This window comes from Sphingomonas sp., assembly GCF_017745215.1.
Taxonomy (GTDB): Bacteria; Pseudomonadota; Alphaproteobacteria; order Sphingomonadales; family Sphingomonadaceae; genus Sphingomonas.
On the sequence record NZ_JAGHZV010000021.1, the window covers coordinates 1 to 56,581 of the forward strand.

Here is a 56,581-nt window from a genome sequence, read left to right on the forward strand (position 1 = left end):
AGTATTCTATGGGAGGCCGGGTGGGGGAGCGGGCTGGTGCCGTCTCGAAATGCGCTCTTCCGCGCATTTCCAAACGGGCTCTCAGCTCACCTAGTTCGTCATCCCGGCTTTCGCCGGGACGACGGATGATGTTGAATCAGCTCAAAGCAGCACGTCGACCGTGTGGATCGCCACCCCCACCAGCCCGCCGACCAGCGTGCCGTTGATCCGGATATACTGGAGGTCGCGCCCCACGGTGTTCTCGAGCCGGGCGGTCAGCGTCTCGGTGTCCCAGCCGCGGATCGTGTCCGAGACCAGCCGCACGATCGAATCGCCATAGTCCGCCGCGATCCCCACCGCGGCGCGGCGCACGAAGCGGTTGATCGTGTCGGCGAGCCGCCGGTCGTGCTGGAGCGTGTCGCCGAACTGCTTGAGCGCCTCGCCGAGCCTGCCCGCGGTGACGCGCTCGGGATCGCGCGCGGCGCGGAGCATCGCGGCGCGGCTCTGCTCCCACAGCCCGTCGATCCAGCGCTGGAAGGCCTGGTTCTCGAGCATCTCCTCCTTGAACGACTCGACCCGCGCGCGCAGCTCGGCGTCGGTCTGGAGCCGCTCGGCGAGCGTCACCAGCCCGTCCTCGGCGCGCAGGCGCAGCGAATGGCGGGGATCCTCGGCCATGTCGTCGAGCAGCTTGTGCAGCCCGTCGATGAGCTTGTTCGACACCGTCTCGTCGAGCCCGGTCCAGCGCATCAGCGAGCCCGAGCGCTCGTGCACCATCGCCCGGATCAGGTGCTCGTTGCCGGCGAGCACGCGCGCCGCCCAGCGGATCATCCCGTCGAGCAGCGGCTTGTGGCGGCCGTTGGCGATCGCCGCGCCCAGCGCCTGGCCGAACAGCGGCGCGAGCTCGATCGCGCGGAGGCGACCTGCGATCGCGGTCTTGGCCATCCCACCCAGCCGCTCGGGATCGAGCGATTCGAGCGCGTCGGCAGCGAGCCGCGAGGCGCCCGCGCCGATCCGCCCGCTCGACCGTTCGGGATCGGCGAGCCAGCGCCCCGCCGCGCTCGCGAGATCGAGCCGCTGCATCCGCCGCGCGACCACCCGCGCGGTGAGGAAATTGTCGCGCAGGAACTGGCCGAGCGTATCGGCGATCCGGTCCTTGTTGCGCGGCACGATCGCGGTGTGCGGGATCGGCAGGCCGAGCGGGTGGCGGAACAGCGCCGTCACCGCGAACCAGTCGGCGAGCCCGCCGACCATCGCCGCCTCGGCAAAGGCGCGGACGAAGCCGGCCCAGCCGTGATGCGGCTCCAGCGCGCGCGCGGCGAGGAACAGCAGCGCCATCGCGACGAGCAGCCCGGCCGCGATCCGGCGCATCCGGCGCAGGGCCGGCGGCACCGGCTCGGAAGCGAGAGGAGCGCGCACGAAGGACTTCATGCGCGCTCCAATCGTTCAATCGCCCGCAAGTTCACTCGGCCGGGTGCGGCCCGCCGTCGCCATAGCCGAGCTGGCCGCCCGGCTGGTGCTCGATCGTCCGCCCGCCGGGGCCGTGCTCGTCGCCCGGCGTATAGGTGAGCAGGCGGCGGCGCAGCTTGGGCCCGAGCCAGTTCTCGACACCCGTCGCCAGGCTGAAGCTCGCCGGCACGATCACCAGCGTGAGCAAGGTCGACAGGATCAGCCCGCCGATCACGGTGATGCCCATCGGCGCGCGCGACGAGGAATCGCCGCTGAGCGCCAGCGCGGTCGGCACCATGCCGGCGACCATCGCGACCGTGGTCATCACGATCGGCTGGGCGCGCTTGTGCCCCGCGTCGACCAGCGCGGTGAACTTGTCGACGCCCTTGTTCATCTCCTCGAGCGCGAAGTCGATCAGCAGGATCGAGTTCTTCGCGACGATGCCGAACAGCATCAGGATGCCGATCAGCACCGGCATCGAGATGGGATTGCCGGTGATCCACAGCCCGACCAGTCCCCCGAGCGGCGCGAGCAGCAGCGAGCCCATGTTCACCAGCGGCGACATGAAGCGGCGATACAGCAGCACCAGCACCGCGAAGACGAGGAAGATGCCCGCCATCAGCGCGATGATGAAATTGTACAGCATCTCGGCCTGCCATTTGTCGGCACCGACCTTGAGCTCGGTGACGCCGGTGGGCAGGTGCTTGATCGAGGTCTGCGCCTCGATCTCCGAACGCGCCTCGCCCGAGATATAGGATTTGCCGGTCTTGGGATCGGTCGCGAGATCGGCGCCGATGACGACGCGGCGCTGCTGGTTCAGCCGCTCGATCTTGGTCGGGCCCTGGCCGAGCGTGATGTCGGCGATGACCCCGAGCGGGACCGAGGCGCCCGACTGGGTCTGCACCGGCATGTTGCGGATCGTGTCGAGCCGCGAGCGCGCATCCTGGCGAAGCGCGACATGGATCGGGATCTGGCGATCGGAGAGCGAGAATTTGGCGCTGTTCTGCTGGATGTCGCCAAGCGTCGCGATGCGGATCGCGTTGCTGAGCGCCGCGGTGGTGACGCCCATGCTCGCGGCCAGATCGGTGCGCGGCTTGATCACGATCTCGGGCCGGTTGAGGTCGCCGGCGATGCGCGGCGCGACCAGCGTCTTGAGCTTCGACATCTGGTCGACCAGCGTGAGCGCGGTCTTGGTCAGCAGCTCGGGATCCTCGCCGCCCAGCGTCACGGTGACCGCGCGGCCGTTCGACCCCCAGCCGCCCTGCGCGCGGAAGCTCACCCGCGCATCGGCGACCTTGAGCAGCTCGGGCGTGAGCCGGCGCGTGAAGTCGTCGCTCGTCTCGGTGCGATCCTCCTTGAGCATCAGCGTCACGCGGCCGGCGCCTTCGCTGCCGCGCTCGTAGACATGCGCGACATTGGCCTCGGGACGCAGCTTGTCGGCGACCTGGCGGACGACGCGGTCGGTCTGCTCCAGCGTGGTGCCGGGCACCATCTCGATGTTGGCCGTCACCTGGTCCTGGTCCTGGATCGGCTGGAAGGTCATCGGGATCGGCCCGAAGAAGCCGAGCCAGATCGTCAGCCCCAGCGCCACCGCGCCCGCCACCACCGCCGACCAGCGGTGCATCAGCGTCCAGCGCAGCAACTTGGTGTAGTTGTTCATCAGCCAGCCTTCGCCGTGCGGGCGATGGCCTTTGGCCTTGAGGAAATAGGCCGCGATCATCGGCGTGACGAGCCGCGCCACCGCAAGGCTCATCAGCACCGAGGCGACGACGGTGAGGCCGAAGTTCTTGAAGAACTGGCCCGCCACGCCGGGCATCAGGCCGACGGGCAGGAACACCGCGACGATCGACATGGTGGTGGCGAGCACCGCGACGCCGATCTCGTCCGCCGCGTCGATCGCGGCCTGATAGGCGGTCTTGCCCATCCGCATGTGGCGGACGATGTTCTCGATCTCCACGATCGCGTCGTCGACGAGCACGCCCGCCACCAGGCTCAATGCGAGCAGCGTCATCTGGTTCAGCGTGAAGCCGAGCAGGTCCATGAACCAGAAGCTCGGGATCGCCGAGAGCGGGATCGCCAGCGCCGAGATGAAGGTCGCGCGCCAGTCGCGCAGGAACAGCAGCACCACGATCACCGCGAGCACCGCGCCCTCGATCATCGCCTCCATCGCCGAATGATATTGCTCCTCGGCATATTTGCTGGCGTTCGAGAGCAGCTCGAAATGGACCTTGGGGTTGCGCGCCTCGAGCTCCTTCAGCTTCTTCTCGGTCTCGTGGAAGATGGTGACGTCCGACGCGCCCTTGGCGCGCTGGATGTCGAACGAGATCACCGGCTTGCCGTCGTAGCGCGCGGTGCTGGTCAGCTCGGCGTAGGAATCATTGACCTGGCCCAGGTCGGCGAGCTGCACGGTGCGCCCGCCGCCCACCGCGATCTGCGCCTGGCCGAGCGCATAGGCGTCCTTGGCGTTGCCGAGCACGCGGACCGACTGCTGCGAGCCCGAGATCTCGGCGCGGCCGCCCGCAGCGTTCATGTTCACCTGGCGCAGCTGCTGGTTCACCTGGCTCGCGGTGATCCCATAGGACTGGAGCTTGGCCGGATCGAGCTCGACGCGGATCTCGCGGTCGACGCCGCCGTTGCGGCTCACCGCGGACATGCCGTTGATCGCGAGCAGCTCCTTCGACACGGTGTTGTCGATGTACCAGCTCAGCTGCTCGACGGTCATGTCGGGCGCCACTGCGGTGAAGCTGGCGATGTCGTTCTGGCTCGCCGAATCGACGCGGCCGATCTGCGGCTCGAGGATGCCGTCGGGCAGGTCCGAGCGGATCTGCTGGATCGCGCTGCGCACGTCCTCCACCGCGCGGTCGATCGGCGTGCCGAGCTCGAGCTGCACCACGGTGACGGAGTTGCCCTCGGTCACCGTCGAGTTGATCTCGTCGATGCCCTGGAGGCTGCGCACCGAAGCCTCGACCTTCTGGGTGATCTGCGTCTCGAGCTCGCTCGGCGCGGCGCCGGGCTGCGAGATCGAGATCCAGACGACGGGAAAGTCGATGTCCGGGCTGTTGTTCACGTCCATCCGCCCGAAGGCGAGCAGGCCGGCGATGGTGAGGAACAGGAACAGGACGATCGGCGGAACCGGGTTCCGGATCGCCCATGCCGAGATGTTGCGGAAGCTCATCTCACTGCCCCTTCTTGAGGACCGGGTTGACCTTCTGGCCGGGCGTGAGGAAAGCGCCGGCGGTCAGCACCACCTTCTCGCTGCCGGTCAGGCCCTTGGTGATCGCCACGCCGGTGTCCGAAACGTCGCCGGTGGTGACGAAGCGCTGCTCGGCTTCGTTCCGGGCGTTGACGATATAGACGTAGTTGCGGTTCTGCTCGTCGGTCTGCACCGCCGATTGCGGCAGCAGCGGCACGTTCTGCGTGCCCGTGCTGATCGTCGCCGAGGCGAACCCGCCCGGGCGCAGCGCCGGATTATAGGCGAGCTGGACGCGCGCGATGCCCTGGCGCGTTGTCGGGTCGATCACCGGCGCCACCTGCCACACCGGCCCGGTGAAGACGGCGTCGCTGCCCACCGGCCGCACCGTCGCGACCGAGCCGACATGGACCTTCTGGAGATCGGCCTCGGCAAGCTGCGCGCGCAGCTCCATCTCGCCGCCCTTGGCCAGGCGGAAGAGGACGCCGCTCCCCGAGCTGACGATCTGGCCCGGCTCGACCTGGCGGGTGAGCACCAGCCCGGCGGCGGGCGCCCGGATGTAGAGCCGGTTATTGCGCGCGCGCGTCTCGGCGAGCTGCGCCTCGGCGACGCGGACCCGCGCCATCGCCGAATCGCGAGTCGCGGTCTTCTGGTCGATATCGGCCTTGGAGACGAAGCCATTGCTCACGAGCTTCTGCGCGCGCTCGAGGTTCGACTGGGCGAGCTGCGCATCGGCGCGCGCCACGCGCACCTGCGCGGCGAGCGATTCGGCGGTCTGCACCTGCACCGAGCGGTCGATCGTCGCGAGCACCTGCCCGGCCGCGACCCATTGGCCCGGCTCGACGAGCACGGCGTTGACCAGCCCGCCCTCGCCCGGAACGCCCACCGGCATCTCGCGCTTGGCGGCGAGCGATCCGGTGCCGCTCACCTGCTCGGAGAGCGCCGAATTGCCCGGCACCGCGACCGTGACGGTCGGGATCTGCGCGTTCGACTTGGCGGTCTTGCCCGCGGCGGCCGAAGCCGGCGCCTTGGCGGCGTCGCCGCCCTTGCGGCCCATCATCATGAACCCGGCGACGATGACCAGGAGGATCGCGAGAATCGCGACCACCCACGGCCAGCGCCGGCGCTGCACGGTCTCGTCGCCGCTCAGAGTCAGCTGGTCGTCTCTCCCGAACATCCTTGCCTCATAGTTCATGTGCGTCATGTCCCCCGGCACAGCGGATCGCCAGCCAGACGCACTGTATTAGAAGAATAAGGCACCAACCACAAGCGGTCGTTTTGCCCCCCGCGGCGCCTTGCCCGCTTTTGTTCGCAACCGCAACCCGAGCCGCCGCGCCGCGCCGCGGCAAAGGGGCAGAACACCGCGCGCGATAATCGCGCTTGCATTGCGCGCGCCATGGCGCGACCTTCCGCGCCGGCGCCGCGGGGAACGGGCCGGAACGAGGAGAAGACAATGTCCATTCTGGGATGGCTCTTGATCGGCCTGGTCGCTGGGGCGCTCGGCAAGCTCATCATGCCGGGCAAGGATCCCGGCGGCATCATCGTGACGATCCTGCTCGGCATCGCCGGCGCGCTGCTCGCCAAGGTGCTGACGCCGATGATGGGGATCGTGATCGTCGACTGGACGTGGCAGGCCTTCGCCGCCGCGACCGCCGGCGCGATCATCCTGCTCGCGGTCTATCGCCTGGTGATGGCCAAGCGCACGCGCTGAGAGCTTCGCTGGCGGTGCGCCGGGAGGCGGGCTCCCGAACGAACAAGGCCCGAACGAAGAAGGGCCGCCCTGGGGCGGCCCTTTTTGCTATCCGGTCCGGACGCAAATCCGCGCCGGCTGCGCGCCTAGCGCAGCGCGCCCCGGCGGAAGAGGTTGACGATTCCGAGCAGGATGATCGCGCCGAACAGCGAGACGACGAAGGTCTGCACCGTCACGACGCCGTCGTTGATGTCGCCGCTCGAGAGCAGCCAGCCGCCGATCATCGCGCCGACGATTCCGACGACGATGTTCAAGAGAACGCCCTGCTGGGCGTCGGTACGCATCACGATGCTCGCCAGCCAGCCGACGACGCCGCCGATGACGAGCCAGACAATCAGTCCAACCATGGGTTTCACTCCCTCCGTTACGCCTGCGTTCGCAGGCCGTGTGAAGGGAAGAAGTCGCAATGCGGGGAGTTGGTTCCGCGCGGGGGTCGTTTGAAGACGCGCCGCGGCGCGTCTTGCGGTGCCGGCCCGCTCCCCCTCCCGGCCGCCCAACGGAAGTTTATTCAATGGGTGGCCGGAAGGGGGAGCGGGCCGGCACCGCCTGGGAAACTCGCTCTTCCGCGAGTTTCCCCAAGGAGATTCTCAGTATTTCTGCTGGCGCTCGTAGAGCGAGCGATAATGCTGGATGCGCGTGACGCGCAGCCCCGGCATGCCCGAGCGGTCGATCGCCCGCTGCCAGCCGGCGAATTCCTCGATGGTGAGGCTGTAGCGCTCGCACACCTCGTCGACGGTCAGGAGCCCGCCGTTGACGGCAGCGACCACTTCGGCCTTGCGACGCACCACCCATCGGGTCGTGCTCGGCGGCGGCAGCGAGTCCAGGGTCAGCGGCTCGCCGAGCGGGCCGATCACCTTTGCCGGACGGATCTTCTGGTTCTCAATCATCTACAACCTCGATCGGGGCGGGGGGCCCCCGCAATCAACTCGAACAGTGAAACGACCATATCGCCTGCGACTTGAACATCGACTGAAACGGCACGGTAAATGCCGCCTTCACGCCTCTTGCCAACGGGTTATCGCCGCCGCCATCAGCGTGTTGAACGCACCCTCCGGCGGCGCCAGCAGCAGGTCCACCGGCCCGCTGCCACCGATCCCGGCCTGCGCGCGCGCCGTGGGGCTCGCCGCCTGCCGCGCCGCGACGCCGACCAGCAGCACCGCCAGCTCGGTCGGCATCGCCGTGACGGCGAAGTCCCTTCCCAGTCTGGCGAAGCTCAAGTCCACTGAAGCGAATCCTACATCGTCGTTTCCGAAGGGGCCTTTTACCCGCGAGCGATGAAGGGGCCGTAAAGGCCGAGAAAACTGGCGCTTAACTTGTTGCGCACCTATGTGGCGGCGGATGACCCCCGTCGATTTCCAATTGCCCGGCCCGATTTCGGCGCGCCGGATCGTCGTCGCCATGTCGGGCGGCGTCGATTCCTCGGTGGTGGCGGCCCTCGCCGCGCGCACCGGCGCCGAGACGATCGGCGTGACGCTCCAGCTCTACGATCACGGCGAAGCGGTGGGCCGCGCCGGCAGCTGCTGCGCCGGGCGCGACATCCGCGACGCGCGCGCGGTGTGCGACCGGCTCGGCATCGCGCACTATGTCTTCGACCATGAGTCGAGCTTCCGCGAGACGGTGATCGACGATTTCGCCGACGAATATCTCGCCGGGCGCACGCCGATCCCCTGCGTGAAGTGCAACATGGGGCCGAAGTTCACCGACCTGCTCGCGCTCGCGCGCGATCTCGGCGCCGACTGTCTCGCGACGGGACATTATGTCCGGCGATTCGCCGGCCCCGACGGCGCCGAACTGCACCGCGCCGCCGATCCCGCGCGCGACCAGAGCTATTTCCTGTTCGCGACCACGCCCGCGCAGCTCGACTATCTGCGCTTCCCGCTGGGCGGCATGCCCAAGCCCCGGGTGCGCGAGCTCGCCGCCGAGCTCGGCCTCGGCGTCGCCGCCAAGCCCGACAGCCAGGACATCTGCTTCGTCCCCGACGGCGACTATGCGCGGCTGGTCAGGAAGCTGCGCCCCGACGCCGAGACCAGCGGCGACATCGTCGACGAGGCCGGACGCAAGCTCGGCGAGCACAAGGGGCTGATCCACTTCACGGTGGGCCAGCGCCGCGGGCTCGAGATCGGCGGCGCGCCCGAGCCGCTCTATGTCCTGCGCCTCGATGCGGCCGAGCGCCGGATGGTGGTGGGGCCGAAGCGCGCGCTCGCGGTACGCGCGGCGCGGATCGAGGGGATCAACTGGCTCGGCGGCAGCCACCAGGGGCCGATGACCGCCAAGGTGCGCTCGCTGGCCAAGCCCGTGCCCGCGCGGCTCGACGGCGACCGCGTGGTGTTCGACACCCCCGAATATGGCGTCGCCCCCGGCCAGGCCGCAGTGCTCTACGCCGGCGACCGCGTGCTCGGCGGCGGCTGGATCGCGGAAACCGAACGCGCCGAGCTGCTCCCCGCCTGAGATGCGCCTCACGGCGGCAGGCACGGCTTCAAAAGCGGATCATTTGAGCTCGGCGGTAAGGTCGGTCTCGGCCAGCGGGTTGCCGGGGTCGTCGACCTGGCCCTCGGGATCGATGTGGATGATGATCTCGGTCCCCGGAAAGGCCGCGCAGAGCCGGTGCTCGAGCCCTTCGACCACGTCATGCGCCTCGGCGACGGTCATCCGCGGGTCCATCCAGATGTGGAACTGGACGAAGTCGCGGTTGCCGCTGGTCCGCGTGCGCAGGTCGTGCATCCCCTTGAGCGCCGGCTCGCGCGCAGCGATCTCGACGAAGCGCTGGCGCTGTTCCTCGGGCCATTCCTTGTCCATCAGCTGGTCGATCGCCGCGACCGAGCCGCGCCAGGCGCCGAACAGCAGCCACAGCGCGATCGCGATGCCGAACAGCGGGTCGGCGCCGCGCAGGCCCAGATAGTCGTCGAGCACCAGCGCCGCGATCACCGCGGCGTTGAGCATCAAGTCCGACTGGTAGTGGATATTGTCGGTGCTGATCGCGATCGAGCCCGTCCGCCGGATCACGTGGCGCTGATAGGCGGTGAGCGCCAGCGTCGCCGCCAGCGCGACCAGCGAGACGGCGATGCCATATTCGGGATCGGTGCCGGCCGCGCCCGCCATCAGCCGCTCGAACGCCTGGGTCATGATCGCGAGCGCCGAGATCGCGATGACCACGACCTGGAACAGCGCGGCGAGCGCTTCGGCCTTGCCGTGGCCGAAGCGATGCTCCTCGTCCGCCGGCTGGGCGGCCCAATGGACGCCACCCAGCGTGACGAGCGACGCGACGAGGTCGAGCACGCTGTCCGCCAGGCTCGCGAGCACCGCGACCGAGCCGGTGCGCCAGGCGGCATAGCCCTTGAGCGCGCCGAGCAGGACCGCGGCGCAGACGCTGGCGACCGCGGCCCGGCGCGCGAGGTTGCTCACGGGTACAACAGCCCTTCGGTCCAGCCGTCGCCGTCGCGGGTGAAGACGCGGCGCTCGTGGAGGCGATGCGCGCGGTCGAGCCAGAACTCGATTGCGCTGGGGACGACGCGATAGCCGCCCCAATGCGGCGGCCGCGGCACGGGCCCGCCCTCGAACCGCGCGCGCATCGCTTCGTAGCGCGCCTCGAAGGTCTCGCGCGCATCGAGCGGGCGCGACTGGTCCGAGGCCCAGGCGCCGAGCTGCGAATCGCGGCTCCGCGAGGCGAAATAGGCGTCGGACTCGGCGTCGCTCACCTGTTCCACCGGCCCCTCGATCCGGACCTGCCGCCTGAGCGACTTCCAGTGGAACAGCAGCGCCGCCCTGGGCACCGCCGCCAGCTCGCCCGCCTTGCGGCTCTCGCGGTTGGTGTAGAAGACGAACCCGTCGGGCCCATGGCCCTTGAGCAGCACCATCCTCACCGAAGGCTGGCCGTCGGCACGCACCGTGGCCAGCGCCATGGCGTTGGAGTCGTTGGGCTCGGACACGCGCGCCTCGCCGTACCAGTCGGCGAACAGGACGAAGGGATCGGTCGACATGGCCGAGCCCATAGCAAAGCTGTCCCCTGCCGCCACCTTGCTGCTGCCTCCGCAGAGGATTATTCTTTGCCGCATGGAAGTCGATCCCGACAGCAGGCCCGACCTCGGTGACCTGCACGACGCGATTCGCGAGGGTCGCAGACATTGAAGCGGGAAGACTTGTCGATGCCGAAACCGCAGAGCTGCGTGAACGCTATCGACCGCTTTAACGAGCGAGCCCTCAATCCTCCCCTGGAAGGGGAGGGGGACCGCCGCGAAGCGGTGGTGGAGGGGTAGCTATCCGCGGGCGACGTTGTTCGTAGAGAGCTACCCCTCCGTCGGCCTTCGGCTGCCACCTCCCCTTCCAGGGGAGGATTGGGATGTCGTTACGGCCTGTGGCGGTATCGTCCGACACCTTGGTGTGAGTGGCGGGCAGGAACGAATCCAGCCAAGCACCATTGAATCGCCATCGCAACAAGGGAGAATCCCATGGCCGCGCGTGCCTATTGGCAGGGGCAGATCCGTCTCGCGCTCGTCTCGATCCCGGTCGAGATCTATTCCGCCACCAAGTCCGGCGCCCAGATTTCCTTCCACCAGATCCACGAGCCGAGCGGCAAGCGCGTCAAGTACGAGAAGGTCGTCCCCGGCATGGGCCCGGTCGACGCCGACGAGATCATGAAGGGCTTCGAGTTCGAGAAGGGCAGCTACGTCCTGCTCGATCAGGACGAGATCGACGCGGTGAAGCTCGAATCGAAGAAGACGCTCGAGCTCACCCAGTTCGTCGACGCCGCCGACATCGACGTGCTCTATTATGAGAAGCCCTATTTCGTCGTCCCCGCCGACGACCTGGCCGAAGAGGCGTTCATCGTGCTGCGCGAGGCGCTCCGGCGCACGAAGAAGGTCGGGCTCGGCCAGCTCGCGATGCGCGGGCGGGAATATGTCGTGAGCCTGAAGCCCTGCGGCCGCGGCATGATCCTGGAGACGCTGCGCTATGCCGACGAGGTCCAGAAGGCGCAGGGCTATTTCCGCGACATCCCCGACGACAAGCCCGACCCCGAGCTGCTCGACCTGGCGGAAACGCTGATCGCCAAGAAGGCCGGCAGCTTCGATCCCAGGGAATTCCACGACCGCTATGTCGATGCGCTCAAGGACCTCATCGAGCGCAAGCGCAAGGCCAAGGGCGGCAAGATCATCGAGGACGCCGGCGACGACGGCGCGCCGCGGCGCGGCTCGAACGTCGTCGACCTGATGGCGGCGCTCAAGAAATCGCTCGAAAAGCCGGGGGCCAAGGCGGAACCCGAGAAGAAGGCGCCGGCCAGGAAGGCCCCGGCGCGCAAGCGGGCCTGAGCGATGGCGAAGTTCAACGACGCCTGGACCGTCCAGCCGCACGGCCCCGTGGAAGAAGTCGACGAGGGCATTCTGACGGTCGCCGGCGAGATCGTCATGCCGCTCGGCCGCTTCCCGCGGCGGATGACGGTGGTGCGGCTCGCCGACGGCGGCACCGCGATCTGGAGCGCGATTCCGCTCGCCGAGCCCGAGATGGCGCGGATCGAAGCGCTGGGTCCGCCGAGCTTCCTGGTCGTGCCGGGCGTCGCGCACCGGCTCGACGTGCGCGCGTGGAAGGCGCGCTATCCCGCGATCCGGGTGCTGAGCGCCGCCGGCGCGCGCGACGCGGTGGACGAAGCGGTGACGGTCGACGAAGCCGGCGACGTGCTCGACGATCCGCAGGTCGCGCTCGAATCGGTCCCCGGCACCGGCGACCGCGAGCTGTCGCTGCGCGTCGATCGCGCGGGCGGCACCACGCTGCTGCTCAACGACGTGCTCGCCAATGTCCGCCACCCGAACGGATTCGGCGCCTGGGCGATGGCGCGGCTGTTCGGCTTCGGCGTGGACGGCCCGCGCGTGCCCAGGCCGGTCATCGCCAGGATGGTGACCGACCGCACCGCGCTCGCGGGCGCCTTCCGCGGCTGGGCGGACCTGCCGCGGCTGAAGCGCATCCTCGTCTCGCATGGCGATCCGATCGCCGACACCCCCGCCGCGGCGCTGCTCGCCGCCGCCGCGCAGCTGGAGCGCTGAGATGGCCAAGCCCGACCCGCTCGAGAAATACAACAGGATGCGCGACTTCGCGAAGACCGCCGAGCCGCGCGGCGAAGTGGCGGCGGCGGGCTCGCGCCGCTTCATCGTCCAGAAGCACGACGCGACGCGGCTCCACTGGGACTTCCGGCTGGAGATCGACGGCGTGCTCAAGAGCTGGGCGGTGACGCGCGGCCCCAGCCTCGACCCGGGCGAGAAACGCCTCGCGGTGCGCACCGAGGACCATCCGCTCTCCTACGCCAGCTTCGAAGGGACGATCCCCGAGGGCGAATATGGCGGCGGCACGGTGATGCTGTGGGACGAAGGCCGCTGGGCGCCGGTCGAAGGCAAGAGCGAGAAGGACCTCGCCAAGGGCCACCTCCACTTCCGCCTCGACGGCGAGCGGATGAAGGGCGAGTGGCTGCTGATCCGCCTCAAGCCGCGCGGCAAGGAGCGCGGCGAGAACTGGCTGCTCCGCAAGCTCGACGATGCCGAGGCCGGCGCGACCGACACGCTGGTCGAGACCGGGCTCACCAGCGTGAAGACCGGGCGGACAATGCAGGAGATCGCCGAGGACAAGCCATCCCATCGGTCATCGGATGACGGCAGGAAGCGAAAGCCCCCCAAGTTCCGCCCCGTCCAGCTCGCGACGTTGGTCGACGGCGTGCCCGCCGGCAACGGCTGGATCCACGAAGTGAAGTATGACGGCTATCGCGCGCTCGTCGCCACCGGCACGAGCGAGCCGAAGATCTACACGCGCTCGGGGCTCGACTGGACCGGGAAATTCCCGACGATCGCCGAAGCGGCGCGGGCGCTCCCGCCCGGGCTGCTGATCGACGGCGAGATCGTCGCCTTCAAGGACGGCAAGCCCGATTTCTCGACGCTCCAGGATGCGATCGGCAGCGGTGGCGAGGGGCTGACGCTCTTCGCCTTCGACCTGCTCGAAGCCGACGGCGAGGATCTCGCCAAGCTCCCCCAGGTCGCGCGCAAGGATCGGCTGCGCGCGCTGATCGGCGGTCACGAGAGCGATGCGCTGCGCTTCGCCGAGCACGTCGCCGGCGCCGGCGAGAAGCTGTTCGAGGCGATGTGCCGCGAAGGCTATGAGGGCGTCGTCTCGAAGAAGGCCGACGCGCCCTATCGCGGCAGCCGCACCAAGGCCTGGCTCAAGACCAAGTGCATTCGCCGGCAGGAGTTCGTGATCCTCGGCTGGTCGCCCAGCGACGCCAGGGGCCGGGGCTTCCGCTCGCTGCTGCTTGGGCTGAACGAACGCGGCCAGCTGCGCTATGCCGGCAAGGTCGGCACCGGCTTCGACACCGCCACGCTCCTGAACCTGCGCGAGCGGCTCGAAGCGATCGCGATCGACAAGCCCGCAGCCGAAGTCCCCCGCGCCGAGGCGCGCGGCGCACGCTGGGTGAAACCCGAGCTGGTCGCCGAGATCGCCTTCGCCGAGTTCACGGCCGACAAGGTCGTGCGCCATGCGAGCTTCCTCGGCTTGCGCGAGGACAAGGAGCCGGGCGATGTCGTGATCGAGGAGCCCGTCGCCGTGACCGAGAAGCCCGTGACCAGCATCAGGATCAGCCACCCCGAGCGGGTGATCTACCCCGATGCGGGGATCACCAAGGGCGAGCTCGCCGACTATTACGCCGCGGTCGCGCCGATCCTCCTCCCCTGGCTCGCCAACCGCCCGGTCAGCCTGGTCCGCTGCCCGCAGGGGCGCGCGAAGAAATGCTTCTTCCAGAAGCACGACGCCGGCAGCTTCGGCGAGCACGTCCACCACGTCGACGTCCGCGAGAAGGACGGGTCGGTCGAGCCCTATCTCTACCTCGACGATGCCGATGGCGTGCTCACCTGCGTCCAGATGGGGACGATCGAGTTCCACGGCTGGGGCAGCCTCGTCGCCGATATCGAGAAGCCCGATCGCATGGTGTTCGACCTCGATCCCGACGAGGGGCTCGATTTCGACCTCGTCCGCAAGGCCGCCGAGGGACTCAAGGAGCATCTCGCCGAGATCGGGCTGGCGAGCTGGCCGATGCTCTCGGGCGGCAAGGGCGTGCACGTCGTGGTGCCGCTCGAGCCCCGGGCCGAATGGCCTGACGTGCGGTCCTTCGCCGAACGCTTCGCCCGCGCGCTGAGCGAAGCCGAACCCGAGCGCTTCACCGCCAATCTCAAGAAGATCGAGCGAAAGGACCGCATCTTCATCGATTATCTGCGCAACCAGCGCGGCGCCACCGCCGTCCTCCCCTACGTCGCCCGCGCCCGGGAGGGCGCCCCGGTTGCCGCGCCGGTCACCTGGAGCGAGCTGCGCGACGCCGAGAATGCGCGCCGCTTCTCGATCCGCGACGCCGAAGCGCTGATCGAGCGCGCCAACGGCCGCGCGCTCGCCGGCTGGGGGCTTTCGGACCAGGTGTTGCCGGACCTCTAGGGCTGGTCGCCGGTCAGCCCCGAAGCGCAGAGAGCCGTCCTCGATCCTCGGCCGGCAGGTTGCAAAATAGGAAATGCAGTGCGAGCCTCCTCGCCGCTCTTTCGCATCGTCGATCCCTGGCTGCACCTCGTTGGAGCCGATAGGCGTGCGCTCGCGCCGAACCCGATTTTCTCGGATGATGAGTGTCAACCGCGTAAACTGTATTATTCCGATACTACACCCGATCCCGGTCGCCCAGCTGCGGCCAACTCGTTGAGACATATCGATATTCGGCCCTCCTGCCCGCGCCTTCGGCGAAGCGGGACGAGGAGCGCCGGACGGACGCCGGAGGAGAGGCCGGGCGCGATCCTTGTTGCCATGCAGCAATGAATGCCCCATCGTCCCCGAAACAGGGACGGGAATGCATGCGTGGCCAGTAGCGCCGCCAGTTTGTTCGACGCAGGCACGATCGCCGACCGCTGGATCGCCGACTATTGCGCGCCCGGCCGCGAGACCGACGTGCTCTGCGCGGAGCGCGGCGGCGGGCGCGACGATGCCTGGAACACCGTCTTCGAGGAGCTCGCCGGCCTCTCGGGCGACAGCCTCGGACACGCCCGCGAGCGTGCCCAGCGCCACGCCGAGGACATCGGCACCGGCTTCCGCATCGCCGGCGAGGAAGGCGAGGAACGCCCCTGGCCGCTCTCCCCGGTGCCGCTGCTGATCGCCGACGCCGAGTGGAAGACCATCGCCGCGGGCATCGCCCAGCGCGCGGAAGTGATGGAGGCGCTGCTCGCCGATCTCTACGGCCCGGCGAAGCTCGTCACCGACGGCCACGTCCCTGCCGCGCTGGTGACCGGCAGCCCCTTCTTCCTTCGGCCCGTGAGCGGGCTCAACCCGCCGGGCGACAAGCACCTCGCCTTCATCGCGGCCGACCTCTGCCGTGGGCCAACCGGCGAGTGGCGCGTGCTCGCCGACCACCTTCGCGCGCCCGCAGGCGCCGGCTATGCGCTCGAGAACCGGCTCGCGATGGCGCGCACCGTCGGCGGCTTGCAGACCCGGCTCAACATCCTGCGCCACGCGCCCTTCTTCGCGGGGTTCCGCGACGGGCTCTCGGCGCTCTGCCGCCGCGCCGATCCGCGGATCGCGCTGCTGACGCCGGGCCGGCTCAACCCCAGCTATGCCGAGCAGGCGCATCTCGCGCGCTACCTCGGCTTCCTGCTGGTCGAAGGCGCCGACCTCGCGGTGCGCGAGGACAAGGTCTATGTCCGCACGATCGTCGGCCTCAAGCGCGTCGATGCGCTGTGGCGCCGCATCGACCCGCGGCTGCTCGACCCGCTCGCCTTCGATTCGCACTCGACGATCGGCGTGGCGGGGCTGGTCGACGCCATGGCGGCAGGCAATGTCGTCGTCGCCAATGCGCCGGGCACCGGGCTGCTCGAATCGCCCGCCTTTGCCGCCTTCCTGCCGCGCCTCGCCGAAGTGCTGACCGGCGCGCCGCTCCTGCTCCCCAACATCGCGACCTGGTGGTGCGGCCAGGATGCCGAGCGCGACCATGTCGAGGCCAATCTCGACACGCTGCTGATCTCGCCCGCCTTCGGCGTCCAGACGCTCGGCCTGCCCGAGGGCGCCACGCTCGGCGCGTCGATCGTCGGTGAGGCGCGCGCGGCGCTGCTCGACGACATGAAGCGCCGCCCGCAGGACTATGTCGGCCAGGAGATCGTCCGCCTCTCGACGATGCCGGTGGTGACCGAGGATGCGCTGGTGCCGCGCCCCTTCACGCTCCGTGTCTTCGCCGCGCGCGGGCCCGACGGCGAATGGATCGTCCTTCCCGGCGGCTTCGCAAGGATCGGCGAGCATGCCGACGTCCGCGCCGCGGTGATGGGCGAAGGCATGTGGTCCGCCGACGTCTGCGTCCATTGCGAGGATGCGGTCGCGCCGGTCACGCTGCTGCCCTCGGACGACACCACCCAGCTGCGCCGCAACCCCGGCACGCTCCCCAGCCGCGTCGCCGACAATCTCTTCTGGCTCGGCCGCTATCTCGAGCGTGGCGAGGCGCTGCTCGGGCTGGTGCGCGTGCTGCTCGGCAATTCGATCAGCGCCGAGACCGGCGCGGCGCTCTCCGCCGACACGGTCTTCCGCCTCGCCGGCCTCGTCATCGCCGCGGGCGCCGCGCCCGAGCCGCGCGCCTACAAGCGCCCGGACCTGCTCGCGCTCGCCAAGACCGCGATGGAGGATGAGGAGGGCTGGTACAGCGTCCGCGCGATCAACGTGCAGGCGCGGCTGATCGGCGAAGTCTCGCGCGAGCGGCTCTCGGCCGACATGATCCGGCTGCTCGATGCGCCGGTGCCGACCAAGGGCACGCTGCTCGACCGCGCCGGCACGCTCCAGCGCCGCTATTCGGCGCTCGCCGGCCAGTCCGCCGAGCATATGGCGCGCACCGACGCCTGGCGGTTCCACGACCTCGGCCGGCGGATCGAGCGATCGACGGCCGGCATCCAGGCGATCCGTGCCTTCGGCGGCCCCGAGGCAACCGCCGACGACCTCTCGACGCTGCTCGACCTCGCCGACAGCCAGATCAGCTATCGCCAACGCTACTTGACCGGCATGGCGCGCGTGCCCGTGCTCGACCTGGTGACGCTCGACCCCGGCAACCCGCGCTCGATCGCCTTCCAGGTCGCGGCGATCTCGGGGCATCTCAACAAGCTGCCGCTGCTCTCCGACGACGGGCTCGCCGAAGCCCAGCAGGAACAGGCGCGCGAGCTCGCGGCGATCCTCGTCACGGCGCGCGCGACCCGGATCGACGATGCGATGCTGCTCGACCTCAGCAACCGCCTCTGCCGCCTGTCGGACGAAGTCGCGCGGCGCTATTTCCTCCAGGGTGCCGAGGCGCTGCGCGCCGCGGGGCTCGTGCTCGCCTGATGCGCTATGCGATCCGCCACGTCACCCGCTTCGACTATGCGCAGCCGGTGGCGTTCGCGCGCTGCAACCTCAGGCTCAAGCCGATCCACTGGTCGGGCCAGACCGTCGAGGACTATGCGCTGAGCGTCGAGCCGGGCGGACGCACCTATCCCGCGCATGCCGAAGCCGGGCTCGCCAATGTCGTGCGGCTGGTGATCGAGGCGCCGGCGCGCACGCTGACGATCGAGAGCCGCGCCCGCGTCCATGTCGACCGCCAGATCCCGGTCCCCGCGCCCGGCGATCCCACGCTCGGCGAGATCGCGCGATGGGCGCGCGCGAGCCTGGACATGGGGCCGGCGAGCCCGGCCTCCTATCTCTTCCCCTCGCCGCTGATCCCGCTCGACCGCGATATCGCCGCCTGGTGCGCCGAAGACCTCGATCCCGGTCGCGGCGCGCTCGAAGCGGGGATCGCGCTCGCGCGGCGCATCCAGCGCGAGTTCGCCTTCGATCCCACCGCCACCCTGGTCGACACGCCGCCGCACGAGGCCTTCGTCAAGCGCGGCGGCGTCTGCCAGGACTTCGCGCAGATCATGATCACGGGTCTCCGCGCCGCCGGGCTCCCCGCCGCCTATGCCTCGGGCTATCTCCGCACGCTGCCCCCGCCCGGCCAGCCGCGGCTGGTGGGCGCGGACGCGACGCACGCCTGGGTGCTGCTCTGGTGCGGGCCGGCACTGGGCTGGGTCGGGCTCGACCCGACCAACGGCATCTGGATGGCCAACGACCATGTCGTGATCGCGATCGGCCGCGACTATGCCGACATCGCGCCCGTCGACGGCCTCGTGCTCGGATCGGGCGCGCAGCACATGGCGGTCTCGGTCGACGTCGAGCCCCTGGAAGAAATGCCTGCCTGACGCTTGGACTTGCGCTCGCCGCGCCGGGAGCCGATGTACGCGCCAGTTTCGAGGGGAATGATGGCCGATCCGTACGCAACATTGGGCGTGGAACGCAGCGCGAGCGAAGCCGATATCAAGAAGGCCTATCGCAAGCTCGCCAAGGAGCTGCACCCGGACCGCAACCAGGACAATCCCAAGGCCGCCGAGCGCTTCGCCCAGGTGACCCAGGCCTATGACCTGCTCACCGACAACGACAAGCGCGCGCGCTACGACCGTGGCGAGATCGACGGCGACGGCAACCCCGCCATGCCCTTCGGCTATGGCGGCCCTGGCAGCCAGGGCGGCTTCCGCGCGAGCGAGTTCGGCGGCGAGACGGTCGACATCGGCGACATCTTCGAAGGGCTGTTCGGCGGCGGCGCGGGCAAGCGCGGCGGCGGCGGCTTCACCGGCGGGTTCGGGGGCTTCGGCGGGTTCGGGCGCAAGCAGGCGGCGGCCAAGGGCGCGAACGTCGCCTACAAGCTCGCGGTGTCGCTTCCCGACGCCGCCCGGCTCGCGCCGCAGCGGATCACGCTCGGCGACGGCAAGACGATCGACCTCAAGCTCCCCGCCGGCGTCGAGACCGGCACGCAGATGCGCCTCGCCGGCAAGGGCGAGGAAGGTCCCGGCGGCGCGGGCGACGCGATCGTGACGATCGACATCCAGCCGCACCGCTATTTCGCGCGCGCCGGCGACGACATCCGCCTCGACCTGCCGATAACGCTCTCCGAAGCCGTGCTCGGCGCGCAGGTGCGGGTGCCGACGCCCGACGGGCCGGTGATGCTCACCGTCCCCAAGGGCTCGAGCTCGGGCAAGGTGCTGCGCCTCAAAGGCCGCGGCTTCCACCGCAAGGACAAGACGCGCGGCGACCTGCTCGTCACGCTGATGATCGACCTGCCCGCCGATGATGCCGCGCTCACCGAGTTCGTCCAGGGGTGGCAGGAGCACGACAAGGGGAACCCGCGCGGACGAATGGACGTCTAGCGTCGTGTTCAGCTACGCTGAACGGCACCGGCCCGCTCCCCCACCCGGCCACCCATAGGATACTGGCGTTGGGTGGCCGGGTGGGGGAGCGGGCCGGTGCCGAAACCGTTTCAGCGCAGCTGAAACCAACGAAGAGTCCCCGTGGTCGAGCAACCCGCAGGCATCTCCCCCGAATCGCCCGAGGCGCGGCGCTTGGGGCTGGGAACGCGCCCGCAGCACCGGCGCGGCATCCGCGGGTTCCTCGACAAGAGCTGGGTCATCCTCAAGCGCGTGGTGGTCGGCACCTTCGAGGACGGATTCACCTTCGCTGGCAACCTCGCCTATCTCAGCCTCGTCACGCTCTTCCCCTTCTTCATCGTCGCCGCCGCCTTCGCGCGGCTGATCGGCAAGACCGGCGAAGGCCTGCACGCGCTCGACGCCTTCCTGCGCACCGTGCCGCCCGACGTGGCGACGGTGCTGCGCCAGCCGGTGCACGACGTGCTGGAGGCGCGGACCGGCAGTCTCCTCTGGTTCGGCGCGATCGTCGGGCTGTGGACCACCGCCGGCTTCATCGAGACGATCCGCGGCATCCTGCGCCAGGCCTATGGCGTCCGCTCGCGCACGCCGTTCTGGCGCTATCGGCTCGGCGCGATCGGGCTGATCGTCGGCTCGGTGATCCTGGTGATGGCCGCCTTCAGCTTCCAGGTCGCGCTCACCGCCGCGGAGCAGTTCCTCTACCGCGTCTTCCCCTTCGCCTCCGACGCGCAGCGGACGATCTCGCTCACCCGCCTCGCGCCCGGACTCGCGCTGTTCGGCGCGCTCTACATGCTGTTCTACTCGCTGACCCCCGGCACCTATCGCAAGTCGAAATGCCCCAAATGGCCGGGCGCGGCGCTCACCACCGGCTGGTGGCTCGCCACCACGGCGCTGCTCCCCGGCATCCTCGCCAGCGTCACCAGCTACGACCTGACCTACGGGAGCCTCGCCGGCGCCATGATCGCCCTGATCTTCTTCTTCATCGTCGGACTGGGGCTCGTGCTCGGCGCCGAACTCAACGCCGCACTGGCGGAAGCGCCCGGTAACGGTCTAGAGGAGCGGGAAAATGGAGGTTGATCGGTAGTGACCGGACTGATGCAGGGTAAGCGCGGGCTGATCATGGGGCTCGCCAACGATCGTTCGCTGGCCTGGGGCATCGCCCAGAAGCTGGCGGAGCAAGGCGCCGAGCTCGCCTTTTCCTACCAGGGCGAAGCGCTCGAGAAGCGCGTCCGCCCGCTCGCCGAGCAACTCGGCTCGGACTTCCTCATCGAGTGCGACGTCGCCGAGATGGACTCGCTCGACGTGGCCTTCGCGACGCTCGCCGCGCGCTGGCCGACGATCGACTTCGTCGTCCATGCGATCGGCTTCTCGGACAAGAACGAGCTGCGCGGCCGCTATTACGATACCAGCCTCGACAATTTCCTGATGACGATGAACATCTCGGTGTTCAGCTTCACCGCGGTCGCCAAGCGCGCGCGCGAAATGATGCCCAACGGCGGCAGCCTGCTGACGCTCAGCTATTACGGCGCCGCGAAGGTGGTGCCGCACTATAACGTCATGGGCGTCGCCAAGTCCGCGCTCGAGACCTCGGTCAAGTATCTCGCGGTCGACCTGGGGCGCGACAATGTCCGGGTGAACTGCATCTCGGCGGGCCCGATCAAGACGCTCGCCGCCTCGGGGATCGGCGACTTCCGCTACATCCTCAAGTGGAACGAGCTCAACTCGCCGCTCAAGCGCAACGTCACGATCGAGGATGTCGGCGGCGCCGGGCTCTACCTGCTCTCGGACCTCGCCTCGGGCGTGACCGGCGAGATCCATTATGTCGACGCCGGCTACAATGCGATCGGCATGAAGGCCGAGGACGCGCCCGACATCGCGCTTTCCTGACCGCGATGACGACGATCGCGATCCGCCCCGCGACCGGCGGCGACGTGGCCGCGATCGACGCGCTGCTGCGCCGCGCTTTCCCCGCCGCCGACGAAGCCCGGCTGGTGCAGCGGCTTTGCATCGACGGCGACATGGTGCTGACGCTCGTCGCCGACGACGAGGAGACCGGCGCGATGGCGGGCATGGTCGCGTTCAGCCGGATGACGGCGGACGTGGACGGCAAGCAAGTCGCCGCGGTCGCGCTGGCGCCCGTCGCGGTCGAAGCGGACTACCGGCGCCAGGGCGTCGCCGAGGGGCTGATCCAGGCCGGGCTCGACCATCTACGCGAAGCGGGCGCGACACTGTGCTTCGTGCTCGGCGAACCCGATTACTACCAGCGCTTCGGCTTCGCCGCCGATTGGGCGCGCGGATTTGCCTCGCCCTATGCGGGCGACTATCTGATGGCGCTGCCGCTGCAGGGCGGCGCGATGCCGTGCGGCGTGCGCGGCGAGGCGGCGCATGCGCGGGCCTTCGCGAAACTGGGCGAGACCAATTGAGCTACAACACCTTCGGCCGCGTCTTCCGCTTCACCACCTGGGGGGAAAGCCACGGCCCCGCGCTGGGCGCGGTCGTCGACGGCTGCCCACCCGGGCTCGCGCTGAGCGAGGCGGACATCCAGCCCTTCCTCGACAAGCGCCGCCCGGGCCAGTCGCGCTTCACCACCCAGCGCCAGGAACCCGACCAGGTCCGCATTCTCTCGGGCGTGTTCGACGGGCGCACCACGGGCACGCCGATCAGCCTGATGATCGAGAATGTCGACCAGCGCTCGAAGGATTATTCGGACGTCGCCAAGGCCTATCGCCCCGGCCATGCCGATTATGCCTATGACCGGAAATACGGCTTCCGCGACTATCGCGGCGGCGGCCGTGCCTCGGCGCGCGAGACGGCCGCGCGGGTGGCGGCGGGCGCGGTCGCGCGGCTGGTGATCCCCGAGGTCTCGATCCGCGCCTGGGTCGAATCGATTGGCGACGACCGGATCGACGGCGAGAATTTCGACGCCGCCGAGATCGACCGCAATCCCTTCTTCTGCCCCGACGCTGCCGCGGCGATGCGCTGCGAAGCGCTGGTCGACGCCGCGCGCAAGGCGGGCTCGTCGCTGGGCGCGGTGATCGCCTGCGAAGCGACCGGGGTGCCGCCGGGCTGGGGCGCGCCGATCTACGCCAAGCTCGACAGCGAGCTCGCCGCCGCCGCCATGTCGATCAACGCCGTGAAGGGCGTCGAGATCGGCGACGGCTTCGGCGCGGCCTTGCTCTCGGGCGAGGAGAATGCCGATGCGATCCGCCCCGGCACCAATCACCCCGAGTTCCTCGCCAACCACGCCGGCGGGATCACCGGCGGCATCTCGACCGGCCAGCCGGTGAAGCTGCGCGTCGCGTTCAAGCCGACCAGCTCGATCCTCACGCCGGTCGAGACGATCACCCGGGAGGGCGAGGCCACCGAGATCACGACCAAGGGCCGCCACGACCCCTGCGTCGGCATCCGCGGCGCGCCCGTGGTCGAGGCGATGATGGCGCTCGTGCTCGCCGACCAGAAGCTGCTCCACCGCGCGCAGTGCGGTTGAAGCGAGGGAACGCGCCCCGGAAGCGGCGCGTCTTCACTTGGTCGCAGCCGGCACCGCGCTCGGCTCGACGCGGATGACGAACATCTCCCGCTAGGGCGGCGGCGACGTCCGATGGGCCGTCGCGTCGTCGTGCACCCGCGACCCCGGCGGCGCGTTCCGCCATTCACAGGGGAAATCGGGAGACTGACATGCGATTCAGCAAGCTTGCCGCGACCTTGACCCTTTGCGGCTGCTCGGCCGCTGCCTATTCGGCGGTGCCGGTGCAGGATGCCCCGCCGCCGCGCGACAACCTCCAGACCGCGCCGGCGCCCACCCCTACTCCGACGCCAAGCCCAACGGCCTCGCCGACTCCGACACCAGCCCCCGCACCCGATCCGATGCCGAGCCCGTCGCCCACCCCGGACGCCAATCCGCCCGGCTGAACGACCACGTGCGATCCTCTAGCGCCAGAGCGCAAGCCCGGCGCAGAGGATCGCGATCACCAGATGCGGCAGGAGGACATGCGGCATGAGCGCACTGCGGAGCACCGAGCTGCGCTGCGGCGGTTCCGCCCCGCCGAAGAAGGCGTGGGTGACTTGCAGCGGCGCAATCGAGTCGCCGGCCGGATCCTTGTCGGCGAAGCTCTTCTCGATCGCGACGATGCGCGGATAATAGCTCCGCTGGAAATGCTTCCAGCCGGCATCGATCCACCAGAAGCAAAGCGCCCCGAAGCAGCAGAGCCAATAGACCAGCACCCGCGCCTCGACCGACACTTCCTTGGCGATCGTCGCACCTGCCGCGCCGACAAGACACGCCGTGACGCTCCAGCCCTTGATCTGCAGGCTCTTGTCGTCGAATTTCTCGACGACACCCTGGAGGTAGAAATATTCCTCCTTCAGCAAGGGGCGTTTTTCTTCGGGGGTCATGCGCTGATCCTAGCAGCGCATGATCCACGCAGCTAGTCGGCGAAGGGATCGCGAACGAGGATCGTGTCCTCGCGCTCGGGGCTGGTCGAGACCAGCGCGACCGGGCAGCGGATCAGTTCCTCGATCCGGCGGATGTACTTGATCGCCTGCGCCGGGAGCTGCGCCCAGCTCCTCGCGCCGGCGGTCGATTCGCTCCAGCCGGGCATCGTCTCGTAGACCGGCTCGATCGCAGCCTGGTCGGCAGCGTTGGCGGGGTAATAGTCGAGCTCGCGGTCGCGCAGGCGATAGCCGACGCAGATCCGGATCTCGTCGAACCCGTCGAGCACGTCGAGCTTGGTCAGCGCGATGCCGGTGATCCCCGAAACCGCCGCCGACTGGCGCACCAGCACCGCGTCGAACCAGCCGCAGCGCCGCTTGCGCCCGGTGACGGTGCCGAACTCATGCCCGCGCTCGCCCAGCCGGTCGCCGACCTCGTTCGCCTGCTCCGCCGGGAAAGGCCCCGAGCCGACGCGCGTCGTATAGGCCTTGGCGATGCCGAGGACGTAGCCGACGCCGCTCGGCCCCAGCCCCGACCCGGCCGAGGCGGTGCCCGCCACGGTGTTGGACGAGGTCACGAACGGATAGGTGCCATGATCGATGTCGAGCAGCACGCCCTGCGCGCCTTCGAACAGGATGCGCCGCCCGCGCGACCGCGCCTCGTTCAGCATCCGCCACACCGGCTGGGCAAACGGCAGCACGAAGCCCGCGATCTCCTTGAGGCTCGCGACCAGCGCGGCACGGTCGATCGGCGCGACGCCGAAGCCGGCACGCAGCGCGTCATGGTGCGCGAGCAAGCGGTCGAGCTGGGGCTCCAATTCGTCGAGATGGTCGAGATCGCACACGCGGATCGCGCGGCGGCCGACCTTGTCCTCATAGGCCGGCCCGATGCCGCGCCGCGTGGTGCCGATCTTGCCCGCGCCGCTCGCATCCTCGCGGAGGCCGTCGAGCTCGCCGTGGAACGGGAGGATCAGCGGGCAGGTGTCGGCGATCATCAGCGTGTCGGGGGTGATGTCGACGCCCTGGCCGCGCAGCTTCTCGACTTCGGCCTTCAACGCCCACGGATCGAGCACCACGCCGTTGCCGATCACGCTCGGCGTGCCGCGCACGATGCCCGAGGGGAGCAGCGAGAGCTTGTAGACCTTCTCGCCGACGACGAGCGTGTGGCCGGCATTGTGCCCGCCCTGGAAGCGCACGACGACGTCCGCCCGCTCGGCGAGCCAGTCGACGATCTTGCCCTTGCCTTCATCGCCCCATTGGGCGCCGATCACTGCGACATTTGCCATGGATGCGCGTCTCCGCCTGCCGGGGCGGACCCAGGCCGCCCTTCGACAGGACTCGGCGGCTGGGCATTCTAGCGATGGACCCGGGCCTTGCCGGGCGGGGGCGCCAATGAAGCGATGCGCGTTCAGCGTCAAGGGGTGAGTCGACATCGCGATGCGGCACGCTATGGGAGGCGGCGAGAGGAGAACATCGGCATGAAATTGGCGAGCCTGAAGCACGGCCGCGACGGCAAGCTCGTCGTCGTCTCGAACGACCTCGCCTGGTACGCCAGCGCGGCGATGATCGCGCCGACGCTCCAGGCAGCGCTCGACGACTGGGACCGAGTCGAAGGCGACCTGCGCAACCTCGCCACCGACCTCGAGCATGAGGCGATCCCGCGCGAACGCTTCCACGAGCGGCTCGCCGCCGCGCCGCTGCCGCGATCGTTCCAATGGGCCGACGGCTCGGCCTATGTGAACCACGTCGCGCTCGTCCGCCAATCGCGCGGCGCCGAGATGCCCGAGAGCTTCTGGCAGGACCCGCTGATGTACCAGGGCGGATCGGACGGCTTCCTGGGCCCGCGCGATTCGATCCCGCTCGCCGACGAAAGCTGGGGCGGCGACATGGAGGCCGAAGTCGTCGTCGTCACCGGCGACGTGCCGCAGGGCGTGAGCCGCGAGGACGCGCTGGCGAGCATCCGTCTCGTCGGGCTCACCAACGACGTGTCGCTGCGCAACCTCATCCCGCCCGAGCTCGCCAAGGGCTTCGGCTTCTTCCAGTCCAAGCCGGCGAGCGCCTTCTCGCCGGTGTTCGTCACCCCCGATGCGCTTGGGCCTTGGTGGCAGGACGGCAAGCTCCACCGCACGCTGATGGTCGACCTCAACGGCAAGCCCTTCGGCCGCGCCGCCGCGAACGTCGACATGACCTTCGACTTCGGCACGCTGATCGCGCACGCCGCGAAGACGCGCAGCCTCGGCGCGGGAACGATCATCGGCTCGGGCACCGTCTCGAACCGCGACGCCGACGGCGGCCCGGGCAAACCGATCGCCGAGGGGGGGCTGGGCTATTCGTGCATCGCCGAGGTCCGCACGGTCGAGACGATCCTGCGCGGCTCGCCCGAGACGCCGTTCCTCAAGGCCGGCGACACGGTGCGCATCTGGGTGGAGGACGACAAGCATCACCCGGTGTTCGGGGTGATCGAGCAGACCGTGGTGGCGGGATAGGTCGGGGCAGTCGCGATCCGCCCGGGGGGCCGCGCAGGCGGACGGCGAGGCGCCTCAGTGTATTATTTATGCAATACAGTTTACACGGTTGACACCAATCATCTGAAAAAATCCCATCCGGGGGAAGCGAACACGCGTCGGCCCCTGGATGAGCGCTGGGCTGGATCGACGATACGAAAGAGCGCGGCCAGGGTCGCGTCTCAACTCCTATTTTGCAACCCATGGCCGATCGATCCGCGGGACATCGTCGTCACTTGAGCGGGTGCGCCCGACCCAGGCCGACCTAACCCTCAACCGTCATCCCGGCGAAAGCCTCGTCCTCAAAAGCCGAACGCCCCCTGCCGCGACTCGAGCCGCCAGCGCCCCAGCTCGACATGCCGGGTCGCACCCACCACGCTGTGGATCAGCACGAAGTCGGTCGCGTCCCAACCGATCGGCTCGATCGGTTGCTGGAAGGGCGCGCCGTTGCGGTAGAGCAGCGTGACGTGCGGGCTGAAGCTCCAGCCGTCGCGTGCCAGGCCGTGGCGGCGGAGCGGCTCGGCCAACTGGCGACTGAGCTCGGCGAGGCCGGCCGAGCGGCGGCTCGGGCGCAGCGCGATCGACCGGTTGCTGCCCGAGAGCCGGTCGAGCCGCACCGCGAAGGGACCGAGCGCCACCGCCGCGCCGATCGCCAGCATCGCCTCAGCCACGGCCTTGGGGAATCGCTCGAAATCACCGGCGATCGCGAGCGTCTTGTGGAGCCGGTCGTTGGCGACGAGGCTCGTCGCGCCGGGGAAGGCATCGCGGTGCACCGCGATGAGGTTGCGCTGCACGAAGGGGGGCAGCAGCGCGAAGAAGAGGCGGTGGAGCAGCACGGATCCGGTCCTCAATGAAAGTCGCGCGAGCGCACCGGGATCAGATCAGGCGCCTTGAGGCTGCGGCGTGGCGGCCAGCTGTCGGCGGGACGCTGGCGGGGCAGCTTGATCCGGTCGCGCGGGTCGATCTCGCCGCCGTGCGTCGCGCCGTCGCCAGGCATGGTCAGTCGCGGCAGCTCGAGCCCGGCGACTTCGCGCAGCATGGGCGTCAGGTCGGTCAGTTCCTCGGCGACGAGGTGGATCACCAGCCCCTCGCGCTGCACGCGCCCTCGAATGGCCAGCATCGTCGCCGACATGACGATGCGGCGATTGGCCTCGAACCGGTCGCGCCACAGCACCGCATTGGCGATGCCGGTCTCGTCCTCGAGCGTCACGAACACCACCCCCTTGGCGCTGCCCGGCCGCTGGCGGACGAGGATCAGCCCAGCGACTTCGACAGCGTCGCCGTCCCGCATCTGCAGGAGATCGCCGCATCGCGCGATCCGCCGCGCCGAGAGCCGATCGCGCAGGAAGGCGAGCGGGTGCGCGCGGAGCGACAGCTGCGTCGCGCGATAATCCTCGACCACTTCGGCACCTTCGGTGAGCGGCGCGAGCATGACATGCGGCTCGACCGCCTCGGGCACCACGAACCCCTCGCGCGCATCCGCCGCGGCGAGCAGCGGCAGCGGCGCCTGGCCGAGCGCCTTGACCGCCCACAGCGCCTCGCGCCGCGCGAGCCCGAGCGAGCGGAAGCCGTCCGCACGCGCCAGCCGTTCCAGCGCCGCAGGCTTCACTCCGGAGCGGCGCCAGAGTTCCTCGACCGACGCGAAGGGCCCGCCGGCGGCGCGCGCGTCGAGGATCCGAGTCGCATCCGTCTCCGCCAGGCCCTGCACGACATGCATGCCGAGCCGCAGCGGCAGCAGCGCCGCCCAATCGCCATCGCCGCCGCAGAAGCGTCCCCGCACCCGCGTCGAATCGCCGGGCCCTGCGAGCAGCCGCGTGTCCCACGAGCTGTCGTTGACGCACACCGGCCGCGCCTCGACGCCATGTTCGCGCGCGTCGCGGATGATCTGCGCGGGCGCATAGAAGCCCATCGGCTGGGCATTGAGCAGCGCGGCGCAGAACACGTCGGGGTGCCGGCACTTCATCCAGCTCGAGGCATAGGCGATCCTGGCGAAGCTCGCGGCATGGCTCTCGGGGAAACCATAGTTGCTGAACCCCTTGATCTGCTCGACGAGCCGTTCGGCGAAGTCGCGGCTGATCCCGCGCTCGAGCATGCCGGCGATCAGCTTGGGGCCGAACTCGCCGATGTCGCCGCTCGACTTGAAGGTCGCCATCGCGCGCCGGAGCCTGTCCGCCTCGGTCGGCGTGAAGCCCGCGCCGACGATCGCCACCTGCATCGCCTGTTCCTGGAACAGCGGCACGCCCAGCGTCTTCTTCAGCACATCCTTGAGCGCCGGCGAAGGATAGTCGACCAGCTCGGGCTTCTCCCGGCGCTTGAGATAGGGATGGACCATGTTGCCCTGGATCGGGCCGGGCCGGACGATCGCGACCTGGATCGTGATGTCGTAATGGTCCACCGGCTTCATCCGCGGCAGCATCGACATCTGTGCGCGGCTCTCGATCTGGAAGACGCCGAGCGTGTCGGCTTTCTGGATCATCGCGAAGGTGAGCGGGTCGTTGGCCTGGAGCACGTCCGAGGCAAGCGTGAGATCCACGCCCTTGTGCTCGGCGAGCAGGGCGAAGGCGCGGCGCATGCAGCCGAGCATGCCGAGCCCCAGCACATCGACCTTCATCAGGCCGAGTTCCTCGATGTCGAGCTTCTCCCATTCGACGACGCGGCGGTCGATCATCGCCGCGGGCTCGATCGGCACGAGCGAATCGAGCCGGTCGCGCGTGAGCACGAAGCCGCCGGGATGCTGCGAGAGGTGCCGCGGCGTGCCGATCAGCTCGCGCGCGAGCTGCAGGGTCAGCGCCAGCCGGGGATCGTTACGATCGAGGTTGAGCGAATCGGCATGGCCATCGTCGACCTCGTTCGACGACCCCCAGACCTGGGAGGAAAGCGCCGCGGTCAGGTCCTCGGGCAGGCCGAGCGCCTTGCCGACCTCGCGCAGCGCCCCGCGCGAGCGATAGCGGCTGACCACCGCGGTCAGCGCGGCATGGTCCTGGCCATAGGTGTCGTAGATCCACTGGATCACTTGCTCGCGCCGCTCATGCTCGAAATCGATGTCGATGTCGGGCGGCTCGCCGCGCGCGCCGGAGACGAAGCGCTCGAACAGCAGCTGGTGGCGGATCGGATCGATCGACGTGACGCCAAGCGCATAGCAGATCAGCGAATTCGCCGCCGAGCCGCGCCCCTGGCACAAGATCTTCTGACTGCGGGCATATTGGACGATCGAATTGACCGTCAGGAAATAGGGCGCGTAGCGGAGCCTGCGCACCAGCCGCAGCTCCTTGTGCATCAGCCGCCGATAGGGGGTGGGCATGAAACCCGAGAATTTGGCCCGCAGCGATTGCCAGGCGAGCCGTTCGAGCGCGCGCTGCGGGGTATGGCGGCTCATCACGACCTCGTCGGGATATTGATAGTCGAGCTCGCGCAGCGAGAAGCGGCAGCGCTCGACGATCGCTTCGGACGCGCGCAACGCCTCGGGGCAAGGCTGGAAGCGTCGCGCCATTTCCTCGGGCGGCTTCAAATGCCGGTCGGCATTGCGCTCGCGGCGGAAGCCGAGCGCGTCGATCGTGGTCCGCTCGCGGATCGCGGTCACCACGTCCTGGAGCATCCTCTTGTCGGGATGGTGGTAGAGCACGTCGCCGGTCGCGAGCGGCGTGAGGCCGAAGCGCCTTGCCGCTTCGTTGAGTTCGTGGAGCCGCAGCGCATCGCCCGGGCGGCGGTGTTGGGTGAGGCAGACGTGCCCGCGCCCCTCGAACAGATCGGCCATCCAGCGCAGCGCGATTTCGTCCCCCCCAAGGGCAAAGCTTTCGCCGATGCCGGGGACCAGCGCCGCGACCAGCCCCTCGGCATGGACCGCGACATCCTCCCAATGGAGGAAGCATTTCCCCTTCTCGCCGCGCTGGGCATCGGCGCGGCTCTTGCCGAGGGTGAGCAGTCGCGTGAGCCGGCTCCACGCCGGCCGGTCCTCGGGCCAGACGAGCAGCGAGGCGCCGTCGGCGAGGTCGAGCCGGCAGCCGGCGACGAGCCGCACCCCCGTCGCTTCGCTCGCCACCAGCGCGCGGACCACGCCCGCCACCGAATTGCGGTCGGTCACCCCCAGCGCGGGCAGCCCCATCAGCGCCGCGGTGGCGAACAACTCGTCGGGCGAGGACGCACCGCGCAGGAACGAATAATGCGTGGTCACCTGGAGCTCGGAATAGGTCATCCGAACACCCCGTGGAGATACCAGCTCCGGTCGCCGGTGACGTCACGCTCGCCGTCGCCGCTGCGGAACAGCCAGTAGCGGCGGCCCTGCTCGTCCTCGACGCGGAAATAGTCGCGCACGCTGTGGACCTCGGTGAGCCGCTTCCACCATTCGCCATGGACGCGCTCGGGCCCGTCGGCGCGGACGATGCGGTGCGTCTCGCCGCGCCAGGTGAAGCGGCGCGGCGGATGGTCGGGCATCAGCGCCATGACGTCATCGACACGCTCGGGCCGGCGCAGCAGCCGCGCGGGGCGCGGCCAGCGATGGTGCCACGGCGGCATCGGCGGTGCGCGGTCGAGCTGGCGGACGTCGTCGGGTTTCGGCCGTGCGCCACGGCTCTCGGGCGGGTCGAGCGCCCCCGTGCGCCGGACCGAGCGTTCGGGGACGTCGCTCTCTAGGGGCGCGCACCGCCACAGCCGGTCATGGCCGATTCGCGTGGCGAGCGTGTCGACCAGCGGGGCGAGATCAGGTCCGGTCTCGGCGTCGAGCCGCTCGGCGAGTTCCTCGGGCCCCAGCGGCTCGGCGCGGCGGACATGGAGGGTGATCGCGTCGATGCCATAGCCGGGCTCGATGCTCTCGATCCGCCGCGCGAGCAGCCGGACGAGATGTGCAGGGTCGCGGCTGGCGCGCGCGAGGCCGATTCGGATCAGCTGCGGCACCCCGTCGACGCGGTCGGCGACCAGTTCGACCATCCGTGCGCCCTGCCCTGCCTCGGCAAGCGCCTGGGCGAGGTCGGGCGCGAGCCGGCCGAGCCAATGCGCGATCGCTTCGGCGGTGAGGATCGGCTCGGCGAAGCGGCGGCCGACCGCGATCAGCTGCGGCGGCACGACGGGCTCGAGCGGTTCGGGAAGATTGCCCAGCGCCTGCTCGAGCCGCTGCGCGAGCGCGAAGCCGAAGCGGCGGACCAGCGGCGCGCGCGGCATCGCGGCTAAGGTGCCGATGCGGATCACCCCCAACCGGCGGAGCAGCTCGGCCGCGGGCCCCTCGATCCGCAGCGCCTCGGGGGGCAGCGACGCGATCGCTTCGGCGTGGCGGGCGGGGGGACAGACCGTCACGGCCCGCGAAGTGTGCTGGACCAGCGCCCACGCCGCCCCCGGCGTGTCCGCCACGGCGATCCGCGCCGAATGGCCCAGCCGCGCGAGCAGGCGGAACAGCCGGCGCGCCATCGCTTCCTCGCCGCCGAACAGATGCGCGACACCCGTCAGGTCGAGGAAGATCACGCCCTCCTCGCCATGCGCCACCACCGGCGACCAGCGTCGCGCCAGCGCGATCGCGAGCGCGCGGCGCGCGGTTTCGTCGCCCTCCGGGTCGGCGGGGCGGATGTCGAGCCGGGGGACGAGCACGCGCGCCTGAGTGATTGCCATGCCTGGCACGAGTCCCAGCGCCAACGCCTCGGGCGAAGCGGCGGCGACAAGATTGCGATTGCCTACGCGAGTGGAGGTGACCAGCGCCTCGCCCTGCGCAGAATCGGGCGGGGGGACGGGGCGCGAGTCGCTCTCGCCCTGCGCCCAGCGTGCACCGGGCCGCCAATGGCCCTCGCCGGGTTGCCGAGCGAGTCGCGCAAGGCTCGCCGAAGGCGTGGCTGCCTCAGGCGGCGCGGCGATCGGCCCTGCCCGTCGCAGCCTTTCGATCGGCCAATGCGGCAGGCAGAGCGCAGCGACCCGTTTCATCGCATGCCTCCACGATCCAATTTGCCCCGTCGCCGCCGCGCTGCCGCGCCAGCTCGAGCGACCAGCGCGCGCGACCCACCCCCGCCACCGGCAGCGGCGTCGACGGCGCAGTCCCGACTCGCCAACGCGTCACCGCCGCCGAGGGCAGGCGGAACGGATCGCTGGTCGTGCGCCCGTGCCGCCGCATCAGCAGCGCGATCGTCCGCCCGCCTTCGGCGGCAAGCTGGAGCCGGCGCGTCGCCGTCATGTCCGCGCGCTTCGCTTCGCCCACCACCGCGCCGAGCCCGCGATGCCGGAGCCCCTCCTCCATCACCGCGAGCAGTTCGGCATCGTCGCTCGCCTCGGCATAGAGCAGCCTTTTGTGCGCCAGCCCCGATTGCGCGAGCCCGGGCGCGAACAGGTCGCGCCGCCGCACCACCCAGAGCACCGGCCCCCAGGCGCGTGCGGCGATTCCCGCCATGAACAGCGTCGCCGCGCAATCGTCGGCAAGGTCCGCGCTCGCGCCCGCGATTTCGTGGAGCGCATCGAGCCGCAGCCCCTTGTCGGCCAGCGCCTCGTCGACTGCGCCGATTCCCATCGGCAGCACCGGCCGCCGGCGGAAGCTGCCGGTTTCGAGCGTGCGCAGCGTTTCGCGCAGCTTGGCCAGGACGACGGGATCGGGCATGGTGTTGCGACTCGGAACTCGATTTGTTCCTATTTTGTTCCCATCTCCAACAGAGTCAAGCCATGCTTGAGCTGTGCCGAGCCGCAGCCTTGCTTGGCCGATCGGACACCGCCCCGGAGTGGGAAATAGAAGGTCAGCATCACTGACCTTGTTGCAACGGCCTTTGAAATTTTATAACAGGCTCCGGAACCCGAGTCCGCGCGTTATCCGGCGACGCGGAACCCGATTCGGAGAGAGCCTTGACCGATCCACGGCGTGCCAACCTGCCGCCCCTGTCGCTGCATGTGCCCGAGCCCCGGTTCCGGCCCGGCGACGACGTCGACTTCTCCGATGTGGCGGTGCCTCCCGCCGGATCGGCCCGCCGGCCCGACACCGCCGACAAGGCCGACAGCTTCCACGAGCTCGCCTACACGCTGATCCGCGTGCTCGACGAGGAAGGCCAGGCGGTCGGCCCATGGAACCCGCGGCTCGATGCCGACCAGCTGCGCACGATGCTCCGCAACATGGCGCTCACCCGCGCCTTCGACGAGCGGATGTTCCGCGCCCAGCGCCAGGGCAAGACCAGCTTCTACATGAAGTCATTGGGCGAGGAGGCCGTCTCGATCGGTGCGGCGATGGCGCTCGCGTCGGACGACATGTGCTTCCCCAGCTATCGGCAGCAAGGGATCCTCATCTCGCGCGGCTATCCGCTGATCACGATGATGAACCAGATCTATTCGAACAGGGGCGATCCGCTGATGGGCCGCCAGCTGCCGATCATGTATTCGGCGAAGGACCACGGCTTCTTCTCGATCTCGGGCAACCTCACCACCCAATATCCCCAGGCGGTGGGCTGGGCGATGGCGAGCGCGGCCAAGGGCGATTCGCGGATCGCCGCGACCTGGTGCGGCGAGGGCAGCACCGCCGAGGGCGACTTCCACTCGGCACTGACCTTCGCGACGGTCTACAAGGCGCCGGTCATCCTCAACGTCGTCAACAACCAATGGGCGATCTCGAGCTTCTCGGGCTTCGCCGGCGCCGAGGCGACCACCTTCGCGGCGCGCGCGATCGGCTATGGCATCGCCGGGCTGCGCATCGATGGCAACGACGCGCTCGCGGTCTATGCCGCGACGCAATGGGCGGCCGAGCGTGCGCGGACCAACCAGGGTCCGACGCTGATCGAGCATTTCACCTACCGCGCCGAAGGCCATTCCACTTCCGACGACCCCTCGGCCTATCGCAGCGCCGGCGAGCCCAATGCCTGGCCGCTCGGCGACCCGATCCGCCGCTTGAAGGAACACCTCATCGCGCTCCGCGAATGGGACGAGGAACGCCAGGCGGCGATGGACCTCGAGTGCGCCGAGCAGGTCAAGGCGGCGCAGAAGGCAGCCGAGAAGAACGGCATCCTCGGCCATGGCATGCACCAGCCGTTCGACACGATGTTCGAAGGAGTGTTCGAAGAGATGCCCTGGCACCTCAGGGAGCAATGCCAGCAGATGATCGACGAGCGGAAGGCGGCCGGCATATGATCGCGCGCCGTGACTTACTGAGGGCGGGCGTTGCGTTCGGGGCGCTCGGCGTGCTCGGGATCGCGGGCGGACTGCCCGGACTCGCGCTCGCTGCCGATCCGGTGAATGTGATTACCACCGACATGCCCTTCGCCGTGGGCAGCCGCAGCACGCGGCTGTTCGAGACCAAGGTCGAGCGCAGCAAGCCCAAGGGCGTGGTGCTCTTCTCGGCGGGCTATGGCTCGGCGCCCGACAGCTATGCGCGGCTCCAGGCGGTGCTCGCGATCGAAGGCTTCGTCGTGCTCGCGACGCTGTCGGTCGATTCGCCCGCCTATCCCGACACCGCGAGCTTCAATCGCGCGCAGGTCTTCATCGAGCGGATCGCCGACATGAAGGCGCTCTCCGCCTATGCCGCGCGGCGATACCCCGGGCTGCCGGTGCTCGCGGTCGGCCACAGCTTCGGCACGCTGATCGCGCTCTGCCAGGCGGGCGGGCTCGCGCGGGCGGCCGATCCGACGGTCAAGGCGGTGCTCGGCTTCTCGAGCCCGGGCAAGATCCCCGGGCTGGTCAACGCCAATTCCTATGAGGGCGTCACCGTGCCGACGCTGATCGTCACCGGCACCGATGACACCGTCCCGCAGTTCGCGACCGATCCGGCGGATCACCTTTTCCCGATCGAATCCTCGCCGGCGGGCGGCAAATACGCGCTGGTGATCGCCGGCGCCGACCATCGCCTCGCGCACGACCAGGGAGTGGGCTTCGATCGCGCGCTGCCGCTGGTGAAGCTGTTCGTCGAGGCGGACGGGCTGGGCGACACCGGGGCCGCCCGCCGCCTCGCCGGCTGGCAGGCCGCCGCGGGCGACCGCTTCATCGTACGGGAGCGTTGAGCATGGCGCGGATGAACATGATCCAGGCGATCAACTCGGCGATGGACGTGATGATGGCGCGCGACGCCGACGTGGTCGTGATGGGGGAGGACGTCGGCTATTTCGGCGGCGTGTTCCGCGCGACCGCGGGACTGCAGGCCAAATACGGCAAGACCCGCGTGTTCGACACGCCGATCACCGAATGCGGGATCATCGGCGTGGCGGTGGGGATGGGCGCCTATGGCCTGCGCCCGGTCCCCGAGATCCAGTTCGCCGACTATATCTACCCGGCGCTCGACCAGCTCGTCTCCGAAGCGGCGCGGCTGCGCTACCGCTCGGCGGCGGACTTCATCGCGCCGATCACGGTGCGCTCGCCCTTCGGCGGCGGCATCTTCGGCGGGCAGACGCACAGCCAGTCGCCCGAGGGCATCTTCACCCACGTCTCGGGCATCAAGACCGTGATCCCCTCGACCCCCTATGACGCCAAGGGGCTGCTGATCGCAGCGATCGAGGACAACGACCCGACGCTCTTCTTCGAGCCCAAGCGAATCTACAACGGGCCGTTCGACGGCCACTACGACCGGCCCGCGAAGAACTGGTCGAACCACCCGGCGGGCGAGGTCCCCGAAGGCTATTACAAGATCGAGCTGGGCAAGGCCGCGATCGTCCGCGAGGGCGAGGCGCTGACGATCCTCTGCTACGGCACCATGGTCCATGTCGTCGCCAGCACGATCGAGGCGCTGGGTGTCGACGCCGAGATCGTCGACCTGCGCACGCTCGTGCCGCTCGATATCGAGGCGATCGAGGCTTCGGTCCGCAAGACCGGGCGCTGCATGATCGTCCACGAGGCGACGCGCACCGGCGGCTTTGGTGCCGAGCTCTCGGCTCTGGTAACCGAGCGCTGCTTCTACCACCTCGAAGCCCCGGTCGAGCGCGTCACCGGCTTCGACACGCCCTATCCCCACAGCCTCGAATGGGCCTATTTCCCGGGCCCGGTCCGCATCGGCGAGGCGCTCAAGAAGATCCTGAAGGACTGATGATGAGCCGCTTCACATTCCGCTTGCCCGACATCGGCGAAGGCATCGCCGAGGCCGAGATCGTCGCCTGGCACGTCAAGGTCGGCGACCGCGTCGAGGAAGACCAGCAGATCGCCGACATGATGACCGACAAGGCGACGGTGGAGATGGAGTCCCCCGTGAGCGGCACGGTGGTCGAGCTCGCCGGCGAAGTCGGCGACCAGGTCGCGATCGGCTCGGCGCTGGTGGTGTTCGAGGTCGACGGCGACGAGACCGAGGCGCCGGCTTCGGAAGAAGTCGTCGAGGAAATCGAGGCCGAGACACCGGGCGCCGAGGAAGTCCTCGCGCCCGAGCCCGTCGCCGCAGCGCCGGCGCCCGCACCGGCCCCGGTGGTCGAGGAAAAGCCCGCCCCGCGCGAACATGTCCTCGCCTCGCCCGCCGTCCGCCAGCGCGCGCGCGACCTCGGCATCGACCTCGCGCATGTCCGCCACGACGGCGACCGCGTCCGCCACGCCGATCTCGACGCCTATCTGCGCTACAGCCAGGGCCAGGGCTATCACGCCCCTCACGCCAGCCGAGCCCGCGACGACGAGCCGGTCAAGGTCATCGGCATGCGCCGCCGCATCGCCGAGAACATGGCCGCCTCGAAGCGCGCCATCCCCCATTTCACCTATGTCGAGGAGATCGACGTCACTGCGCTCGAGGCGATGCGCGCCGATCTGAACGACAATCGCGGCGGCCGGCCCAAGCTCACGATGCTGCCGCTGCTGATCGTCGCGATCTGCCGGACGATCCCCGACTTCCCGATGATCAACGCGCGCTACGACGACGAGGCCGGCGTGGTGACGCGCCACGGCCGCGTCCACCTCGGCATGGCGACGCAGACCGACGCCGGGCTGATGGTCCCGGTGATCCGCGACGCGCAGGACAGGAACGTCTGGCAGCTGGCGAGCGAGATCACCCGCCTCGCCGAGGCCGCGCGCACCGGCAAGGCGAAGAGCGAGGAGCTGAGCGGCTCGACGCTGACCGTGACCTCGCTCGGGCCCTTGGGCGGCATCGCCACCACGCCGGTGATCAACCGCCCGGAGGTGGCGATCATCGGTCCGAACAAGATCGTCGAGCGCCCCGTCTTCCATGGGGACGACATCGTCCGCGCCAAGCTGATGAACCTGTCGATCAGCTGCGATCACCGCGTCGTCGACGGCTGGGACGCGGCAAGCTTCGTCCAGGCGCTACGGAAGCTGCTCGAGACGCCGGTGCTGCTGTTCGCGGATTGAGGCTCCGCCTAGACTTCCAGCCCCTGCAACAGCTTGGGCACGTCGCCGCTCTCGCCGCGCGCCTCGGCCATGAAGAAGCGCTTGAGCGGCGGCAGCTTGTCGACCGCCGAGAGGCCGAAACGGCGGATCGCGGCGGGAAGCTCGCCGGGGATGCCGAACAGCCGGGTGAGCCCGTCGGTGGCGGCGGCGACCATGAAGGTGTCTAGCCCGCGCCAGCGCTGGTATCGCGCGAGCAGCTGCGCGTCGCCGCAATCGAGCCCCAGGCGCTTGCCCTCGACCAGCACCTCGACCAGCGTCGCGACGTCGCGGAAGCCGACGTTCACCCCCTGGCCCGCGATCGGATGGATGCCGTGCGCCGCATCGCCGACCAGCGCGAGCCGCTCGCCGGTGATCCAGGCGGCGTGGTGGAAGCCGAGCGGATAGCTCGAGCGCTGGCTGAGCGAGGTCAGCTTGCCCAGGAACCCGCCCATCCTTTTCTCGGCCTCGGCGAGATAGGCGCGCTCGGACAGCGCCAGCATCGCCGCGGCCTGGTTGCCCTTGACCGTCCAGACGATCGCCGAACGATGGCCGTGCTCGTCGTCGACCAGCGGCAGGATCGCGAACGGCCCCTGCGCGTAGAAGATCTCATAGGCGATGTTCTCGTGAGAACGCTCGTGCCCGATCGTGGCGATCATCGCGGCATGATCATAGGTCCAGCGCGCGACCTTGAGCCCCGCCGCCTCGCGCGTCGGCGAGTTGCGACCCTCTGCGGCGACGAGCAGGTCGGCCCGCACCGTCTTCCCCGAGTCCAGCAGCGCGGCGACGCCATGACGCCCGCGCTCGACCGAGACCGCGCGCGTCTGCATCCGCACGTCGGCGAGCGGCGCGACCTGGGCGGCAGTGAGCAGCGCGGTCCTGAGCGCGCGATTCTCGAACATCCGGCCGAGCGCGCCGTCCTCGGCATCGGGCTCGAAGTCGAGCTTGCCCGGCGCGAGCCCGTCCGAGACGCGGATGCCCTGGATCGGGCAGCCCTGACCCGCCAGCCGCCCGGCGACGCCGATCGCTTCGAACATCCGATAGGGCGCGCTGGCGATCGCCGAGGCGCGGCCGTCGTGTGCGGCGGCGAGGATCTTCACGGGATCGGCCGGATCGATGACGATCGACGAGATGCCGTGCGCGTCGAGCGCCACCGCCAGCGCACTGCCGACGAGCCCGCCGCCGAGGATGAGGACGTCGGCGCGATTGGGCGCGCGATCGCTTGTCTGAGCCATGGATCGCACCTAGCGCGCGTGCGGCGAACTGCCAATGGCGGCGCTTGACGGCGGACTCCGGCTACGCGATGATTCCGGGGCACCCCCTGAAAAACTTGGAGGCTGGGCCATGGCGTCCCGGGCACAGGCGCCGCTTTGGCGCGATACGATGAAGGCGAGCGCTCGCCGCAGCTCCGCCCTGATCGGCGGATTCCTGGTCTTCGCAGGCGTGGTGCTGCTGAGCCTCGCGCTGGTGAGCTATCATGCGCAGGACCCCTCGCTGAACACCGCGGCCGGCGGTCCTGCGCGCAACATCCTCGGCGAGCCGGGCGCGTGGATCGCCGACGGGCTGTTCTCGCTGCTCGGCGCGCCGGCGTGGCTGCTGATGCCGGTGGGGCTGATCGTCGCCAACCGGCTGTGGCGCGACCGCTCGACCGGCGGCTGGGGCAAGATGTTGCGCGGCGCAACTATCGGCGCGCTGTTCTTCGGCACCGCGCTCGCGCTGGTGCCCTTCTATTCGACGCTGCCGGCGGGCCGCGGCGGGCTGATCGGGCTCGAGCTCGCGGCGCTGGTCCGGCTTGGGCTCGAGCAGCTCCGCGAGCCGCAGGCAGCGCTCTGGGCGGGGCGAGGCATCGCGCTCGTCCTCGGCACCTTCGGCCTGTGGTGGTGGTGGCGCAGCCTCGACTTCAGCCTGCCCGACCGCAGCTGGCAGATCGGCATCCCGCGCCTGACCTTCCGCGGCGAGCCGCGCGACGCGGCGCCCGAGCCTGCGGCACCGACAGCGCCGGTTCGCTCGCCGCGCGCCGAAGCCGAACCGGCGGGCCCCAAGCCCCAGCCGCGCAAGGTCGCGACGCCCGACGCGCGCCCCGGCCCGGTGATCGCCGATCGCGCCGTCCAGCCCAGCGCCGCGCGCGCCAAGGAGCCGCGCCAGGCAAGCCTCGACTTCAAGGACAGCTTCAAGCTGCCGCCGATCGACCTGCTCAAGGCGCCGCCCGCGAACAAGAACGCCGCGATCGACAAGGCCGCGCTCGAACGCAACGCCCGACTGCTCGAGAGCGTGCTCGACGACTTCCATGTGAAGGGCCAGATCGTCGAGGTCCGCCCCGGCCCGGTGGTCACCATGTACGAGCTCGAGCCGGCCTCGGGGATCAAGGCGAGCCGGGTGATCCAGCTCGCCGACGACGTCGCCCGCAACATGTCCGCCACCTCGGCGCGCATCGCGACGATCCCGGGCCGCAGCGTGATCGGCATCGAGCTGCCCAACGCCAAGCGCGAGGCGGTGAACCTCCACGAGCTGATCGCGAGCCAAGCGTTCGAGGACCAGGGCGCGAGCCTGCCGCTGGTGCTCGGCAAGAACATCGCCGGCGATCCTGTGATCGCCGACCTTGCGCCGATGCCGCACCTGCTCGTCGCCGGCACCACCGGTTCGGGCAAGTCGGTGGGCCTGAACTCGATGATCCTGTCGCTGCTCTACCGGCTCACCCCCGAGCAATGCCGGATGATCATGATCGACCCCAAGATGCTGGAACTCAGCATGTACAAGGGCATCCCGCACCTGCTGGCGGACGTCGTCACCGAGCCGCAGAAGGCGGTGCGCGCGTTGAAGTGGACCGTCGAGCAGATGGAGGACCGCTATCGGATGATGGCATCCGCGAACGTCCGGAGCCTCGCCAGCTTCAACGACAAGGTGCGCCAGGCCAAGGCCAAGGGCCAGAAGCTCGGCCGCAAGGTGCAGACCGGCTGGGACCCCGAGACCGGCAAGCCGATCTACGAGGAGGAGATGCTCGACCTCCAGCCGCTGCCGCAGATCGTGGTGGTGGTCGACGAGCTCGCCGACCTGATGATGACCGCGGGCAAGGAAGTCGAGTTCCTGATCCAGCGCCTCGCGCAAAAGGCGCGCGCCGCGGGCATCCACCTGATCATGGCGACGCAGCGCCCGTCGGTCGACGTCATCACCGGCGTGATCAAGGCCAACCTGCCGACCCGGATCAGCTTCCACGTCACCTCGAAGATCGACTCGCGTACGATCCTGGGCGAGCAGGGCGCCGAGCAGCTGCTCGGCAAGGGCGACATGCTCTACATGCCCGGCGGCAAGCAGATCACCCGCGTCCACGGCCCCTTCGTCAGCGACGACGAAGTGATGGCGATCGCCGATTTCTGGCGCTCGCAGGGCGCGCCCGAGTACATCGCCGCGGTCACCGAGGAGCCCGAGGACGGCGGCTTCCAGTTCGACGGTGCCCCCAATGGCGAGGACAGCGCCGAGGAGCAGCAATATCGCCAGGCGGTCCAGCTCGTCGCCGAGAGCCAGAAGGCCTCGACCTCCTGGCTCCAGCGCCAGCTCCGCATCGGCTACAATACCGCTGCGCGTCTGATCGAGCGGATGGAACGCGAAGGGCTGGTTTCCAAACCCGACCATGTCGGCCGCCGCGAAGTGCTGATGGATACCGAGGGGCGTCCGCTCTAGGGGCGTTTCGGCGGGATCGATCGCCTTCGTAGCGGGTTCACGGGGTGTTCAAGCCGCCCGTTCCATGGCGGGCACTCCCATTGGAGAGATTGTCTTGCGACTGCCGATCGTCCTCGCCCTGAGCCTTGCCGCGCCCGCGATCGTTTCCGCGGCCGCCGCGCCCGCACCCGCGGACGGGATCGCGCTCGTCCAGCAGCATCTCGCCTCGGTCTCGAGCATGACCGCGGCGTTCAGCCAGACCGACCGCAACAACCGCACCGTCACCGGCACGATGAGCCTCAAGCGCCCGGGCAAGATCCGCTTCCAGTACGAGAAGGGCGTGCCCCAGCTGATCGTCGCGGACGGCAACTCGCTCTATTTCATCGACTATCAGGTGAAGCAGGTCTCGCGCTGGCCGATCGGCAGTTCGCCGCTGGGCGTGCTGCTCAACCCCAAGCGCGACGTCACCCAATTCGCCAAGCTGCTCCCGACGCAGGATTCGCGCATCCTCTCGGTCGAGGTGCGTGACCCCAAGCATCCCGAATATGGCCGGATCACCATGGTCTTCCAGAAGAATGGCACGGCACCCGGCGGGCTGATGCTGCTCGGCTGGGTGGCGCTCGATTCGCAGAACAACCGCACGACGATCCAGCTCTCGAACCAGCGCTTCAACGTCGCCATCGCCGACGGAACGTTCGCCTGGAGCGACCCGCGGCGGAGCGGCGGCCCCAAACGTTAATGTCGTTCATCTGCGCGACAGCTTTACCCGAGTAGAACAGTCCTCGCGGATGAGGGCTCGACCCGGGATTTTCCCCCTGTTGCCCGGCCTGCCCCCATCCCGCCTGCGTGACGAACGCTAGGTCGGCCCTCGCTCCACTGCCCCCGGAGCGGGGGCCTTTCTTTTTTGACGCAGCGACGCTGCGCGGACGGTGCCAGCCCACTCCCCCACCAGTGTGAGGTGAACAGTGCCCCGCGCTGTTCAGGTCATGCCGGGGGCATGACCGACCTCACACTCCCATAGAATAAACTTCCGTTGGGAGGCCGGGTGGGGGAGTGGGCTGGCACCGCGAGACAAGCATCGCTATCTCGCGCCGATGGCCGACACGCTCAAGATCGCTTCCTGGAACATCAATTCGGTGCGTTTCCGCATCAATATCGTCGAGCAGTTCCTCAAGGAGGAAGCGCCCGACATCCTCTGCCTCCAGGAAACCAAGGTGATCGACGGCGACTTCCCCCGCGCCGCCTTCGAGGCGCTCGGCTATCGCCACAACCTCCTCCACGGCCAGCGGATGCACCATGGCGTGGCGATCCTCTCGAAGGTCCCGGTGGTCGAGGACGACCGGCTCGACTGGCAGGCCAACGGCGAGGCGCGGCACGTCGGCGTGCGGCTGCCCAACGGCGTGCGGCTCGAGAATGTCTATGTCCCCGCCGGCGGCGACGTGCCCGATCGCACCGTCAACCCCAAGTTCGGCCAGAAGCTCGATTTCGTCGAGCGGATGACCGGCTGGTCCGAAGGGCTGCGCGTCCCCACCATCCTGGTCGGCGACTTCAACATCGCCCCGCTCGAATGCGACGTGTGGAGCCACAAGGCGCTGCTCGACGTGGTCAGCCACACGCCGATCGAAGTCGAGGCGCTGGGCAGGCTCCAGGCCGCGCACGACTGGGTCGACCTGGGCCGCAGCTTCCTCCCGGCACCGACACGCAACTGGACCTGGTGGAGCTACCGCGCCAAGGACTGGCTCGCCTCCGACCGCGGGCGGCGGCTCGATCACATGTGGGCGAGCCCCGAGGTCGCCAAGGCGGCGACCGAGCACAAGGTCCACGAATCCTGCCGCAGCTGGCTCAAGCCCTCGGACCATGTCCCCATCGTCACCGAGTTCGCCTTTTGAGCGGCGCGCACCAGACCGCGCTGGCGATCGACGCGCTGCGCCGCGGCTGGCCGGTGACGCTAGGCGGCTACGACCTGCTTGCGATCGAGACCGGCGACCACGAGCGGCTCGCGGCGTTCGACCCCGATGGCACCGCGGCGCTGCTGCTCTCGGCCGGCCGCGCCGTGACGCTCAAGCTTACCAACCAGCGCGACGCCGCCGACGGGCCAGTGCTCGTCGGCCGCACGCCCTGGCTCGACTTCGACATGGCCACCGCGCTCGCCGACCCGCAGTTCGACTTGTCGACGCCGCTCAAGGGCCCCTTCCGCGCGATCCCGCTCAGCGATCCGGAGAGCGCCGCCGCCGCGCTCCAGCTCGCGCGGATCGCCGGGCTGCTCCCGGCCTTCTTCGTCAAGCCGGCGACCGCCCCCGGGATCACGCCAGCCGACCTCGCCGAGCATGAGGACGCCGATCGCCTGCGCATCGTCGCGCGCGCGCGGCTGCCGGTCGACGGCGCCGAGGATTCCGAGATCATCGCCTTCCGCACCGACGAGATGCCCGGCGAGCATGTCGCGCTCGTCATCGGCCAGCCCGACGGCAACCCGCCGCTCGTCCGCCTCCACAGCGAATGCCTGACCGGCGACGTGCTCGGCAGCCTCAAATGTGATTGCGGGCCGCAGCTTCAGGCGGCCATCAAGGCGATCCGGGCGAGCGGCTGGGGGATCCTGCTCTACCTTCGCCAGGAAGGCCGCGGGATCGGGCTGATCAACAAGCTGCGCGCCTATGCGCTGCAGGACCAGGGCTATGACACCGTGGACGCCAACACCCGGCTGGGCTTCGCGGTCGACGCGCGCAACTTCGCGATCGCGGGCCGGATGCTGTCGCTGCTCGGCCAGAAGCGCGTCCGGCTGCTGACCAACAACCCCGAGAAGGTCGCCCAGCTCGAAGCGACGGGGATCGCCGTGGTCGAGCGCGTGCCGCATATCCTGCCGGCCAATCCGCACAACGAGCGCTACCTCGCCGCCAAGCGCGACCGCACCGGGCACCAGCTCTGACGATGCGCTATTACCTCGACGTCGAGATGAACGGCTTCGGCGGGCCGCTGATCTCGATGGCGCTGGTGCCCGAGGACGAGGGCCTGCCCGCCTTTTACGAAGCGCTCGACTGCCCCGATCCGACACCCTGGGTCGCCGAGCATGTCATCCCCGTGCTCGGCATCGCACCGATCTCGCGCGCCGAATTCGCCGGGAAGCTCGAACGCTATCTCCACGACGTCGAATGGCCCGTCCTCGTCGCCGACTGGCCCGAGGACATCGCCAGGGCCGCCGAAGCGATGATCGTCGCGCCGGGGCGGCGGATCGCGGTGCGCCAGGTCCGCTTCGAGCTCTGCGACCCGCCCGCCTTCGATGCCGCGGTCGCGAGCGCGGTGCCGCACAACGCCTATCACGACGCCGTCGCGCTGCGCCGCCACATGCTCGACCGCGGCTGCGACTGACCTCGTTCAAGCGGCGCTTGCCGCTAGGCGATCAGCGCCGCCACTTCCTCGAAGCTCCAGGCGATGTCGCGCACGCCCAGCGCGCGCAGCCGCTCGGCATGGTCTGGGCCGCAATGGCTGCCCGCGACGAGCCCGATGACATGCGCGCCCGAGGCGACCGCGCCGGTCACGCCCACCGGTGAATCCTCGAGGATCGCGCAGCGTGCGATGTCGACACCCAGCTTCTCGGCGGCGTGGAGATAGAGGTCGGGCGCCGGCTTGCCGCGCTCGACATGCTCGCGGCCGCTGAAGATCCACGCACCGAAGTCCTGGCGCAGCCCGAGGTGCTCGAGGTGCGTCTCGATCCAGTGGCTGGTGCTCGACGAGGTGATCGCGCGCGGCAGCCCGCGCGGCAGCGCCGAGACGAAGCCGATCGCACCCGCCACGGCGTCGAGCCCCTGTTCGAGCACGCGCGCGTCCTCGGCCTGGCGCGCTTCATGGAAGCCCTCGGGGATCGCGCGGCCGATCCAGCGCTCGATCGCGGCGAGGAAGTCGCCGCCGGCGAGCCCCATGAAATTGGCCATCGATTCCTCGGGCGTGGTCGGATGCCCTGCCGCGGTGAGGAACTCGGCGATCTGGCGGTTGCCGGCATATTCGCTTTCGAGCAGCACCCCGTCGAAATCGAAGAGGATCGCATCGAAGCGGACCGCGAGCGGCCGGGCGGCGGAGAGTGTCATGCGCGGTCCCCGAACAGCGCGGTGCCGACACGGGCATGGGTGGCGCCGAGCGTCACTGCCGTCTCGAAATCGCCCGACATGCCCATGCTCAGCGCCATGACGTCATGGTCCCGCGCGAGCTTGGCAAGCAGCGCGAAATAGGGCGCGGGCTCGACGTCGAGAGGCGGCACGCACATCAGCCCGGCGACGGGCAGCGCCGCGGCGCGCGCCTCGGCGAGCAGAACGGGCAGCGCCTCAACCGGGCAGCCGCCCTTCTGCGGCTCGTCGCCGATGTTGACCTGGACGAAGCACGGCGGACGGCGATCGGCCTTGTCCATCGCCCTGGCCAGCGCGACGACGAGCGAGGGCCGGTCGACCGAATGGATCGCGTCGAACAGCGCGATCGCTTCCTCGGCCTTGTTCGACTGGAGCTGGCCGACGAGGTGAAGCTCGATTCCCGGCGTCTCCTCGCGGAGCGCCGGCCACTTGGCGGCGGCTTCCTGCACGCGGTTCTCGCCGAAGACGCGCTGGCCCGCGGCGATCAGCGGGCGGATCGCTTCGGCCTCGTGCGTCTTGGAGATGGCGATCAGCGTCACGTCGGCGGGCGCGCGGCCGGCGAGATGCGCGGCACGGGCGATCCGCTCACGGACTCCCTCGAGGCGCTGGCTCGCCCCGCGGCTGGCATCGTCTGTTGGCATGCCCGCCGCTATAGGAGGCCCGATGCGCCCCCGCCACCCCCCGATTCCGCGCCTGTGGCTGATGACCGACCCGCGCCAGGGCGAGTCGCTATGGACCGCGCTCGAACGGCTGCCGTGCGGCGCGGGCGTGGTGTTCCGCCACTATCAGCTGGCCCCGGCCGAGCGGCGGGCGCTGTTCCGGAAGATCGCGAAGGTTGCCCAGAGACGGCGCCTCACCCTGGTGGCGGCGGGCGAGGAACGGCTCGGGCGGGGCCCGTTGGGAATCCACAACAGGCGCGGTGGCCCGCAGGCCTTCCCGCGAACCGCAGCGGCGCACAGCCGGCGCGAGGCGATCACGGCGATCCGGAGCGGCGTCGATGCGATCTTCGTCTCGCCGGTGTTCGCGAGTCGGTCGCACCCCGGCGCCAAGCCGCTGGGGCGCGTGCGATTCGGCCTGCTGGTCCGGGACCTGGGCGCGCCGGTGATCGCGCTCGGCGGGATGGATGCCAGGCGCGCGCGCAGCCTCAGCCCGATGGCAATCCACGGCTGGGCGGCAATCGACGCCTGGGGTTAGAAGCGGAAGGCAGTGCCGACGTACACCGCCTGGCTGTCGCGCGGCTGGTTGGTCAGCTGCGGCAGGCGGTCGCGATCGGCCTTGTAACGCACGCCCGCAGTCACATCGAGGTTGCGCGTCAGGCGGTACGACCCGCCGACATCGATCGAATAGCTTGCGGCGTCGCCGATCGGCGTCGGCGTGCTGGTGAGCGGCGTATCGGTGCCGGCAGTGATGCGGCCACCCGCACGCTTGCCGGTATAGGCGAGCGACACTTCGCGATGCTCGCCGCTGCCCGGCTGGGCCACGAGATCGACATGCGCGATATCGCCCGAGACCGACAGCCGCTTCCACGCGACCGAAACGCCGAGATTATAGGCGATCGGCTGAAGCCCCACGGTCGCGGCCGGCGCAACCGGATCGGCGCGATCGACCGGCTTGGGCACGCGAGTCGACGCCGCGCGGACCGCGATCGCCACCACCGGCGCCTTCGAATCGCGCGATTCGGATGGCGTGAAGCGGAAGCTGCTCGACGGCAACCCGCTCCGCGCGAGCATCGCAGCGAGCTTCGGATCGGCCGAGGCCGGCGTGAACACGCCGAATTGTCCATTGCTCACAGCCACTTGGCGCTTCGCCGCATGGCCGGGATGCGTTTCCTGGGCACGAAGCGCGGGCGCGACGAAAAGCGCGGCGACGGCAACCGTCCCCAGCGCAATTCCCCCCATCCAGCGTTCCACGCGCATCGTCATTCCTTCTATTTGGGTCGGCCTATCACGAATCGGAAGCCCGGTGCCACAAGTGGTTGCAGATTCCTCCGGACTGTTGCGCCACGCCCACAGAGTCTTAACGCGGGACGTTAACGCGAACCCCTCGCCAAGCCGTCCTCGTCCATCGCACCGGCCCGCCTTGCTCCCGCCACATCAGCTTCTATAGATGCAAGCCGCCTGAACCATAATCGCCATTTGGGATGCCATTGATGAACCGCCTGCTGCGCATTGCGATCCTCGGGTCGCTCGTTCTTCCGCTCGCCGCCTGCGGCCATCATGGCGGGAAGCGCCCGAATGCCGATCTCGCCGCGTCGCAGGTGACCACGATCGGCGTGAACTCCTATCTGTGGCGCGCGACGCTCGACACGCTGAGCTTCATGCCGCTGCTCCAGACCGATTCGAACGGCGGCGTGATCGTGACCGACTGGTTCACCAACCCCAACGTCTCGACCGAGCGGATGAAGGTGACGGTGACGATCCTCGACCGGGATCTCCGTGCCGACGCCCTGCGCGTCGCGGCGCTGCGCCAGGTCAACCGCAACGGCCAGTGGGTCGATGTCCCGGTGCAGGCGGCGACGGTGCAGAAGCTCGAGGACATCATCCTCACCCGCGCCCGCGACCTTCGCCGCTCGGCGATCGTCGACTAAGCGCTTTCCGCTTTCCAGAATCGTCATCCCGGCGAAAGCCGGGATCCAGGGTCTCAAGCGGCATCGCCCTTGGCTCTGGATCCCGGCTTTCGCCGGGATGACGTCGTTTGTGCTCGGGTTGAGGCCAGCCAGCCCTTGATTGTGCGCCCTCCCCGCCCTTAGTGCCTCCAGCCATGCAGAAGGAAACCCCAGTGTCGCGGTTCAACGCGCTCAAGGCCGACGCCCATTGGCAGAAGGTGTGGGACGACGCCCGCACCTTCGCCGCGCGCGACGACAGCCCCAAGCCCAAGTCCTACGTCCTTGAGATGTTCCCCTATCCTTCGGGGCGCATCCACATGGGGCACGTCCGCAACTATACGATGGGCGACGTGCTCGCGCGCTTCCGGCGGATGAAGGGCATGGAAGTGCTCCACCCGATGGGTTGGGACGCGTTCGGCATGCCCGCCGAAAATGCGGCGATGGAGAAGAAGGTCCACCCCGGCAGCTGGACCCGCGCCAACATCGCGACGATGAAGGCCCAGTTGAAGCGCCTCGGCTTCGCGCTCGACTGGACGCGCGAGCTCGCGACCTGCGAGCCCGACTATTACGGCCAGGAACAGGCGCTGTTCCTCGACCTCCATGCCGCGGGGCTGGTCTATCGCAAGGAATCGGCGGTCAACTGGGACCCGGTCGACATGACCGTGCTCGCCAACGAGCAGGTGATCGACGGGCGCGGCTGGCGCTCGGGCGCGCTGGTCGAGCGGCGCAAGCTGAGCCAGTGGTTCCTGAAGATCACCCAGTTCGCCGACGACCTGCTGGAGGGCCTCCAGGGCCTCGAGCATTGGCCCGACAAGGTGAAGCTGATGCAGGAGAACTGGATCGGCAAGTCCGAGGGCCTGCAGTTCCGCTTCGCGCTGACCGGCAACGACACCGGCTCCAGCGACGTCGAGGTGTTCACCACGCGCCCCGACACGATCTTCGGATCGAGCTTCGTCGCGATCGCGGCGGACCATCCGATCGCGCAGGCGCTGGGCGCCGCCAACCCCGACGTCGCCGCCTTCATCGAGGCATGCAAGGCGGGCGGCACCAGCGCGGCCGAGATCGAGACGCAGGAGAAGCTGGGTTACGACACCGGCATCCGCGCGGTGCATCCCTTTGATCCGGCGTGGGAATTGCCGCTGTACATCGCCAATTTCGTGCTGATGGACTATGGCACCGGCGCCGTCTTCGGCGTGCCGGCGCACGACCAGCGCGACTTCGAATTCGCGACCAAATACAACCTGCCGATCCGCCGAGTCGTCTCGGACGGCGACAAGGTGCTGCCCGACTTCCACGAGTCCGAGGCCTGGTCGGGCCCGGGCAGCCTGGTGAACTCGCACTTCCTCGACGGGCTCGACATCGCCCAGGCCAAGCGCGAAGTGATCACGCGTGCCGAAGCGGGCGGCTGGGGCACCGGCACCACCGTGTGGCGGCTGCGCGACTGGGGGGTGAGCCGCCAGCGCTATTGGGGCACGCCGATCCCGATCATCCATTGCGATGCCTGCGGCCCCATGCCCGTGCCGCGCGACCAGCTGCCGGTGGTGCTGCCCGAGGATGTCAGCTTCGAGGTCCCCGGCAACCCGCTTGACCGCCATCCGACCTGGAAGCATGTCGACTGCCCGGGTTGCGGCGGCAAGGCGCGGCGCGAGACCGACACGCTCGACACCTTCGTCGATTCGTCCTGGTATTTCATCCGCTTCGCCAGCCAGCCGGATAACAAACCGTTCGACAAGGCGGTCGCCGAGCAATGGCTGCCGGTGGGCCAGTACATCGGCGGGGTGGAGCATGCGATCCTCCACCTGCTCTACGCGCGCTTCTGGACGCGGGCGCTGAAGCACATGGGGATGCTCGACGTGGCCGAGCCCTTCGCGGGGCTGTTCACCCAGGGCATGGTGACGCATTTGAGCTTCTTCAACGAAGACAAGAGCAGCGGGCGCATCACCTGGTATCCTCCCGACGATGTCGACTTCGACGGAAAGACCGCCAAGCTCCGCGCCGACGGTTCGCCGGTGACGGTCGGCCGCGTCGAGAAGATGTCGAAGACCAAGAAGAACACCGTCGATCCGGAACCGATCGTCGACCAATATGGCGCGGACGCGGTGCGCTGGTTCATGCTCTCCGACTCGCCGCCCGAGCGCGACCTGGAGTGGAGCGAGAACGGCATCCAGGGCTCGTGGCGCTTCGTCCAGCGGCTGTGGCGGCTCTTCGCCGAGCCGACCGACGCCGAGGGCGCCGATGCCGAGCTCGACAAGAAGCTCCATCGTACCATCGCCGGCGTCGCCGAGGACATCGAGGCGTTGTCGTTCAACAAGGCCGTCGCCAAGCTCTACGAGCTGGTGAACGCGATCGAGCGCGCCAAGCCCTCCGCCTCGCGCGCGACCGCGGTGCGCACGCTGGCACGAATCGCCGCGCCGATGGTTCCGCACCTGGCGGAGGAGGCCTGGGTCGCGATGGGCGAGGCCGGCCTGATCGCCGACGCGGCCTGGCCCGAGGTGGACCCCGTGCTGCTGGTGGACGATGAAGTGACGATCGCGGTGCAAGTGAATGGCAAGCTGCGCGACACGCTGCTATTGCCAAAGGGCGCGCCCCGCGAGACCGCGGAGGCGGCCGCGCTGGCGTCGGAGAACGTCCAGCGCGCGCTCGAAGGAAAGGCGCCGAAGAAAGTGATCGTCGTGCCCGACCGGCTGGTGAACCTCGTCGCATGACGCGCGCCGCCCTCCTGCTCGCCGCGGCTGCGCTCGCGCTCTCCGGCTGCTCGCTCCGCCCGCTCTACGGCGGCGGCGAGGCCGGGCCGGTGCAGACCACCTTCGCCTCGGTCCAGGTCGCGCCGATCGAGGGCCAGGCGGGCTGGCTGGTCGCCAATGCGCTCAAGGACAGGCTCGAGATGGGCGGCGGCCAGGCGGCGCGCTACCGGCTCGAGGTCAAGCTCGACGACCGGATCTCGGGCCTCGGCGTGCGCAGCGACGACAGCGTTGCGCGCGAGCGGCGGACCCTGCGCGCGCGCTTCCAGCTCGTCGACCTGCAATCGGGCGCCGTCGTGCTCGACGCGACCGCAGGGTCGGACGCCGGCGTCGACGTGGTGGGCTCCGAATATGCGACGATCGCGGCCGAGCGCTCGGCGCTCGAGCGGCTCTCCGGCATCGTCGCCGACCAGATCGTGGCCCGCGTCGCACGATTCGCCCAGACCACCGCCAAATGAAGGCAAGCGCGGCGCAGATCCGCGCCGAGCTCGACAAGCCGAGCGGGCGGTTCCGCATCTACCTCCTCCACGGCCCCGACGAATCGGGCGCGGCCGAGCTGGCCGAGCGGCTGATCCGCGCGATGGGCCCGGGCACCGAGCGTGTCGACATCGACCCAAGGCGGCTGCGCGATTCGCCGGGCCTGCTCGCCGACGAAGCCGCGTCGATGTCGCTGTTCGGCGAGAAGCGGCTGATCCGTCTGATGGGCGCGGATGAGGCCTGCGCCGAAGCCTTCAACCTGCTGATCGGCGCCGAAGCCGCGGGCAATCCGGTGGTCGCGATCGGGCCGGGGCTCAAGGCAAGCGGCAAGCTGGTCAAGCTCGCGGTCGCGGCACCCTCGGCGATGGCGCACGGCTGCTATGTGCCCGAGGCAGGCGAGATCACGCGGATCGCGGCGATGATCGCGCGCGAGCACGGGCTGCGCCTCACCAGCGACGTGCCCCAGCGGCTCGCTGCGGCCTGCGGCGGCGATCGCGCGATCCTGACGCGCGAGATCGAGAAGCTTGCGCTCTACCTCGATTCGGCGCCCGACCGCCCCAAGGAAGCCGACGGCCGCGCGCTCGACGCGGTGGGCGCCGACCTGGGCGAGGCCGAAGCTTCGGGGGTGATCGACGCCGTGATCGACGGGCGCGTCGCCGAAGTGGGCGAGGAGCTCGCGCGGCTGGCCGAATCGGGCGGGCAGACCATCCCGCTGATGCGCCAGCTCGCGCGACGGCTGCTGACCCTCGCCGAGCTCCGCAGCGAAGTCGATGCCGGCGCGGACATCGACGATGTCATTGAAAAACATCGAATCTTCTTCCGTGAGAAAGCCTCGACCGCTCGGGCGCTGCGACGCTGGAACGCGGTCCAGCTCGCCCGCGCGCTTGATCGCGTCCGCAAGGCCGAGCGCGGGCTGATGCACGGGTCGAGCGCAGGCGATGTGCTCGCCGAAGCCGAATGCGTTGCCGTGACGCGCGCCGCGGCCCGGGCGCGGGCCTGAACCGCCGACTTCCGGCGATCGACTCGAGTCGCAGGCCGATCGGCCGCCGAAAAGTCACAAGAGTCACAACCCGTCGCGGCGAATCCGGCGTCCGGCCCCTGCCAGGTTCAAAAAGCGGCGGGATTCCCCCAGCCGCGCCAGCCAAGCACCCGAATTCCTACATTGCAATCGGTCGCGGTCCGGGGCGAGTTTCTTAGATCCGCTCGCCCGAAAGCCGCTGGCAGACCATGTCGAGCTGGTCGAGCGTCGAATAGGACAGCGTCAGCGTGCCGCCCTTCGCCCCGTGCGCGATGCGGATGTTGAGCCCGAGCACGTCGCCCAGATGTCGTTCGAGCGCCTCGATATCGGCGTCGCGGTCGCCCCTGGCCTTGCGCTTGAGCACCGGCTTGGACTCGCGGACGAGCTTCTCGGTGTCGCGGACCGAAAGGTCCTTGTCGATCACGACGCGCGCGAGCTTCTCGGCGTCAGGCACGCCGATCAGCGCGCGGGCATGGCCCATGTCGAGCGCACCCTCCATCACCATCTGGCGGACCGGCGTCGGAAGATCGAGCAATCGCAACAGGTTGGCAATGTGGCTGCGCGACTTGTGGACGAGCCGGCCAAGCGCTTCCTGGGTGTGGCCGAACTCCTGGATCAGCCGCGAATAGCCCTCGGCCTCCTCGATCGCGTTGAGGTCCTTGCGCTGGATATTCTCGATCAGCGCGATCTCGAGCGTCTCGGCATCGTCGAGTTCGCGGACGATCACCGGCACTTCGTGGAGCCGCGCGCGCTGCGCCGCGCGCCAGCGGCGCTCGCCGGCGACGATCTGGTAGTTGTGCCCCTGCGGGCGGACCATGATCGGCTGGATCAGCCCGCGCGTGGCGATCGACTTGGCGAGCTCCTCGAGCGCATCCTCGTCGAAGAAGCGGCGCGGCTGGCCCGGGTGCGGCACCAGCGAGCTCACCGGTAGCATGCGGATCCCGGAGTTCGCTTCGGGCGTGCCGCCCACCGGCTCCTCGCGCGCATTGTCGCCGAGCAGCGCCGAAAGGCCACGACCGAGCCCGGGGCGCGGCTTGCGCGACGCAGTGGCGGGGCTCAGGGGCGCGGTGGGCACGGGCGTCTCGGTCGTCATGCGGCCTTCTTGTGCTTGGGCAGGCGCTCGATCACTTCACGCGCCAGCGCGATATAGGCTTCGGAACCGGAGCATTTGTAATCGTAGATCAGCGCCGGCACGCCGTGGCTCGGTGCTTCGGACAGGCGGACGTTGCGCGGGATCACCGTGTCGAACACCACGCGGCCGAGCACCGCGCGAACGTCGTCCGAGACCTGGTCGGTCAGCCGGTTGCGCCGATCGTACATCGTCAGCACCACGCCGAGGATCGACAGGCCGGGATTGAAGCGGCTGCGGATCCGCTCGACGGTGTTGAGCAGCTGGCTGAGCCCCTCGAGCGCGAAGAATTCGCACTGGAGCGGGACGAGCAGCGCATGCGCCGCGACCATCGCGTTGATCGTCAGCAGCCCCAGCGACGGCGGGCAATCGATCAGGATGACGTCCCAGCGCGACCCCGCCGCGGTGCTCCGCGCGATCGCGCCGTCAAGCCGGTGGGTGCGCGCCTCGAACTCGATCAGCTCGATCTCGGCGCCCGAAAGATCCTGCGTCGCCGGCACGATGTCGAGCCCGGGGACCTTGGTGGGGATGGTGACCTCTTCGAGCGTCACGTCGCTCACCAACAGGTCGTAGCTCGAATGCTCGCGATCGGCGCGCAGGATGCCGAGCCCGGTCGAGGCGTTGCCCTGGGGATCGAGATCGATCAGCAGCACGCGCTTGCCGATCGCGGCGAGCGCGGTGCCGACGTTGATGGCCGTGGTGGTCTTGCCCACCCCGCCCTTTTGATTGGCAATCGCGATGCAGATCATCGGCTACGCACCTCCTGCGCTACCACGATTCCTGAATCCGGCTGCGTAATGCTTGGTTCCACGTGAAACACACCCTGCCACGCGCGTCGCGCCGCTTCCACCTCCGAATGCGCCCTGCTGCCCTTCGGAAGCAACCATCTTGTGGATGAATTCGCGCAAGGGTGCGCGGCAGCGAGAAGCTGCGACAATTCGGCAACGGCCCGGGCAGAGATGACCGCAGCTTTCCGGGGCAACCGGACAGCTTCGATCTTGCGCGGCTCGACCGTCACCCGATCGGCGATCCCGAGCATTTCGGCCGCGTGACGAAGGAATTCGACGCGTCTGGCGCGGGGCTCGGAGAGGACCAGCTGTCGCTCGGTGAGGACCGCGACGACGAGGCCCGGCAGTCCGGGACCGCTGCCAATGTCGAGCCACGGACCCTCGGCCGCGCCGTCCGCGAGGGGGACGAGCTGGGCGGAATCGACGAGGTGTCGATTCCAGATCGTCTCCAGCGTCGATGCGGCGACGAGGTTCTGCCGCTCGTTCTCGGCGGCGAGCAGTTCGGCGAAGCGAGCGAGCAACGTTTCACGTGAAACACCGAACCGCTCGCGGACCCAGGCCCGCGCTTCCTCCTCGGTCATGCGGCGCGCCGTGCGTGGAGGAGGATCGCCGAAAGCGCCGCCGGGGTGATCCCGCGGATGCGCGACGCAGCCCCCAGCGTCGCGGGACGCGACGCGCTGAGCCGCTCGACCATCTCGTTCGACAGGCCCGGGATCGCGGCGAAGTCGAGCGCCTCGGGCAAGCGGACGGCGTCGTTGGTGCGGAGCTGGCTTACCTCGGCTTCCTGGCGCTCGAGATAAGGAGCATAGCGCGCATCCTCGATCGCCTCGGCGAGCAGCTGCGGGTCGCCGTCAAAGGCCACGCCGAGATGCGCAAGCTCGACCCCCGGGAAGCGCAGCCATTCGGCGGTGCTGCGCCGCGCCCCGTCAGCGGCAACCGGAGCGCCGCGGCTGCGGAGCACGCTGGAGGTGATCTGCTCGGAGAAACGTGCGTCCAGATGCGCTCGCTCGGCCTGGCGCGTTTCGAGGCGCGCCAGCCGCCCCTTCCCAAGACAACCGAGCTCGCGAGCGATCGGACCGAGCCGCGTCTCGGCATTGTCGGCGCGCAGCCTCAGGCGGAACTCGGCGCGCGCCGTGAGCATTCGATAGGGCTCGGTGACGCCCTGGAGCACGAGGTCGTCGATCATCACGCCGAGGTAGGACTGGGCCCGGTCGAGCACCAGCGGCGCGATTCCGAGCGCATGGGCCGCGGCGTTGATCCCGGCGACCAGTCCCTGGCCCGCGGCCTCCTCATATCCGGTCGTGCCGTTGATCTGGCCCGCGCAGAAGAGCCCGCGCAGCACGGGCAGCGCCAAGGTCGCATCGAGCGCGCGGGGGTCGAGATGGTCATATTCGACCGCATAGCCCGGCGTGACGATCGCCGTCCGCTCGAGCCCGGGGATCGACGCCACCATCGCCTGCTGGATATCGACGGGCAGCGACGTCGACATGCCATTGGGATAGACGAGCGGCGTGTCGAGCCCCTCGGGCTCGAGGAAGATCTGGTGCCCGTCACGGTCGCCGAAGCGATGGATCTTGTCCTCGATCGACGGGCAATAGCGCGGGCCCTGCGCCTCGATCGCGCCGGTGAATAGCGGCGAGCGATGGAGGCCGGCGCGGATCGCGTCGTGCGTCGCCTCGGTGGTGCGCGTGACGCCGCAGTGGAGCTGGGGGAGCAGCCGCGCGGGCGTGACCGGCGACATCGTCCAGGGGTCTTCGTCCGAAGGCTGCTCGGCCACGCGCGCCCAATCGATCGTGCGGCCGTCGAGCCGAGGCGGCGTGCCGGTCTTGAGCCGCGCCATCGGCAGCGCGAGCTCGCGGAGCTGTGCCGCGATGGCATGCGCGGCAGACTCGCCGATCCGGCCGCCGTCGAGCCGCTCCTCGCCGCGAAAGATCCGGCCTCCGAGGAAGGTGCCCGTGGCGAGCACCACTGCCGGAGCCGAGAGGAGGGTGTCGTCGGCGAGACGGACGCCGGCGATCCTGCCTGCGTCGAGGATCAGCGCCGCCGCCTCGCCTTCGACGAGCGTAAGGCCTGCCTGCGCGTGGAGCATCGCCTGGATCGCGGCCGCGTAGCGCTTGCGGTCGGCCTGGACGCGCGGTCCCTGGACGGCAGTGCCCTTCGAGCGATTGAGCATGCGATAATGGATCGCCGCGGCATCGGCGGCGCGAGCGATGAGGCCGTCGAAGGCGTCGGTCTCGCGGACGAGATGGCCCTTGCCCAGCCCACCGATCGC

51 protein-coding genes (1 of these 51 cut by a window edge) are annotated in these 56,581 nt (G+C 69.4%); 29 read left to right on the plus strand and 22 right to left on the minus strand.

Annotation, left to right across the window (positions count from 1 at the left end; all coding sequences use genetic code 11):
- Positions 1–141 precede the first annotated feature (141 nt).
- The 3 genes from J7495_RS17410 to J7495_RS17420 all read right to left on the minus strand — a co-directional run bounded on the left by J7495_RS17410 (position 142) and on the right by J7495_RS17420 (position 5,810).
- Positions 142–1,347, minus strand: coding sequence for a DUF445 domain-containing protein (locus J7495_RS17410; RefSeq protein ID WP_294058220.1), 1,206 nt, complete (start codon positions 1,345–1,347; stop codon positions 142–144).
- A 91-nt stretch (positions 1,348–1,438) separates the two neighbouring features.
- Entirely contained in the window at positions 1,439–4,600 is a 3,162-nt protein-coding gene (locus J7495_RS17415) for an efflux RND transporter permease subunit (RefSeq protein ID WP_294058118.1), read from the minus strand.
- Position 4,601: 1 nt separating this feature from the next.
- A complete protein-coding gene (locus J7495_RS17420) occupies positions 4,602–5,810 on the minus strand; it encodes an efflux RND transporter periplasmic adaptor subunit (protein ID WP_294058222.1) in 1,209 nt (402 codons plus the stop codon).
- A gap of 258 nt (positions 5,811–6,068) precedes the next feature.
- On the opposite strand from J7495_RS17420, the gene J7495_RS17425 reads away from it, so the two are divergent.
- Complete coding sequence (locus J7495_RS17425; RefSeq protein WP_294058119.1) at positions 6,069–6,326, plus strand: GlsB/YeaQ/YmgE family stress response membrane protein; 258 nt, start codon at positions 6,069–6,071, stop codon at positions 6,324–6,326.
- Between the two features lie 125 nt (positions 6,327–6,451).
- Here J7495_RS17425 and J7495_RS17430 read toward each other — a convergent pair whose 3' ends face one another.
- From J7495_RS17430 to J7495_RS17440, 3 genes are all read right to left on the minus strand, one after another.
- The gene (locus tag J7495_RS17430; RefSeq protein ID WP_294058120.1) at positions 6,452–6,712 is read right to left on the minus strand and encodes a GlsB/YeaQ/YmgE family stress response membrane protein; all 261 of its coding nucleotides are present in this window, start codon (positions 6,710–6,712) and stop codon (positions 6,452–6,454) included.
- Between the two features lie 240 nt (positions 6,713–6,952).
- The gene (locus J7495_RS17435; RefSeq protein WP_294058121.1) at positions 6,953–7,252 is read right to left on the minus strand and encodes a DUF1153 domain-containing protein; all 300 of its coding nucleotides are present in this window, start codon (positions 7,250–7,252) and stop codon (positions 6,953–6,955) included.
- A 108-nt stretch (positions 7,253–7,360) separates the two neighbouring features.
- Positions 7,361–7,588: a hypothetical protein gene (locus J7495_RS17440; RefSeq protein WP_294058122.1), complete on the minus strand. Its 228-nt coding sequence runs from the start codon at positions 7,586–7,588 to the stop codon at positions 7,361–7,363.
- Between the two features lie 115 nt (positions 7,589–7,703).
- On the opposite strand from J7495_RS17440, the gene mnmA reads away from it, so the two are divergent.
- The gene (gene mnmA, locus J7495_RS17445; RefSeq protein ID WP_294058124.1) at positions 7,704–8,813 is read left to right on the plus strand and encodes a tRNA 2-thiouridine(34) synthase MnmA; all 1,110 of its coding nucleotides are present in this window, start codon (positions 7,704–7,706) and stop codon (positions 8,811–8,813) included.
- Between the two features lie 39 nt (positions 8,814–8,852).
- On the opposite strand, the gene J7495_RS17450 is transcribed toward mnmA, so the two are convergent.
- Entirely contained in the window at positions 8,853–9,767 is a 915-nt protein-coding gene (locus J7495_RS17450; protein WP_294058125.1) for a cation diffusion facilitator family transporter, read from the minus strand.
- Complete coding sequence (gene pdxH / locus J7495_RS17455) at positions 9,764–10,342, minus strand: pyridoxamine 5'-phosphate oxidase (RefSeq protein ID WP_294058127.1); 579 nt, start codon at positions 10,340–10,342, stop codon at positions 9,764–9,766. The genes J7495_RS17450 and pdxH overlap by 4 nt, the downstream gene beginning before the upstream one ends.
- Here pdxH and J7495_RS17460 point away from each other — a divergent pair.
- From J7495_RS17460 to J7495_RS17515, 12 genes are all read left to right on the plus strand, one after another.
- On the plus strand, positions 10,341–10,490 hold the full coding sequence (locus J7495_RS17460) for a hypothetical protein (RefSeq protein WP_294058129.1): 150 nt from the start codon (positions 10,341–10,343) through the stop codon (positions 10,488–10,490). The genes pdxH and J7495_RS17460 overlap by 2 nt on opposite strands.
- A gap of 320 nt (positions 10,491–10,810) precedes the next feature.
- On the plus strand, positions 10,811–11,668 hold the full coding sequence (locus J7495_RS17465; protein ID WP_294058130.1) for a Ku protein: 858 nt from the start codon (positions 10,811–10,813) through the stop codon (positions 11,666–11,668).
- 3 nt (positions 11,669–11,671) lie between these two features.
- Positions 11,672–12,397, plus strand: a complete 726-nt coding sequence (locus J7495_RS17470) for a hypothetical protein (protein WP_294058132.1) — start codon at positions 11,672–11,674, stop codon at positions 12,395–12,397.
- Position 12,398: 1 nt separating this feature from the next.
- Positions 12,399–14,816: a DNA ligase D gene (gene ligD / locus J7495_RS17475; protein ID WP_294058134.1), complete on the plus strand. Its 2,418-nt coding sequence runs from the start codon at positions 12,399–12,401 to the stop codon at positions 14,814–14,816.
- 369 nt (positions 14,817–15,185) lie between these two features.
- Complete coding sequence (locus J7495_RS17480) at positions 15,186–17,714, plus strand: circularly permuted type 2 ATP-grasp protein (RefSeq protein WP_294058135.1); 2,529 nt, start codon at positions 15,186–15,188, stop codon at positions 17,712–17,714.
- Positions 17,714–18,604 carry a transglutaminase family protein gene (locus tag J7495_RS17485; RefSeq protein ID WP_294058136.1) on the plus strand — a complete coding sequence of 297 codons (891 nt, stop codon included), beginning with the start codon at positions 17,714–17,716 and terminating at the stop codon, positions 18,602–18,604. The genes J7495_RS17480 and J7495_RS17485 overlap by 1 nt, the downstream gene beginning before the upstream one ends.
- Positions 18,605–18,664: 60 nt before the next feature.
- On the plus strand, positions 18,665–19,606 hold the full coding sequence (locus tag J7495_RS17490) for a J domain-containing protein (protein ID WP_294058224.1): 942 nt from the start codon (positions 18,665–18,667) through the stop codon (positions 19,604–19,606).
- 141 nt (positions 19,607–19,747) lie between these two features.
- Positions 19,748–20,698 carry a YihY/virulence factor BrkB family protein gene (locus tag J7495_RS17495; RefSeq protein ID WP_294058138.1) on the plus strand — a complete coding sequence of 317 codons (951 nt, stop codon included), beginning with the start codon at positions 19,748–19,750 and terminating at the stop codon, positions 20,696–20,698.
- A 6-nt stretch (positions 20,699–20,704) separates the two neighbouring features.
- On the plus strand, positions 20,705–21,508 hold the full coding sequence (gene fabI / locus J7495_RS17500; RefSeq protein WP_294058139.1) for an enoyl-ACP reductase FabI: 804 nt from the start codon (positions 20,705–20,707) through the stop codon (positions 21,506–21,508).
- Positions 21,509–21,513: 5 nt separating this feature from the next.
- The gene (locus J7495_RS17505; RefSeq protein WP_294058140.1) at positions 21,514–22,044 is read left to right on the plus strand and encodes an N-acetyltransferase; all 531 of its coding nucleotides are present in this window, start codon (positions 21,514–21,516) and stop codon (positions 22,042–22,044) included.
- A complete protein-coding gene (gene aroC / locus J7495_RS17510; RefSeq protein WP_294058141.1) occupies positions 22,041–23,108 on the plus strand; it encodes a chorismate synthase in 1,068 nt (355 codons plus the stop codon). The genes J7495_RS17505 and aroC overlap by 4 nt, the downstream gene beginning before the upstream one ends.
- 188 nt (positions 23,109–23,296) lie before the next feature.
- Positions 23,297–23,530, plus strand: a complete 234-nt coding sequence (locus J7495_RS17515) for a hypothetical protein (protein ID WP_294058142.1) — start codon at positions 23,297–23,299, stop codon at positions 23,528–23,530.
- Between the two features lie 18 nt (positions 23,531–23,548).
- On the opposite strand, the gene J7495_RS17520 is transcribed toward J7495_RS17515, so the two are convergent.
- Positions 23,549–24,013 (minus strand): hypothetical protein, encoded by a 465-nt coding sequence (locus tag J7495_RS17520; protein ID WP_294058143.1) that lies wholly within the window; start codon positions 24,011–24,013, stop codon positions 23,549–23,551.
- 32 nt (positions 24,014–24,045) lie between these two features.
- Positions 24,046–25,335, minus strand: coding sequence for an adenylosuccinate synthase (locus J7495_RS17525; RefSeq protein WP_294058144.1), 1,290 nt, complete (start codon positions 25,333–25,335; stop codon positions 24,046–24,048).
- Positions 25,336–25,527: 192 nt separating this feature from the next.
- On the opposite strand from J7495_RS17525, the gene J7495_RS17530 reads away from it, so the two are divergent.
- Positions 25,528–26,535: a fumarylacetoacetate hydrolase family protein gene (locus J7495_RS17530; RefSeq protein WP_294058145.1), complete on the plus strand. Its 1,008-nt coding sequence runs from the start codon at positions 25,528–25,530 to the stop codon at positions 26,533–26,535.
- A gap of 320 nt (positions 26,536–26,855) precedes the next feature.
- Here J7495_RS17530 and J7495_RS17535 read toward each other — a convergent pair whose 3' ends face one another.
- From J7495_RS17535 to J7495_RS17550, 4 genes are read right to left on the minus strand one after another with little or no spacing between them, the layout of a single operon-like run.
- Positions 26,856–27,389, minus strand: coding sequence for a 2'-5' RNA ligase family protein (locus J7495_RS17535; RefSeq protein ID WP_294058146.1), 534 nt, complete (start codon positions 27,387–27,389; stop codon positions 26,856–26,858).
- Between the two features lie 11 nt (positions 27,390–27,400).
- Complete coding sequence (locus J7495_RS17540; RefSeq protein ID WP_294058148.1) at positions 27,401–30,745, minus strand: error-prone DNA polymerase; 3,345 nt, start codon at positions 30,743–30,745, stop codon at positions 27,401–27,403.
- Positions 30,742–32,454, minus strand: coding sequence for a DNA polymerase Y family protein (locus J7495_RS17545; protein WP_294058149.1), 1,713 nt, complete (start codon positions 32,452–32,454; stop codon positions 30,742–30,744). The genes J7495_RS17540 and J7495_RS17545 overlap by 4 nt, the downstream gene beginning before the upstream one ends.
- Positions 32,372–33,118 (minus strand): protein ImuA, encoded by a 747-nt coding sequence (locus J7495_RS17550; RefSeq protein ID WP_294058150.1) that lies wholly within the window; start codon positions 33,116–33,118, stop codon positions 32,372–32,374. Before J7495_RS17550 ends, J7495_RS17545 begins: the two co-directional genes overlap by 83 nt.
- A 239-nt stretch (positions 33,119–33,357) precedes the next feature.
- Here J7495_RS17550 and J7495_RS17555 point away from each other — a divergent pair, with 239 nt between their 5' ends.
- From J7495_RS17555 to J7495_RS17570, 4 genes are read left to right on the plus strand one after another with little or no spacing between them, the layout of a single operon-like run.
- Positions 33,358–34,626: a 3-methyl-2-oxobutanoate dehydrogenase (2-methylpropanoyl-transferring) subunit alpha gene (locus J7495_RS17555; RefSeq protein ID WP_294058152.1), complete on the plus strand. Its 1,269-nt coding sequence runs from the start codon at positions 33,358–33,360 to the stop codon at positions 34,624–34,626.
- Positions 34,623–35,492, plus strand: coding sequence for a hypothetical protein (locus J7495_RS17560; protein ID WP_294058153.1), 870 nt, complete (start codon positions 34,623–34,625; stop codon positions 35,490–35,492). The genes J7495_RS17555 and J7495_RS17560 overlap by 4 nt, the downstream gene beginning before the upstream one ends.
- A gap of 11 nt (positions 35,493–35,503) precedes the next feature.
- Positions 35,504–36,508, plus strand: coding sequence for an alpha-ketoacid dehydrogenase subunit beta (locus tag J7495_RS17565; RefSeq protein ID WP_294058225.1), 1,005 nt, complete (start codon positions 35,504–35,506; stop codon positions 36,506–36,508).
- A gap of 2 nt (positions 36,509–36,510) precedes the next feature.
- Entirely contained in the window at positions 36,511–37,764 is a 1,254-nt protein-coding gene (locus tag J7495_RS17570; RefSeq protein ID WP_294058154.1) for a dihydrolipoamide acetyltransferase family protein, read from the plus strand.
- An 8-nt stretch (positions 37,765–37,772) separates the two neighbouring features.
- Here the strand turns inward: J7495_RS17570 and J7495_RS17575 are convergent, their stop codons facing one another.
- Positions 37,773–39,014 carry a UbiH/UbiF/VisC/COQ6 family ubiquinone biosynthesis hydroxylase gene (locus J7495_RS17575; protein ID WP_294058156.1) on the minus strand — a complete coding sequence of 414 codons (1,242 nt, stop codon included), beginning with the start codon at positions 39,012–39,014 and terminating at the stop codon, positions 37,773–37,775.
- Between the two features lie 109 nt (positions 39,015–39,123).
- Between J7495_RS17575 and J7495_RS17580 the strand changes: the two genes are divergently transcribed.
- The 5 genes from J7495_RS17580 (at position 39,124) to J7495_RS17600 (ending at position 44,799) form a co-directional block, all read left to right on the plus strand.
- Complete coding sequence (locus J7495_RS17580) at positions 39,124–41,457, plus strand: DNA translocase FtsK (protein WP_294058158.1); 2,334 nt, start codon at positions 39,124–39,126, stop codon at positions 41,455–41,457.
- Between the two features lie 64 nt (positions 41,458–41,521).
- Positions 41,522–42,175 carry an outer membrane lipoprotein carrier protein LolA gene (locus J7495_RS17585; RefSeq protein WP_294058159.1) on the plus strand — a complete coding sequence of 218 codons (654 nt, stop codon included), beginning with the start codon at positions 41,522–41,524 and terminating at the stop codon, positions 42,173–42,175.
- Positions 42,176–42,530: 355 nt separating this feature from the next.
- Positions 42,531–43,325, plus strand: coding sequence for an exodeoxyribonuclease III (locus J7495_RS17590; protein ID WP_294058160.1), 795 nt, complete (start codon positions 42,531–42,533; stop codon positions 43,323–43,325).
- Positions 43,322–44,359, plus strand: coding sequence for a GTP cyclohydrolase II (gene ribA / locus J7495_RS17595; RefSeq protein WP_294058161.1), 1,038 nt, complete (start codon positions 43,322–43,324; stop codon positions 44,357–44,359). The genes J7495_RS17590 and ribA overlap by 4 nt, the downstream gene beginning before the upstream one ends.
- A 2-nt stretch (positions 44,360–44,361) precedes the next feature.
- Complete coding sequence (locus J7495_RS17600) at positions 44,362–44,799, plus strand: hypothetical protein (protein WP_294058162.1); 438 nt, start codon at positions 44,362–44,364, stop codon at positions 44,797–44,799.
- Between the two features lie 23 nt (positions 44,800–44,822).
- Here the strand turns inward: J7495_RS17600 and J7495_RS17605 are convergent, their stop codons facing one another.
- Together J7495_RS17605 and J7495_RS17610 are read right to left on the minus strand one after the other, a co-directional pair.
- Positions 44,823–45,515 carry an HAD family phosphatase gene (locus tag J7495_RS17605; RefSeq protein WP_294058163.1) on the minus strand — a complete coding sequence of 231 codons (693 nt, stop codon included), beginning with the start codon at positions 45,513–45,515 and terminating at the stop codon, positions 44,823–44,825.
- Positions 45,512–46,192 (minus strand): YggS family pyridoxal phosphate-dependent enzyme, encoded by a 681-nt coding sequence (locus J7495_RS17610; protein WP_294058164.1) that lies wholly within the window; start codon positions 46,190–46,192, stop codon positions 45,512–45,514. The genes J7495_RS17605 and J7495_RS17610 overlap by 4 nt, the downstream gene beginning before the upstream one ends.
- A 22-nt stretch (positions 46,193–46,214) precedes the next feature.
- On the opposite strand from J7495_RS17610, the gene J7495_RS17615 reads away from it, so the two are divergent.
- Positions 46,215–46,745, plus strand: coding sequence for a thiamine phosphate synthase (locus tag J7495_RS17615; protein ID WP_294058165.1), 531 nt, complete (start codon positions 46,215–46,217; stop codon positions 46,743–46,745).
- On the opposite strand, the gene J7495_RS17620 is transcribed toward J7495_RS17615, so the two are convergent.
- Positions 46,742–47,473 carry a hypothetical protein gene (locus tag J7495_RS17620; RefSeq protein ID WP_294058166.1) on the minus strand — a complete coding sequence of 244 codons (732 nt, stop codon included), beginning with the start codon at positions 47,471–47,473 and terminating at the stop codon, positions 46,742–46,744. The genes J7495_RS17615 and J7495_RS17620 overlap by 4 nt on opposite strands.
- Positions 47,474–47,700: 227 nt before the next feature.
- Here J7495_RS17620 and J7495_RS17625 point away from each other — a divergent pair, with 227 nt between their 5' ends.
- The 4 genes from J7495_RS17625 to holA all read left to right on the plus strand — a co-directional run bounded on the left by J7495_RS17625 (position 47,701) and on the right by holA (position 52,374).
- Positions 47,701–48,138 (plus strand): DUF3576 domain-containing protein, encoded by a 438-nt coding sequence (locus tag J7495_RS17625; RefSeq protein WP_294058168.1) that lies wholly within the window; start codon positions 47,701–47,703, stop codon positions 48,136–48,138.
- 173 nt (positions 48,139–48,311) lie between these two features.
- On the plus strand, positions 48,312–50,861 hold the full coding sequence (gene leuS / locus J7495_RS17630; RefSeq protein ID WP_294058170.1) for a leucine--tRNA ligase: 2,550 nt from the start codon (positions 48,312–48,314) through the stop codon (positions 50,859–50,861).
- Complete coding sequence (lptE, locus tag J7495_RS17635) at positions 50,858–51,355, plus strand: LPS assembly lipoprotein LptE (protein WP_294058171.1); 498 nt, start codon at positions 50,858–50,860, stop codon at positions 51,353–51,355. Before leuS ends, lptE begins: the two co-directional genes overlap by 4 nt.
- Complete coding sequence (holA, locus tag J7495_RS17640; RefSeq protein WP_294058172.1) at positions 51,352–52,374, plus strand: DNA polymerase III subunit delta; 1,023 nt, start codon at positions 51,352–51,354, stop codon at positions 52,372–52,374. Before lptE ends, holA begins: the two co-directional genes overlap by 4 nt.
- Before the next feature lie 193 nt (positions 52,375–52,567).
- Here the strand turns inward: holA and J7495_RS17645 are convergent, their stop codons facing one another.
- The 4 genes in view from J7495_RS17645 to mnmG are tightly spaced (each overlapping or abutting the next) and all read right to left on the minus strand, a layout consistent with a single transcriptional unit that may run on beyond the window.
- Positions 52,568–53,485, minus strand: a complete 918-nt coding sequence (locus J7495_RS17645; RefSeq protein WP_294058174.1) for a ParB/RepB/Spo0J family partition protein — start codon at positions 53,483–53,485, stop codon at positions 52,568–52,570.
- Positions 53,482–54,270 carry a ParA family protein gene (locus J7495_RS17650; RefSeq protein WP_294058175.1) on the minus strand — a complete coding sequence of 263 codons (789 nt, stop codon included), beginning with the start codon at positions 54,268–54,270 and terminating at the stop codon, positions 53,482–53,484. The genes J7495_RS17645 and J7495_RS17650 overlap by 4 nt, the downstream gene beginning before the upstream one ends.
- Positions 54,267–54,890: a 16S rRNA (guanine(527)-N(7))-methyltransferase RsmG gene (rsmG, locus tag J7495_RS17655; protein WP_294058176.1), complete on the minus strand. Its 624-nt coding sequence runs from the start codon at positions 54,888–54,890 to the stop codon at positions 54,267–54,269. Before rsmG ends, J7495_RS17650 begins: the two co-directional genes overlap by 4 nt.
- Positions 54,887–56,581 carry the 3' portion of a tRNA uridine-5-carboxymethylaminomethyl(34) synthesis enzyme MnmG gene (gene mnmG, locus J7495_RS17660; RefSeq protein ID WP_294058177.1) on the minus strand. 135 nt of this gene lie beyond the right edge of the window, so 1,695 of the gene's 1,830 nt are visible here — the last part of the coding sequence; the start codon falls outside the window, past its right edge; its stop codon occupies positions 54,887–54,889. The genes rsmG and mnmG overlap by 4 nt, the downstream gene beginning before the upstream one ends.

Bases quoted from the DNA above. Each gene is read 5' to 3' on its own strand.
- J7495_RS17410 (WP_294058220.1), bottom strand. From the start codon at position 1,347: ATGCGCCGGATCGCGGCCGGGCTGCTCGTCGCGATGGCGCTGCTGTTC.
- J7495_RS17415 (WP_294058118.1), bottom strand. From the start codon at position 4,600: ATGAGCTTCCGCAACATCTCGGCATGGGCGATCCGGAACCCGGTTCCG.
- J7495_RS17420 (WP_294058222.1), bottom strand. From the start codon at position 5,810: ATGAACTATGAGGCAAGGATGTTCGGGAGAGACGACCAGCTGACTCTG.
- J7495_RS17425 (WP_294058119.1), top strand. From the start codon at position 6,069: ATGTCCATTCTGGGATGGCTCTTGATCGGCCTGGTCGCTGGGGCGCTC.
- J7495_RS17430 (WP_294058120.1), bottom strand. From the start codon at position 6,712: ATGGTTGGACTGATTGTCTGGCTCGTCATCGGCGGCGTCGTCGGCTGG.
- J7495_RS17435 (WP_294058121.1), bottom strand. From the start codon at position 7,252: ATGATTGAGAACCAGAAGATCCGTCCGGCAAAGGTGATCGGCCCGCTC.
- mnmA (WP_294058124.1), top strand. From the start codon at position 7,704: ATGACCCCCGTCGATTTCCAATTGCCCGGCCCGATTTCGGCGCGCCGG.
- J7495_RS17460 (WP_294058129.1), top strand. From the start codon at position 10,341: ATGGCCGAGCCCATAGCAAAGCTGTCCCCTGCCGCCACCTTGCTGCTG.
- pdxH (WP_294058127.1), bottom strand. From the start codon at position 10,342: ATGTCGACCGATCCCTTCGTCCTGTTCGCCGACTGGTACGGCGAGGCG.
- J7495_RS17465 (WP_294058130.1), top strand. From the start codon at position 10,811: ATGGCCGCGCGTGCCTATTGGCAGGGGCAGATCCGTCTCGCGCTCGTC.
- J7495_RS17470 (WP_294058132.1), top strand. From the start codon at position 11,672: ATGGCGAAGTTCAACGACGCCTGGACCGTCCAGCCGCACGGCCCCGTG.
- ligD (WP_294058134.1), top strand. From the start codon at position 12,399: ATGGCCAAGCCCGACCCGCTCGAGAAATACAACAGGATGCGCGACTTC.
- J7495_RS17480 (WP_294058135.1), top strand. From the start codon at position 15,186: ATGCCCCATCGTCCCCGAAACAGGGACGGGAATGCATGCGTGGCCAGT.
- J7495_RS17485 (WP_294058136.1), top strand. From the start codon at position 17,714: ATGCGCTATGCGATCCGCCACGTCACCCGCTTCGACTATGCGCAGCCG.
- J7495_RS17490 (WP_294058224.1), top strand. From the start codon at position 18,665: ATGGCCGATCCGTACGCAACATTGGGCGTGGAACGCAGCGCGAGCGAA.
- J7495_RS17505 (WP_294058140.1), top strand. From the start codon at position 21,514: ATGACGACGATCGCGATCCGCCCCGCGACCGGCGGCGACGTGGCCGCG.
- J7495_RS17515 (WP_294058142.1), top strand. From the start codon at position 23,297: ATGCGATTCAGCAAGCTTGCCGCGACCTTGACCCTTTGCGGCTGCTCG.
- J7495_RS17520 (WP_294058143.1), bottom strand. From the start codon at position 24,013: ATGACCCCCGAAGAAAAACGCCCCTTGCTGAAGGAGGAATATTTCTAC.
- J7495_RS17525 (WP_294058144.1), bottom strand. From the start codon at position 25,335: ATGGCAAATGTCGCAGTGATCGGCGCCCAATGGGGCGATGAAGGCAAG.
- J7495_RS17530 (WP_294058145.1), top strand. From the start codon at position 25,528: ATGAAATTGGCGAGCCTGAAGCACGGCCGCGACGGCAAGCTCGTCGTC.
- J7495_RS17540 (WP_294058148.1), bottom strand. From the start codon at position 30,745: ATGACCTATTCCGAGCTCCAGGTGACCACGCATTATTCGTTCCTGCGC.
- J7495_RS17545 (WP_294058149.1), bottom strand. From the start codon at position 32,454: ATGAAACGGGTCGCTGCGCTCTGCCTGCCGCATTGGCCGATCGAAAGG.
- J7495_RS17550 (WP_294058150.1), bottom strand. From the start codon at position 33,118: ATGCCCGATCCCGTCGTCCTGGCCAAGCTGCGCGAAACGCTGCGCACG.
- J7495_RS17560 (WP_294058153.1), top strand. From the start codon at position 34,623: ATGATCGCGCGCCGTGACTTACTGAGGGCGGGCGTTGCGTTCGGGGCG.
- J7495_RS17565 (WP_294058225.1), top strand. From the start codon at position 35,504: ATGAACATGATCCAGGCGATCAACTCGGCGATGGACGTGATGATGGCG.
- J7495_RS17570 (WP_294058154.1), top strand. From the start codon at position 36,511: ATGAGCCGCTTCACATTCCGCTTGCCCGACATCGGCGAAGGCATCGCC.
- J7495_RS17575 (WP_294058156.1), bottom strand. From the start codon at position 39,014: ATGGCTCAGACAAGCGATCGCGCGCCCAATCGCGCCGACGTCCTCATC.
- J7495_RS17580 (WP_294058158.1), top strand. From the start codon at position 39,124: ATGGCGTCCCGGGCACAGGCGCCGCTTTGGCGCGATACGATGAAGGCG.
- J7495_RS17585 (WP_294058159.1), top strand. From the start codon at position 41,522: ATGGCGGGCACTCCCATTGGAGAGATTGTCTTGCGACTGCCGATCGTC.
- J7495_RS17590 (WP_294058160.1), top strand. From the start codon at position 42,531: ATGGCCGACACGCTCAAGATCGCTTCCTGGAACATCAATTCGGTGCGT.
- J7495_RS17600 (WP_294058162.1), top strand. From the start codon at position 44,362: ATGCGCTATTACCTCGACGTCGAGATGAACGGCTTCGGCGGGCCGCTG.
- J7495_RS17605 (WP_294058163.1), bottom strand. From the start codon at position 45,515: ATGACACTCTCCGCCGCCCGGCCGCTCGCGGTCCGCTTCGATGCGATC.
- J7495_RS17610 (WP_294058164.1), bottom strand. From the start codon at position 46,192: ATGCCAACAGACGATGCCAGCCGCGGGGCGAGCCAGCGCCTCGAGGGA.
- J7495_RS17615 (WP_294058165.1), top strand. From the start codon at position 46,215: ATGCGCCCCCGCCACCCCCCGATTCCGCGCCTGTGGCTGATGACCGAC.
- J7495_RS17620 (WP_294058166.1), bottom strand. From the start codon at position 47,473: ATGACGATGCGCGTGGAACGCTGGATGGGGGGAATTGCGCTGGGGACG.
- J7495_RS17625 (WP_294058168.1), top strand. From the start codon at position 47,701: ATGAACCGCCTGCTGCGCATTGCGATCCTCGGGTCGCTCGTTCTTCCG.
- leuS (WP_294058170.1), top strand. From the start codon at position 48,312: ATGCAGAAGGAAACCCCAGTGTCGCGGTTCAACGCGCTCAAGGCCGAC.
- lptE (WP_294058171.1), top strand. From the start codon at position 50,858: ATGACGCGCGCCGCCCTCCTGCTCGCCGCGGCTGCGCTCGCGCTCTCC.
- holA (WP_294058172.1), top strand. From the start codon at position 51,352: ATGAAGGCAAGCGCGGCGCAGATCCGCGCCGAGCTCGACAAGCCGAGC.
- J7495_RS17645 (WP_294058174.1), bottom strand. From the start codon at position 53,485: ATGACGACCGAGACGCCCGTGCCCACCGCGCCCCTGAGCCCCGCCACT.
- J7495_RS17650 (WP_294058175.1), bottom strand. From the start codon at position 54,270: ATGATCTGCATCGCGATTGCCAATCAAAAGGGCGGGGTGGGCAAGACC.
- rsmG (WP_294058176.1), bottom strand. From the start codon at position 54,890: ATGACCGAGGAGGAAGCGCGGGCCTGGGTCCGCGAGCGGTTCGGTGTT.